This is a genomic window from Salinicola aestuarinus (assembly GCF_003206645.1).
In the GTDB taxonomy this organism is placed as follows: domain Bacteria; phylum Pseudomonadota; class Gammaproteobacteria; order Pseudomonadales; family Halomonadaceae; genus Salinicola; species Salinicola aestuarinus.
Window position 1 is genome coordinate 55,345 of record NZ_PZJP01000015.1, and the last position, 47,685, is coordinate 103,029.

At 66.3% G+C, this 47,685-nt stretch carries 43 protein-coding genes and 1 tRNA gene (1 of these 44 only partly in view); 27 read left to right on the top strand and 17 right to left on the bottom strand.

Annotated features, from left to right (window positions below; genetic code table 11):
• The 4 genes from DOM41_RS15215 to DOM41_RS15230 all read right to left on the bottom strand — a co-directional run.
• Positions 1–120, bottom strand: partial view of a metal ABC transporter permease gene (locus DOM41_RS15215; protein WP_110687717.1) — the beginning only. The gene continues 672 nt to the left of window position 1, outside the view; only the first 120 of its 792 coding nucleotides appear in the window; the start codon lies at positions 118–120; its stop codon lies beyond the left edge, outside the window.
• 196 nt (positions 121–316) lie between these two features.
• Positions 317–991 (bottom strand): hypothetical protein, encoded by a 675-nt coding sequence (locus DOM41_RS15220; protein WP_110687718.1) that lies wholly within the window; start codon positions 989–991, stop codon positions 317–319.
• A 108-nt stretch (positions 992–1,099) separates the two neighbouring features.
• Positions 1,100–1,885: a molybdopterin-binding protein gene (locus DOM41_RS15225; protein WP_223161002.1), complete on the bottom strand. Its 786-nt coding sequence runs from the start codon at positions 1,883–1,885 to the stop codon at positions 1,100–1,102.
• A complete protein-coding gene (locus tag DOM41_RS15230) occupies positions 1,872–2,786 on the bottom strand; it encodes a cytochrome b/b6 domain-containing protein (RefSeq protein ID WP_188112418.1) in 915 nt (304 codons plus the stop codon). The genes DOM41_RS15225 and DOM41_RS15230 overlap by 14 nt, the downstream gene beginning before the upstream one ends.
• A gap of 111 nt (positions 2,787–2,897) precedes the next feature.
• On the opposite strand from DOM41_RS15230, the gene DOM41_RS15235 reads away from it, so the two are divergent.
• Positions 2,898–3,425, top strand: a complete 528-nt coding sequence (locus DOM41_RS15235; RefSeq protein WP_245391871.1) for a sterol desaturase family protein — start codon at positions 2,898–2,900, stop codon at positions 3,423–3,425.
• On the opposite strand, the gene crtB is transcribed toward DOM41_RS15235, so the two are convergent.
• From crtB to ispB, 9 genes are all read right to left on the bottom strand, one after another.
• Complete coding sequence (crtB, locus tag DOM41_RS15240) at positions 3,364–4,290, bottom strand: 15-cis-phytoene synthase CrtB (protein WP_110687720.1); 927 nt, start codon at positions 4,288–4,290, stop codon at positions 3,364–3,366. The genes DOM41_RS15235 and crtB overlap by 62 nt on opposite strands.
• A complete protein-coding gene (locus DOM41_RS15245; RefSeq protein ID WP_110687721.1) occupies positions 4,287–5,783 on the bottom strand; it encodes a phytoene desaturase in 1,497 nt (498 codons plus the stop codon). Before DOM41_RS15245 ends, crtB begins: the two co-directional genes overlap by 4 nt.
• A gap of 19 nt (positions 5,784–5,802) precedes the next feature.
• Positions 5,803–6,972: a lycopene beta-cyclase CrtY gene (gene crtY, locus DOM41_RS15250; protein ID WP_110687722.1), complete on the bottom strand. Its 1,170-nt coding sequence runs from the start codon at positions 6,970–6,972 to the stop codon at positions 5,803–5,805.
• A complete protein-coding gene (locus tag DOM41_RS15255) occupies positions 6,969–8,336 on the bottom strand; it encodes a glycosyltransferase (RefSeq protein ID WP_110687723.1) in 1,368 nt (455 codons plus the stop codon). The genes crtY and DOM41_RS15255 overlap by 4 nt, the downstream gene beginning before the upstream one ends.
• Positions 8,333–9,400 carry a type 2 isopentenyl-diphosphate Delta-isomerase gene (gene fni, locus DOM41_RS15260; RefSeq protein WP_110687724.1) on the bottom strand — a complete coding sequence of 356 codons (1,068 nt, stop codon included), beginning with the start codon at positions 9,398–9,400 and terminating at the stop codon, positions 8,333–8,335. Before fni ends, DOM41_RS15255 begins: the two co-directional genes overlap by 4 nt.
• A gap of 77 nt (positions 9,401–9,477) precedes the next feature.
• On the bottom strand, positions 9,478–10,386 hold the full coding sequence (locus DOM41_RS15265) for a polyprenyl synthetase family protein (RefSeq protein ID WP_110687725.1): 909 nt from the start codon (positions 10,384–10,386) through the stop codon (positions 9,478–9,480).
• 305 nt (positions 10,387–10,691) lie between these two features.
• Entirely contained in the window at positions 10,692–11,129 is a 438-nt protein-coding gene (locus DOM41_RS15270) for a hypothetical protein (protein ID WP_110687726.1), read from the bottom strand.
• A 292-nt stretch (positions 11,130–11,421) separates the two neighbouring features.
• A tRNA-Pro gene (locus DOM41_RS15275) sits at positions 11,422–11,498 on the bottom strand.
• Positions 11,499–11,588: 90 nt separating this feature from the next.
• Positions 11,589–12,581 (bottom strand): octaprenyl diphosphate synthase, encoded by a 993-nt coding sequence (ispB, locus tag DOM41_RS15280; protein ID WP_110687727.1) that lies wholly within the window; start codon positions 12,579–12,581, stop codon positions 11,589–11,591.
• Between the two features lie 290 nt (positions 12,582–12,871).
• On the opposite strand from ispB, the gene rplU reads away from it, so the two are divergent.
• From rplU to DOM41_RS15365, 17 genes are all read left to right on the top strand, one after another.
• On the top strand, positions 12,872–13,183 hold the full coding sequence (rplU, locus tag DOM41_RS15285; RefSeq protein ID WP_110687728.1) for a 50S ribosomal protein L21: 312 nt from the start codon (positions 12,872–12,874) through the stop codon (positions 13,181–13,183).
• 33 nt (positions 13,184–13,216) lie between these two features.
• Positions 13,217–13,474 carry a 50S ribosomal protein L27 gene (gene rpmA, locus DOM41_RS15290; RefSeq protein ID WP_110669143.1) on the top strand — a complete coding sequence of 86 codons (258 nt, stop codon included), beginning with the start codon at positions 13,217–13,219 and terminating at the stop codon, positions 13,472–13,474.
• A gap of 210 nt (positions 13,475–13,684) precedes the next feature.
• Positions 13,685–14,881: an Obg family GTPase CgtA gene (gene cgtA / locus DOM41_RS15295; RefSeq protein ID WP_110687729.1), complete on the top strand. Its 1,197-nt coding sequence runs from the start codon at positions 13,685–13,687 to the stop codon at positions 14,879–14,881.
• Between the two features lie 67 nt (positions 14,882–14,948).
• Positions 14,949–16,085, top strand: coding sequence for a glutamate 5-kinase (gene proB, locus DOM41_RS15300; RefSeq protein ID WP_110687730.1), 1,137 nt, complete (start codon positions 14,949–14,951; stop codon positions 16,083–16,085).
• 277 nt (positions 16,086–16,362) lie between these two features.
• Positions 16,363–16,629: a 30S ribosomal protein S20 gene (rpsT, locus tag DOM41_RS15305; protein WP_110669138.1), complete on the top strand. Its 267-nt coding sequence runs from the start codon at positions 16,363–16,365 to the stop codon at positions 16,627–16,629.
• A 295-nt stretch (positions 16,630–16,924) separates the two neighbouring features.
• The gene (gene murJ, locus DOM41_RS15310) at positions 16,925–18,436 is read left to right on the top strand and encodes a murein biosynthesis integral membrane protein MurJ (RefSeq protein WP_245391872.1); all 1,512 of its coding nucleotides are present in this window, start codon (positions 16,925–16,927) and stop codon (positions 18,434–18,436) included.
• Positions 18,437–18,555: 119 nt separating this feature from the next.
• Positions 18,556–19,698, top strand: a complete 1,143-nt coding sequence (gene ribF / locus DOM41_RS15315; RefSeq protein ID WP_110687731.1) for a bifunctional riboflavin kinase/FAD synthetase — start codon at positions 18,556–18,558, stop codon at positions 19,696–19,698.
• 100 nt (positions 19,699–19,798) lie between these two features.
• A complete protein-coding gene (gene ileS, locus DOM41_RS15320; protein ID WP_110687732.1) occupies positions 19,799–22,648 on the top strand; it encodes an isoleucine--tRNA ligase in 2,850 nt (949 codons plus the stop codon).
• A gap of 37 nt (positions 22,649–22,685) precedes the next feature.
• Positions 22,686–23,189, top strand: a complete 504-nt coding sequence (gene lspA, locus DOM41_RS15325) for a signal peptidase II (RefSeq protein ID WP_245391873.1) — start codon at positions 22,686–22,688, stop codon at positions 23,187–23,189.
• Positions 23,186–23,647 (top strand): FKBP-type peptidyl-prolyl cis-trans isomerase, encoded by a 462-nt coding sequence (gene fkpB / locus DOM41_RS15330; protein WP_110687734.1) that lies wholly within the window; start codon positions 23,186–23,188, stop codon positions 23,645–23,647. Before lspA ends, fkpB begins: the two co-directional genes overlap by 4 nt.
• A 23-nt stretch (positions 23,648–23,670) precedes the next feature.
• Positions 23,671–24,639 (top strand): 4-hydroxy-3-methylbut-2-enyl diphosphate reductase, encoded by a 969-nt coding sequence (gene ispH / locus DOM41_RS15335; protein ID WP_110687735.1) that lies wholly within the window; start codon positions 23,671–23,673, stop codon positions 24,637–24,639.
• Positions 24,640–24,762: 123 nt separating this feature from the next.
• Positions 24,763–25,287: a type IV pilus modification protein PilV gene (gene pilV, locus DOM41_RS15340; protein ID WP_157956949.1), complete on the top strand. Its 525-nt coding sequence runs from the start codon at positions 24,763–24,765 to the stop codon at positions 25,285–25,287.
• Positions 25,284–26,231 carry a PilW family protein gene (locus tag DOM41_RS15345; protein WP_110687758.1) on the top strand — a complete coding sequence of 316 codons (948 nt, stop codon included), beginning with the start codon at positions 25,284–25,286 and terminating at the stop codon, positions 26,229–26,231. The genes pilV and DOM41_RS15345 overlap by 4 nt, the downstream gene beginning before the upstream one ends.
• Entirely contained in the window at positions 26,224–26,799 is a 576-nt protein-coding gene (locus DOM41_RS15350; RefSeq protein WP_110687737.1) for a hypothetical protein, read from the top strand. Before DOM41_RS15345 ends, DOM41_RS15350 begins: the two co-directional genes overlap by 8 nt.
• A complete protein-coding gene (locus tag DOM41_RS15355) occupies positions 26,796–29,927 on the top strand; it encodes a pilus assembly protein (protein WP_110687738.1) in 3,132 nt (1,043 codons plus the stop codon). The genes DOM41_RS15350 and DOM41_RS15355 overlap by 4 nt, the downstream gene beginning before the upstream one ends.
• Positions 29,924–30,334 (top strand): type IV pilin protein, encoded by a 411-nt coding sequence (locus DOM41_RS15360; RefSeq protein ID WP_157956950.1) that lies wholly within the window; start codon positions 29,924–29,926, stop codon positions 30,332–30,334. Before DOM41_RS15355 ends, DOM41_RS15360 begins: the two co-directional genes overlap by 4 nt.
• Positions 30,331–30,603, top strand: coding sequence for a hypothetical protein (locus DOM41_RS15365; RefSeq protein ID WP_157956951.1), 273 nt, complete (start codon positions 30,331–30,333; stop codon positions 30,601–30,603). Before DOM41_RS15360 ends, DOM41_RS15365 begins: the two co-directional genes overlap by 4 nt.
• On the opposite strand, the gene DOM41_RS15370 is transcribed toward DOM41_RS15365, so the two are convergent.
• The gene (locus tag DOM41_RS15370; protein ID WP_157956952.1) at positions 30,600–31,127 is read right to left on the bottom strand and encodes a GspH/FimT family pseudopilin; all 528 of its coding nucleotides are present in this window, start codon (positions 31,125–31,127) and stop codon (positions 30,600–30,602) included. The two genes, DOM41_RS15365 and DOM41_RS15370, sit on opposite strands and share 4 nt — an antisense overlap.
• 179 nt (positions 31,128–31,306) lie before the next feature.
• Here DOM41_RS15370 and thiO point away from each other — a divergent pair, with 179 nt between their 5' ends.
• Both thiO and DOM41_RS15380 read left to right on the top strand, forming a co-directional pair.
• Positions 31,307–32,410 (top strand): glycine oxidase ThiO, encoded by a 1,104-nt coding sequence (gene thiO, locus DOM41_RS15375; RefSeq protein WP_110687742.1) that lies wholly within the window; start codon positions 31,307–31,309, stop codon positions 32,408–32,410.
• Between the two features lie 89 nt (positions 32,411–32,499).
• Positions 32,500–34,140: an NAD+ synthase gene (locus DOM41_RS15380; RefSeq protein WP_110687743.1), complete on the top strand. Its 1,641-nt coding sequence runs from the start codon at positions 32,500–32,502 to the stop codon at positions 34,138–34,140.
• A gap of 158 nt (positions 34,141–34,298) precedes the next feature.
• Here DOM41_RS15380 and DOM41_RS15385 read toward each other — a convergent pair whose 3' ends face one another.
• A complete protein-coding gene (locus DOM41_RS15385) occupies positions 34,299–35,111 on the bottom strand; it encodes an outer membrane protein assembly factor BamD (protein WP_110687744.1) in 813 nt (270 codons plus the stop codon).
• Positions 35,112–35,279: 168 nt separating this feature from the next.
• Here DOM41_RS15385 and rluD point away from each other — a divergent pair, with 168 nt between their 5' ends.
• The 3 genes from rluD to clpB all read left to right on the top strand — a co-directional run bounded on the left by rluD (position 35,280) and on the right by clpB (position 39,919).
• Positions 35,280–36,239: a 23S rRNA pseudouridine(1911/1915/1917) synthase RluD gene (gene rluD, locus DOM41_RS15390; RefSeq protein ID WP_110687745.1), complete on the top strand. Its 960-nt coding sequence runs from the start codon at positions 35,280–35,282 to the stop codon at positions 36,237–36,239.
• A complete protein-coding gene (gene pgeF / locus DOM41_RS15395) occupies positions 36,236–37,054 on the top strand; it encodes a peptidoglycan editing factor PgeF (protein ID WP_110687746.1) in 819 nt (272 codons plus the stop codon). The genes rluD and pgeF overlap by 4 nt, the downstream gene beginning before the upstream one ends.
• A 279-nt stretch (positions 37,055–37,333) precedes the next feature.
• Positions 37,334–39,919: an ATP-dependent chaperone ClpB gene (gene clpB / locus DOM41_RS15400; RefSeq protein ID WP_110687747.1), complete on the top strand. Its 2,586-nt coding sequence runs from the start codon at positions 37,334–37,336 to the stop codon at positions 39,917–39,919.
• Positions 39,920–40,069: 150 nt separating this feature from the next.
• Here clpB and DOM41_RS15405 read toward each other — a convergent pair whose 3' ends face one another.
• The gene (locus DOM41_RS15405) at positions 40,070–41,410 is read right to left on the bottom strand and encodes a sugar porter family MFS transporter (protein ID WP_110687748.1); all 1,341 of its coding nucleotides are present in this window, start codon (positions 41,408–41,410) and stop codon (positions 40,070–40,072) included.
• Positions 41,411–41,992: 582 nt separating this feature from the next.
• On the opposite strand from DOM41_RS15405, the gene DOM41_RS15410 reads away from it, so the two are divergent.
• Both DOM41_RS15410 and ilvN read left to right on the top strand, forming a co-directional pair.
• Positions 41,993–43,717, top strand: coding sequence for an acetolactate synthase 3 large subunit (locus DOM41_RS15410; protein WP_110687749.1), 1,725 nt, complete (start codon positions 41,993–41,995; stop codon positions 43,715–43,717).
• A complete protein-coding gene (gene ilvN, locus DOM41_RS15415; protein WP_110687750.1) occupies positions 43,717–44,208 on the top strand; it encodes an acetolactate synthase small subunit in 492 nt (163 codons plus the stop codon). The genes DOM41_RS15410 and ilvN overlap by 1 nt, the downstream gene beginning before the upstream one ends.
• A gap of 109 nt (positions 44,209–44,317) precedes the next feature.
• Here the strand turns inward: ilvN and ilvY are convergent, their stop codons facing one another.
• On the bottom strand, positions 44,318–45,202 hold the full coding sequence (ilvY, locus tag DOM41_RS15420; protein ID WP_110687751.1) for an HTH-type transcriptional activator IlvY: 885 nt from the start codon (positions 45,200–45,202) through the stop codon (positions 44,318–44,320).
• 159 nt (positions 45,203–45,361) lie between these two features.
• Between ilvY and ilvC the strand changes: the two genes are divergently transcribed.
• Complete coding sequence (gene ilvC / locus DOM41_RS15425) at positions 45,362–46,378, top strand: ketol-acid reductoisomerase (RefSeq protein WP_110687752.1); 1,017 nt, start codon at positions 45,362–45,364, stop codon at positions 46,376–46,378.
• A 168-nt stretch (positions 46,379–46,546) separates the two neighbouring features.
• Positions 46,547–47,482 (top strand): CDP-diacylglycerol--serine O-phosphatidyltransferase, encoded by a 936-nt coding sequence (pssA, locus tag DOM41_RS15430; protein ID WP_110687753.1) that lies wholly within the window; start codon positions 46,547–46,549, stop codon positions 47,480–47,482.
• Positions 47,483–47,685 lie beyond the last annotated feature (203 nt).

Sequence of the window (47,685 nt, forward strand, 5' to 3'; positions counted from 1 at the left end):
GCGAAGATGCTGCGGCGTATCACCAGTCTGCGCCTGGGCGAGACTGGCGGTGAGACAGCCGATGGCCAGCACCAGTGCAGTGCGCGAGAACGGGCGGGAAAGCGGGAGGAAACGCGGCATGATGGGCTCCTGATGGCGTGAACCCGAGGCGCATCGAGCGCTCGGGGCAACACCTTGAGTCCAGTCGATTGCGGCAGGAAGTCAAGCCAACTCGCGGGAGACGAAGGTCGAAATCGGACCTGTCTGCCCGCGAACCCAATCTCGCCGCGATCCCGACAGGCACTGGCCCGTCGGCGCGGCGCGAAACGGCTTGTCGTTACATCGGCGGCGGGGTGCCATCCAGACTGACGAAGGTGCCCATGGCGGTCATCGGATCCTCACTGACGTCGCCGCCGACGAAGACCGATGCTCCAGGTTTCAGCGCGTCGCGTGTGGCCGGGCTCATCGCGACCGTCGCGACGTCATCGGGCACTCGAATCTTATTGCTGCCGTCTTGATAGTCGACGGTCACGGTCAGCGTCCCGCCGTCGCGAGCCGACTCAACGACCGTGCCACTGGTCAGGGTCCACGCCGTGTCAGCGTCGGCGCCGGCATCGCTCTCGCTCAGCGCGCTGCGCGGCGTCTCCCAGGTGTAATAGCCAAAGGGCTTTTTGGTGATCGCATCGGAAAAGACGTTCACCGCGACGGCAGTCGGGGGCCCGCCACCCTCGTCGCTACGTTCGACGGTATTCACGTAGGCACCGTCCTTGATCGCATCCAGGCTGGCCTCGGAAGCGCCGAAAAAGAGGGAGTGGTCATTGAAAATCACGCGGCGGGTACGGCCGTCGGTAAGAGATTCGACGGCCATGCTGTTATCGCTCACCTCGGTAATGGTGCCTCGCAGGCCCTTGGGGGTGTCGCTGGCCTGAGCGATTCCTGCGGCGAGGCAGCTGATGACGAAGAAAAGGGCGCTGCACCGAAGGGGGCGAGAAAGGCCGAACGCGTGTGACATGACAAACTCCTGTGAACATAGTGGCCGAAAGCCGATGAAGAGAGCGGGCTGGCTTGCGGGGAAGAAGAGTCTATCGCAACGATCGGTCAGGCGCTCGCCGGCGGACAATCAGATGCCCGCGTACCAGGTGTAGCCCCGGTCCTCCCAGTAGCCGCCCCGACCGCCGCCGATGGCATCGAAGTCGGTGACGAGCGTGATGCCCGAGAGATACTTGGCCATCTTGTAGCCCAGCTGGCGCTCGGCACGCAGCCGCAGCGGCGCGCCGTTGGCAACGGGAAGCGTCTCGCCGTTGAGCGAGTAGGCGAGAATCGTCTGCGGATGACGGGCCTCCGCGAGATCCAGGCTCTCGTAGTAGAAGTCCTCGTCACCGAGCTGATCCATGCAGTGAAAGACCACGTAGCGGGCCTCGTCGCGGACCCCGGCGCGATCGAGCAGGTCGGCGAGCACCGGCCCCTGCCACTGGCCTATGGCGCTCCAGCCCTCGACGCAGTCATGACGCGTGATCTGCGTTCTCGCCGGCAGCGCGCGAAGCTCGGCGAGCGACAGCGACAGTGGCGTCTCCACCAGCCCATCGACGCTGAGCCGCCACTCGGCGAAGTCGTTCGCCGCCAGCTCGCGATAGCGCGATGCCTGCGGGTCCGTCGAGCCGTTGGGGCGAAAGGGGGCGTCGATCATCGAGGCCGGATACTCCGGCGCCATGCCGCGTGCGCCGGCCAGAAAGCGCTGCACCCGCAGGTTGAGCGTCTCGGCCAGGCTGAGCGTGCCGATGACGCGCTCGTTCTGTGACAGCCGGTCGCAGCCGGCAAGCCCCAGCGTCGCCGCGCCGAGGGCCGCGCGTTGTAAAAAACGTCGCCGCGTCGAGCGCGCCACGCTGTCGTCACTACGCCGTGTCATCGTCGTGCCTCCGCTGGGAGGAGGCCGACGTCTCGCGCCGGCCACCCGTCATCATGTCGCGAACCTGGCGCCACGGGCCGCTCAGAAGCACCATGGCGATGTGCACCACGAAAAAGAGCACCAGCGCAGCGGCGACGAGAAAGTGGATCGAACGCGCGCTCTGGCGGCCGCCGAAGAGATCGAGCAGCCAGGGCGCGGCCGCGTTGAAGGTCGGCGACATGCAGAGCCCGGTGACGACCATCAGCGGGAGCGCCACCAGCAGCACCCCGAGATAGCTCAGCTTCTGCAACCCGTTGTAGCCCGATCCGGAAGGGAATCGAAACCGGAGATGCCCGAGCAGATCACGGCCGAGGCCACGCCACTCAGGCCCGCTGAGCCATAGATCGCGTTTCAGATGGCCGCTGAACAGGGCGTAGAGTACGAACAGCGCCCCGGCGCCGGCGAACAGCCAGGCGAAGAAGAAGTGCCACAGCCGCCCCATGCTGAGGAACTGATAGCTCGGTAGCGTCGACCAGGCGGGAAAGCCACGGACCGCGCCGCGCTCGCCCACCTGGGAGTAGCCGAGTACGCCGGTGGTATCGAACGTCCACGGGCCGAGCGCGGTCTGGCCGAGGATACCCCCCTCGCTGTCGCGAATGGCGTACATCTCGAGCCAGGGGGCGTCGAAGTCGGAGGCGCTACCCCAGTAGAGTGCGGGGTGCGCGTTGAAGATCTGCAGGCCACTCATCAGCATGACGATAAGAAACCAGAGGTTGAGCCAGTGCCAGATTCGCACCGGGCCGGGATGACGTCGCCGCGGCTTGGCGGGCGCGGCATTGGCAGAGCGGTTTATCGCCACGTTGCGGTCTCCGGAAAGCGCCAGCGGAAGCGAGCGGCAGGCCTCGGTTTCCGCGGCTGCCATGAGGTTTCACTATAGTTCGGTTGCGGTCGAACGCCACGGCGCCAGGCGCCGATGGCATCCGCCGACAGATGCTTTAAGCTGGACGCTAAACAGGCTCATCCGGAGCGCGACGTGCTGCTGAATATACTGGTACTGATTCTCACCGTGGCGGGGATGGAGATCGCCGCGGCGCTGATCCATCGTTACGTCATGCACGGCTTCGGCTGGCGTTGGCACCGCTCCCACCACGAGCCGCACCAGCAACGTTTCGAGCTCAACGATCTTTATGCCGTGGTGTTCGCCGCCATCGCCATCGTGCTGATCGCGCTCGGCACCGCCGGCGCCTGGCCGCTGCAGTGGATCGGCGCCGGCATGACGACCTACGGCCTGCTCTACTTCGTCGTCCACGACGGGCTGGTGCACAAGCGCTGGCCGTTCCGCTACATCCCGCGGCGCGGCTATCTCAAGCGGCTCTATCTTGCCCACCGGCTGCACCACGCGGTGAAGACGAAAGAGCGTGGACTCTCCTTCGGCTTTCTTTATGCGCCGCCGACCGAAACGCTGCGCGAGGAGCTACGCCGCCGTCAGGCCGAGCCGGCTAGCGCGGACGCTGCCACAGGTCATCGGGACGTCGGCCCGGTCGATGCCCGCGGGCGCTGAGCGCCATCCCCGCGCCCTGCATCAAGAGTCCGATCTTCTCCGCCTTGCTGGTCCCCTGACGCTGCTCGAGCGCGTCCTCGCCGGCGCGTGACACCTTGACGCCGATCCGGCGATAGACGCCCCGCGCCGTGGCGATGGCCCACGCCGAGCGCAGCGGCAGCGCCGGCAGCCCCTCTCGCGCCGAGTCATAGTAGGGCTCGGCCACCGCCACCAGTCGCTTGGCCATCTCGGCAAGCGCCGGTCGGTGACGCGGCTCGGCAAGCTCGTCGAGCGGGACCTCGAACGCCTCGAGCCACGCCAGCGGCAGATAGCAGCGACCGATGCGGGCGTCGTCGAGAATGTCGCGGGCGATATTGGTGAGCTGAAAGGCGAGACCCAGATCGCAGGCGCGATCCAGCACGGCCTCGTCGCGTACGCCCATCACCCGCGCCATCATCAGCCCCACCACCCCCGCCACGTGATAGCAGTAGCGCAGCGTATCCGGCAGATGCGGATAGGTCTCCTCGCGCACGTCCATGGCGTAACCCTCGAGGTGATCGAAGGCCTGCGACGGCGGAATCTCGTGGCGGCGGGCGACCTCCTGAAAGGCGGCGAAGGCCGGCTCCCGCAGGGGCTCGTCGGTGTAGGCCAGGCGAGTCGATTCGCGCAGCCGCTCGAGACGCGCCGCCGGGGTATCGCGGCCGGGCGAGTCCGTGGCAAAGCCCAGCGTCTGGCCGTCGATCACATCGTCGCAGTGACGACACCAGGCGTAGAGCATCAGCGCGCTGCGCCGCGTGGCGGGATCGAAGAGCCTCGCCGCGGTGGCGAAGCTCTTGGAGCCCACCGCCATGGTCTGGGTGGCGTGGTCGAGCAGCGCCTCGCTCATGCCGGCGTCTCTGGGTCACCGAGATCCTGGATCATCAGCCCGGCCGTGGCTTGGGCGGAGCCGATGACCCCGGGGATGCCCGCGCCGGGGTGGGTGCCGGCCCCCACCAGATAGAGGTTGTCGATCTGGCTGTCGCGATTGTGGGGGCGGAACCAGGCGCTCTGGGTGAGGATCGGCTCCACCGAGAACGCCGAGCCCTGATAGGCGTTGAGCGTGTCGCGAAAATCGAACGGCGTGATGTGCCGATGGGTCACCAGCTGGCTGCGCAGCCCCGGCATGTAGTGCGCCTCCAGGTAGTCGAAGATGCGCTCACGGAGTCGGGGGCCTTCGACCGCCCAGTCGAGATCCGCGGTACCCAGGTGCGGGACCGGCGCCAGCACGTAGTAGGCGCCGCAGCCCGGCGGTGCGAGCGACGGATCGGTGACACAGGGGGCGTGGAGATAGAGCGAAAAGTCGTCTGCCAGCGCATCCTTGTTGAAGATCTCGTCGATCAGCTCGCGATAGCGGGGGCCGAAACAGACGGTGTGGTGGGCGAGCTGGGTGTGGTTGTGATCGAGACCGAAGTAGAGCACGAACAGCGAGTTGCTCATGCGCTTGCGCTTTAGGCTCGCGCTCGCCTTCTGCCCCCGCGGGTGGTGGCCGAGAAGCCCGGCATAGGTGTGCACCACGTCGGCGTTGGACGCCACGGCGCGCGCTTCGAGGCGGCGGCCATCGTCGAGCGTCACGCCGGTGAGGCGGTCGCCCTCGGTCTCCAGCCGCGCGACCGGCGCGTTCAATTCGATCTCGCCGCCGATGTCGGTGAAAAGCCGGACCATGCCAGCCACCAGCGCACCGGTGCCGCCACGGGGGAACCAGACGCCCCACTCGCGCTCGAGCGCATGGATCAGGGTATAGATCGAGGAGGTCGAGAAGGGATTGCCGCCCACCAGTAGCGAGTGGAACGAGAACGCCTGACGCAGGTGCTCGTCCTCGACGAAACTCGACACCATGCTGTAAACGCTGCGCCATGCCTTGAGTCGTGTCAGCTGCGGCGCGGCCTTGAGCATGTCACGAAACGACAGGAAGGGCTTGGCGCCGAGCTTGAGATAGCCCTCCTCGAAGACCGCTCGGGAGTAGTCGAGAAAGCGTCGATAGCCGTCGACGTCCGCCGGGTTGAGCTTGCCGATCTGGGATTCCAGCGACGCCTGATCGTTGACGTAATCGAAGACCACGCCGTTCTCCCAGCAGAGCCGGTAGAAGGGGGTCACCGGCATCAGCTCGACGTAATCCTCGAACCGCTTGCCGGCAAGGGTGAACAGCGCCTCCAGTGCGCTCGGGTCGGTGATCACCGTGGGCCCGGCATCAAAGGTGAACCCCTCGTCCTCGTAGACGTAGGCGCGACCCCCGGGCTTGTCGCGGCTCTCCAGCAGCAGCGTGGGAATGCCCGCCGCCTGCAGCCGGATGGCCAGTGCCAGGCCGCCGAAACCGGCGCCGATAACGATCGTTCGTTTCATCAATAGGCCCTTGAGCGCGTCATTGGAAATGCTTTAGCCGTGGCGATCGCTTGAGGACCGCCTGCAGCGCTTCGCCCACCGGCACCGGCGGCTTGCCGATGAGCACGCGGGCCTTGTCGGCAAGCCGCGGGTGGCCGGCGTAGAAGCGTTCGATCAGCCCCGTGTCGAGTCCGTAGAAGCGCTGCATGACCTGGAAGCGCTCGTCGGGGCGGCCGGCAAGAAACAGCATGCGGTTGAGCATGCGAAAGAAACCCTGCTCACGCCACTGTGCCGCGGCGAATTGCCGGATCAGGGCGGCGAGGTCGGGGGCGGCCAGCGGCATGCGTTCGCTGAGGCGGTCGGCCAGCGTGAGCGCCGCCGGCAGTGAATAGCCGGTGGTGGCATGGAAGAGCCCGGCGCGCAGCCCGCTCGTCGGCTGACCGGCCAGTGGCGCCCAGAAGGCCTCGAAATCCCCCGCCAGCGTGATCGGCAGACTGCCGCGCTCCTCGCGCATGAGCGAGTCGAGCGACCACCCCTGCGCGGCGGCGTAGTGCTGAATGTTGTCACGCGCGCGGTCGCCGTCGAGGCTGGCGTCATCGACGTAGTGGGTGTCCTCGATCAGCAGCTCCGTCGGCGAGAGCGGCAGGCTATAGACGAAGCGGTAGCCACGCTGTTGATCGACGGTGGCGTCCATCAGGATGGGCCGCTCGAGCCCGTGGGGCGCGGCAAGCCGCCACTGCTGGCCCAGGAATGCCTGAAAGCCGACGGTGAGATGCGGCGACGGCCGATAGCCGCGGCCGTCGATCACCGCCGTGGCGCTGAGCGCCTCCCCGCTGTCGAGGGTGACGTGATCCGGGGCGACCTCGGCGACGGCGGTCTGCGTGCGCAGGTCGTCACCGAGCGCGGCCTCGAGGCCGGCCGCGAAGCGCTCGGCGGTGACGCTCAGATAGCCACCCGGCAGCGTGCGCCGTCGCTCGGGAAAGCGCACGTCATAGCCGGACCAGCGGTGTGCCACCAGGGCGTCGATGCTCGCGAGCTGTGTGGCGTCCAGGTCGCTCTGGTGAAACGACCAGGTGTGGTTGCCGCCGGCGCGCTCGCCGGCCTCCAGCATCAGCACGCTGAGGTCGGGACAGCGCTGCTTGAGACGCCAGGCGATCAGGCCGTTGGCGAGCCCGCCGCCGACGAGAATCAGATCCCAGCGCTGACTCATGGCGCGGACTCCGCTGCCACGTCCTGCCGGTCAGCGGCGGGGCGAGACGGTACGCGTGCTGGGGTCATGGGCGTCTCCTCGGGTCGCAGGGTGGCGTTCGTCTGTGGCCTGCCGGTCGCGATCGCGCGCTCGACGATGGCGGCAGCCTGGGTCGCGCCGTCCGCCGGGGTCAGCTCACGTCGGACAGCGGCCAGCCGCTGACGGTAGCTCGGCGAGGCGAGCAGAGCGGCAAGCGCTCCCGCGATGCGCCGGTGGCCGGCAAAGCGCGAGAGTGTCTCTCCGACGCCATGATACGCCACCCGCGCCGCCACCCCGGGCTGATCGAACGCCAGGGGTATCACCAGGATCGGTGTGTCGGCGACGATGGCGTCGACGACGGTATTGAGTCCGCCATGGGTAATGACGGCATCCGCCTGGGCGAGGGTGGCGCGCTGGTCGGCAAAGTCGGTGACGAAGGTGGTGCCCAGCCGCTCGAGGCGCGCCGCCCGTTCCGGGGACAAACCGCCGCAGTGAGCGATCACCAACGTGGCGCCCAGCCGTCGGCAGGCCCTGGCGATTCTGGCGAACAGCCGGTAGCGGTGACCCTGGAGCGTGCCGAGCGACGCGAAGACCAGCGGGCGCTTGGGCTCGGCCGGCCACTTGCCGGCGCGGGGGCGTTCGCCCGTCGGCGTTCGGAGTGGCCCCACAGTGTGGCCATGGGCGGGCCAGTCGCGGCGGGGAAAGTCCAGTGCGGCCGGCATCTGACTGAGGCGTGCCAGCGGCGAGAGGCAGTCGTGCAGTGCGCGCCTGGGCGTCAGCCCCAACGCCTCGGCGTGGGCGGCAATGACGCGAGCATGGGGGCGCATCAGGCGGTCGTAGATCGTCTCGCTGGCGGCATACATCTTCAGTGAGCGGGCGTCGGCGGCGTAGCGAAACGGCATCACCGGCAGCGGCAGCCCCGCCTCGCGCTCCACCGGCAGGGCGCAGGCGACGGAGACGAAGGGCAGATTCAGCCCCTCGGCGACCAGTCCCCCGGCGGCTTCCATCTGGTCTGCGATGACGCCATCGATGCCGAACCGCTGAAACGCCGCCGGCAGCGTGCGACACAGCATGTCGGTGGTGGCGGCCATGTCGGCGATCAGTCGCCGGATGGCCAGGCCGGAAGGGTTGGCCGCGAGTCGGTGCGTCCGCGCCAGAGCACCGGCCGGATGGGTGTCGCCGCCCACCGCGGCGAAGCCGATACGGGCATCGGTGACGAGCGCGCGCGCGTCGATCTGATGAAAAACGGTCACGCGGTGGCCGCGTGCGATCAGCGCCCCGGCCAGCGCCTGCAGAGCCTGGAAATGGCTGTAGAGCGCCGGGGCGACGATGGCGTAGTGACTCACCGGCGTGCCGCTCCGGCGACTGTCGAGGCGGGCGTCGAGGCGGGCGTCAGCGTGGCGTGTCGCAGTGCGGCGATGTCCGCGCTGCCGGTGCAGAAACAGGCGACCCGAAGCTGCTCGATCACCACCTGAAAATGCGCGACCACGGCGTCGCTCGATGTCGTCGCCCCGGCCAGGGTCGCCGCCGCCTGACCGACCAGGTCGGCGCCGAGGGCCAGCGCCTTGGCGACGTCGATCCCGTCCCGGATGCCGCCGGAGGCGATCAGCGGCACGCTCGGCAGCGCCCGGCGCACCTCGCGAACGGCCTCGGCGGTGGGAATGCCCCAGTCGGCGAAGGCCATCGCCACCGCCCGCTGGTGAGCGCTCACTGCGCGCTCACCCTCCACCGCGGCCCAGGAAGTGCCGCCGGCGCCGGCGACGTCGAGCATTCCGACCCCCGCTTCGGCAAGCTGGCGGGCGACCTCGGCGGAGAGTCCCGCGCCGACCTCCTTGACCACCACCGGCACCGGCAGCGCCGCGACGACGGCCGTAATGGCTTCCAGCGTGCCGCGCCAGTCGCGGTCCCCCCCGTGCTGCAGCGCTTCCTGGAGCGGGTTGAGGTGCACGATCAGGGCATCGGCATCGATCATCTCCACCGCCCGCCGGGCGGCGTCGATGCCGCTCGCCCCCTGGAGCTGAGCAGCGCCGAGATTGGCCAGCAGCGGCACGTTCGGGGCGATGTCGCGAAGGGTACGGTCGAGGCCGACGCGGTCGTCACTCTCCAGGGCGATACGCTGCGAGCCGACGCCCATCGCCAGCCCCAGTCGCTGGGCGGCCTCGGCGAGGTGGCGATTGATGGTCAGGGCACGCTCGGCGCCGCCGGTCATGGAGCTGATCAGCAGCGGGGCGGCGAGCGGACGGCCGAACAGAGTCGTCGAGAGGTCGATTGCGTCGAGGTCGAGTTCGGGCAGGGCGCAGTGGACGAAGCGGAAGCGTTCGAAGCCGGACTGGACGCCGCTCGTCGCCCGGGTGGCATCGAGCACGATATCCAGATGGTCGTTCTTGCGCTGCAAGAGGTCGCCGCTCATGACGTCTCCTCGACGAGGTTCGGGTGGGACGGCGCGAGTGGCATCGGTCGCAAGCAACACGACGCCGAATCGGCTATCTAGTGCAATTTCGCCAGCTGCTGATCGAACCAGGCGTGCATGAAGCGCTGGGTTGCGCCCCGCTGCCCGCAGGCGTGCTGGAAGTGGTCATCGGCGCTCTCGAGATGCTCGCGCAGACGTTGGTGAACCGCGTCGACGCCGAGGGTCGCGACCAGCGTGGATTTACCGAGGTCCTGATCGATGTCCTTGCCGGTGCCGGTGTGGCCGTCGGCAAGGTCGTCGAGCAGTTGGAACGCCTGCCCCAGATCCTTGGCCACATGCCGCAGGCGCTGGCGCACCATGGGTGAGGCCTCCGCGGCGATGGCAGCAATCTGCAGCGTGGCGCTGAAGAGCATGCTGGTCTTGAGCTCGTTGGTGTTGGCGATGTCCGCTTCGTCGCGGGGCGCCTCGCCTTCGCTGAGATCCAGGAACTGCCCGCGCACCAGCCCCTGCAGACCGACGGCCGCAGAGAGCTCGGCGACGGCTTCGTTGCGTGAGGCGCTCGCGACGCCTTCGGCGGCAGAGACCACGCCGAAGGCGTTGCTGAGAAGCGCCACTGCCGCGAGGATCGCCACGTGCTCGCCGAACTGACGATGGACCGTGGGTCGGCCGCGACGAAGCTGAGCGTCGTCCATGCAGGGGATGTCGTCGAGCATCAATGAGGCGGCGTGGACCATCTCGACGGCGCAGGCGAGATCGAGCAGACCCGGGTGATGGGTATCGCATCCCAGATCGCGCGCGGTGAGAATCAGCAGCAGGGGGCGAATGCGCTTGCCGGGAGCGAGGGCGCCGTCGCGCATGGCGGCGCTGACGAGATCGCGTTCACCACCGGCCGGAATCAGCTGGTCGAGACGGTGCTGCAGCGTCTGCTTGAGCGACGTGAGTTCGTCGTCCGGTGCAGCAATCGGGTCTTGAATTGAAGCGGTCATGATCACTTCCTGGTGGCGCGATGTAGCGGTACACCTCGGCGCCGGTGGCGTCGAGCAACCCATCCCTGGCTCATCGGTGTCTTTCGGCCCTGCCGGACGCGCTGGCGCCCACGGCTTACCGGCGGTGGCTCAGAGCGTACCAACTGGCGGATACCACGCCTAGGACAGTGGATGTCGCCCGGCGCGGCGCGGGGGCCTGTCCGCCGGTGACGCCGCGTTTGCCAGTGCGGTGACCGTCCTTGAACTACGTGGCCTGCCGGCGGCTGGATGCAGGTCTCGGTTTTCACTCGACATTAACGGCAGTGTCACTGGGATTCGAGCACCGCGGCGCACTGATTGAGCGCCTTGGCGAGCTTGGGGGGACGCGTCTCCTCGTCATCACCGGGGTCGTGCTCGCGCTGCATCTTTCGGACCTCTGCCGGGGTGAAGCGCGCCTCCAGCGACTCGCTGACACAGCTGCAGTAGCGCTCGACCTTGGGGCCTTCGATGCCGGTGGCCGTCAGGTTGGCACGGCACTGGCGCTGGGACTGCTCGATGTCTGCGGCAGGCCAGGGGGCGGGTTGATCCGGTGACGCCGGCGCGTCCTGCGCGGCGGCACCGCCGGCAATCAGCAGGCCGAGCAGCAGCGCAATCAGCGGCCAGGCACGTCGGGGCAATGCGAGCGCCGGCGGGCGCTGTGTCAGCCAAGCCAGGCAGCGTGGCTGCCGGCGCGAAAGGCAAGCGGCGCGAAACGAAGTGGCCATGGCATGTCTCCCTGCATTCGATGCGGGCCTGACGAGGGGTGGCGTGGCGTGGGATGAACAGGCCAGGGCCGCCGCAGGCTCGGTGCGGTGAGGCGTCGACTCGCGATGGCGCCATCTGGTTTGACTCTAGTGCGCCTGCGCCCATTGGCCCATTGGTCTTTGGGGATATCGGCGCTTTCGAGCGCTCTGTCAGGCGCTCGGCGCATGCCGGCCTCAGCAGCCCTGCCAAGGGAGCCCGGCCAAAAAAAACGCCCGTCTGGCTGTGGCCAAACGGGCGTTTTTATCGATTCGGTGGTCGGAATAGCAGGATTCGAACCTACGACCTCTGCCTCCCGAAGGCAGCGCTCTACCAAGCTGAGCTATATTCCGATTCGTCGGTCTCGGTGACTCGACGGGGGTGAATTATACGGATGAAATCGGCGTGTGCAAGCGTGATTTCCGCACCCCCTGGCTTGGCGATCAGACGCGGCGATCGACGGCCGCGCGAGTCAGTGTCTCCATGCTGTCACGGTAGGCGCTCGGCGCGAGGGTCTCGAGCTGGGCACGGGCGAGCTCGGCCATCTCTTCGGCGCGACGCTGCGTGTACTCGAGCGCGCCGGTCTCGCGGACCACGGCGAGCACCTCCTCGAGGTTGTCGAGCCCGCCATCGGCGATCGCCTGCCGGATCAGCGTCGCCTGCGCCGGCGTCCCGTGACGCATGGCATGGATCAGCGGCAGCGTCGGCTTGCCCTCGGCGAGATCGTCACCCACGTTCTTGCCCATCGCCTTGGCGTCGCCCTGATAGTCGAGCAGGTCGTCGATGAGCTGGAACGCCATGCCGAGATAACGCCCGTAGAGCTTGAGCGCTTCCTCCTGCTCGGCGCTGGCGCCGGCGAGGATGGCCCCGCAGTGGGAGGCCGCTTCGAACAGCATCGCCGTCTTGCCCTGGATGGTGTCGAAGTAGTCCGACTCCTCGATATCCGCGTTGCCGATATTGGTCAGCTGCTGGACCTCGCCCTCGGCGATGAGGCAAGTGGCGCCGGAAAGCACCTCCATGATCGGCATCGAGCCGACCTCGACCATCATCTGGAACGACCGCGAGTAGAGAAAGTCGCCCACCAGCACCGAGGGTGCGTTGCCCCAGGTGTCGTTGGCGGTCGCCTTGCCGCGACGGCGGCTGGACTCGTCGACGACGTCGTCGTGCAGCAGCGTCGAGGTGTGCATGAACTCGATCAGCGTGGCGAGCCGGATGTGCTTGTCGCCCGACGTATCCGACGCGTCGGGATAGCCGAGCGCGCGGGCCGCCAGCAGTACCAGTAGCGGCCGCAGGCGCTTGCCCCCGCTCTCGATGATGTACTGTCCGATGGTTTCGACCAGAGGAATGCGCGACGCCAGTTGATCGAGGATCGTGCGATTGACGGCGGCGAAATCTTCAGCCACCGATGCATGAAGGGATTCAGCGTTGGATTGCATGGTCGGCTTGTCACAGAATCGGGTGGGCGGCTCGATACCGGCCGGGGCCGCAGAAGGCGGTAGTGGCGCGAAGTGATTCGAAAACGCGCGGGGCGGTCCGAACAAGCTATGCTAGGTGGCGGCTCAAAGTGCGTCAAGCCGGCGCCAGTCGCGGCTTGCCTTGGTTTGCGTCTATCGCTATAATCCGCGACCCAGCTCGTCACGCTCCCTGTCAGATGGTTGCCAAAAGGGGCACCACTCGCCGCAGGCCGACGAAGAGCACCAACCCCGATGAGCTCCCGGAGACGGTTATGTACGCTGTAATCAAGAGTGGCGGTAAGCAGTACCGCGTTCAGGAAGGCCAGACTCTCAAGCTCGAGAAGCTCGAGATCGCGACCGGTGAGACCCTGGAATTTGACCAGGTTCTGCTGGTTGCCGACGGTGACGACGTCAAGCTTGGCGCGCCGCTGTTGGAAGGTGCAAAAGTGTCCGCTGAGATCGTATCTCACGGCCGTGGCGAAAAGGTTCACATCATCAAGTTCCGTCGCCGCAAGCACTCGATGAAGCGTCAGGGCCACCGCCAGTGGTTCACTGAAGTCAAGATCACCGGAATCTCCGCGTAAGCGGGACATTCCCCAGACAGAGAGGGTTTCAGCATGGCTCACAAGAAGGCCGCCGGTAGTACGCGTAATGGTCGCGATTCCGAGTCAAAACGCCTAGGTGTCAAGCTGTTCGGTGGACAGAAAGCCATCGCCGGCAACATCATCGTTCGTCAGCGTGGCACCAAGTTCCACGCCGGCGCTGGCGTTGGCATCGGCAAGGACCACACCCTGTTCGCCCTGAATGACGGCGTCATCAAGTTCGAACAGAAAGGTCCGAAGAACCGCAAGTTCGTGAGCGTAGTCTCCGCCTGAGACCTTACGAACAGTGCTTGAAAAAGCCCCGCTCAGGCGGGGCTTTTTCGTATCCAGAAGGTCGATCGTGAGTCGGCGTGGATCGCGACGCGATTCGGCAGGGCTCACCGCAAGCCGAGCCCTGCGTGAGCGTTCGGCTCTTCGATGCTCGCGTCAGCGCGACCATCGCCAGGTCTGACACGAGCGGCCAGCCGCCGCCGGGAGAGAGACATGCAGTTCGTCGACGAAACATCGATTACCGTCGAAGCCGGCCGGGGTGGCAATGGTTGCCTCAGTTTTCGGCGTGAGAAGTTCGTGCCGCGTGGCGGCCCCGATGGCGGCGACGGCGGCCACGGGGGCAGCGTCTACCTGATCGGCGACGAGTCGCTGAACACGCTGATCGACTTCAAGTTCCAGCGCTTCTACAAGGCGCCGAACGGCCAGCCCGGCCAGGGCCGCCAGATGAGCGGCCGCATGGGCGAGGATCTCCACGTCAAAGTGCCGGTGGGTACCACCGTCATCGACGAGGACACGCTGGAGGTGATCGCCGATGTCACCGCCGAGGGTCAGGTCGTGCTGGTCGCTCAGGGCGGTCGCCGCGGGCTCGGCAATATTCACTTCAAGTCCTCGACCAACCGTTCGCCGCGTCGCACCACGACGGGGACCGACGGTGAGCGCCGCCGGCTGCGCCTGGAGATGAAGGTGATGGCTGACGTCGGTCTGCTGGGCATGCCCAATGCGGGCAAGTCGACGCTGATTCGCGCGGTCTCCGCGGCCAAGCCCAAGGTCGCCAACTACCCCTTCACCACGCTGGTGCCGAACCTTGGGGTGGTGAAGCTGGGAACTCACGAGCACTTCGTGATGGCCGATGTGCCCGGGCTGATCGAGGGCGCCTCGGATGGCGCCGGCCTGGGGCTTCGCTTTCTCAAGCACCTGACGCGCACGCGGCTGCTGCTTCACGTGGTCGACGCCGCGCCCTTCGATGAATCCGACCCGGTTGCCGCCGTCGAGGCCATTGCCGGCGAGCTCGAAGGGTTCTCGGAGACGCTCGCCGAGCTGCCGCGCTGGCTGGTGATCAACAAGCTCGATCTGATCCCCGAGGCCGAGCGGGAAGCGCGCGTCGCCGACATACTCGAGCGACTCGACTGGCAGGGCCCGGTCTTTCGCATTTCGGCAATTTCCGGTGACGGGACCGATGTGCTGAGTCAGGCGGCCCACCGCTGGCTTACTGAGCGTCGTCAGCTCGAACACGACGACGAGGCGGTCGCCGAGTACGAGCGCGAGATGCGCGAGCGGATGGAGTCGGAATCCGTCGCCCGCGTCGAGGCGCACCAGGCGCGGCTGCGGGTCAAGCGCGGCGAAGTGGTCGAGGACGAGCTCGACGACGATGACGACGATCACGATGTCGAGGTCGAGTACACCCGCTAGCGGCGGATGGCAGCATCGGTGGCGCGGGGCGATGGCGCGAAGCGGGCGGTTGAGCGAAGAGGACGACATGACGGTGGAAGCGGCGTGGGAAAGGCAGGTGCTGGCGCGCGCGAAGCGCGTTGTGGTCAAGATCGGCAGTGCGCTGCTGACCAACGACGGTCGCGGGCTCGACGACGCGGCGATCGGGGCCTGGGTGGACCAGATGGCGGCGCTGCACCGGCACGGCATCGAAGTGGTGCTGGTCTCCTCCGGGTCGATCGCCGAGGGCATGGTACGACTCGGCTGGCACACGCGGCCGAGCTCGGTCCACGAGCTCCAGGCCGCCGCTGCCGTGGGCCAGAGCGGCCTCTCCCAGTGCTACGAGACGCACTTTGCCCGTCACGGGCTGCGTAGCGCTCAGATACTGCTGACCCACGACGACCTCTCCAACCGCAAGCGCTATCTCAACGCCCGCTCGGCACTGCGCACGCTGATGTCGCTGGGCGTGGTCCCGGTGATCAACGAAAACGACACCGTGGTGACCGACGAGATCCGTTTCGGCGACAACGACACCCTCGGCGCGCTGGTCGCCAATCTGCTCGAAGCGGACGCGCTGCTGATCCTCACCGATCAGGAAGGCCTCTTCGATGCCGATCCCCGCGGCAATCCCGATGCGCGCCTGATACCTCAGGCCCGCGCCGACGACACCACGCTCGATGCAGTGGCGGGCGGTGGCGGTGCGCTCGGTCGTGGTGGCATGGCCACCAAGCTGCGCGCTGCCCGTCTCGCCGCTCGCTCCGGGGCGTTGACGACCATCGCCAGCGGGCGGCAGAAGGACGTGATGACACGTCTGCTCGACGGTGAAACCCTCGGCACGCTACTGCATCCCGACCATGCGCCGATGGCGGCGCGCAAGCGCTGGCTCGCCGGGCAGCTGCAGGTGCGCGGTACGCTCACCCTCGATGCCGGCGCCGTCGAGGTGCTGCGATCCCAGGGGTCGAGTCTGCTGCCGGTGGGCGTGAGGGGCGTTCAGGGTGAGTTCAAGCGGGGTGACATGGTGCTCTGTGTCGATGAGCAGGGCGCGCGCGTCGCCAAGGGACTGGTCAATTACGACAGCCGAGATACGGCTCGCCTGCTGGGCCAGCCGAGTCAGCGTATCGGCGAGATCCTCGGCTATGTCGAGGCCGCCGAGCTGATCCATCGCGACAACCTGGTCGTGCTCTGAGTCGCGGCCCGCGGTGGCGGCGCAAGGCGCGCCACCACTGGTTTTGGCGCGATCGGCTGTGATAGAATCCGGCATCCTCTCAGACACGGCCCGTAAAAGACTGTTCTGCCCGGGGTGATCTGTCCCGCAGGCGACGGTCGTCGCGACTTGAATTCGTTGCGTTTTCAGGCGCGATAGGAAGATTCGGCCTCATCATTCAGAGCGCCCGGTAGCGGTTTCGAGCGGCTCGGGTGATTTAACTTACAGAATTACTGTCAACATCTCCAAGGAGTCGACGGTGGCGAATACCAAGCAGGCGCGTAAGCGCGCACGTCAGGCAGAAGAGCGTCGCGTTCACAACGCAAGTCAGCGTTCCATGGTCCGCACTTACATCAAGCGCGTGATCAAGGCGATCCAATCCGGCGACCAGGCTCAGGCCAACAGCGAGTTCAAGGCCGCGCAGCCGGTCATCGACCGCATCGCCGACAAGGACGCGCTCTCCAAGCGCAAGGCGGCCCGCATCAAGAGCCGTCTGAACAAGCGCATCAAGGCGCTGGCTGCCTAAGCCGGACGCGTTTGATGAAAAAACCGGCTTCGGCCGGTTTTTTTGTATCCGTCATTCTCGCGCCGTAGTCGCGTGCGGCGAGGCGTCTTGACGTTCGACGATACAGACCGAGACGGTGATGACCGTCACTGGCGGCGCGAGACGGGGGAAGGCGCAGGATATGAAAGAGTCGGGCGATGACCGCGAGTCGAGCGGCGCCATGAGCGAGAATACCGCCAAGCGCGACGCCGTCGCCGAGGCGGGCACCGGCGGTTCCGCGACGCCGGTGAGCCGCAGCGGCCTGCTGCGCTCCGGCATGGTGGTCAGCACGATGACCCTGCTGTCGCGAGTGCTGGGGCTGGCGCGGGACGTGGTGATCGCCGCGCTGCTCGGCGCGGGCAGCGGCGCGGATGCGTTCTTCGTGGCCTTCAAGATCCCCAACTTCATGCGTCGGCTCTTCGCCGAGGGCGCGTTCAACCAGGCCTTTGTGCCGGTCCTCTCGGAATACGCCACGAACCGCACCCGCGCCGAGGTGCGTGAGCTGCTCGACGCCGTCTCCGGCAGCCTCGCGGTGGTGCTGGCACTCATCACCGCCGCCGCCATCGCCGCCGCGCCGTGGCTGGTGTGGCTCTTCGCGCCGGGGTTTCAGTCCGATCCCGGGAAGCTGGCACTGACGGCGGACATGCTCAGGCTCACCTTCCCCTATCTGCTGCTGATCTCGCTGACCGCTTTCGCCGGGAGCGTGCTCAATACCTGGGAGCGCTTCGCGATCCCGGCCTTTACGCCGGTCCTGCTGAACATCAGCCTGATCGGCGCGGCGCTCTGGCTAACACCGCAGATGAGCGATCCGGCGCTGGGGCTCGCCTGGGGCGTGCTGATCGCCGGCGCGGCGCAGCTGGTGTTTCAGCTCCCGTTTCTGGTGCGTCTCGGCCTGGCGCCGCGGCCATGGCCGAACTTCCAGCACCCCGGCGTGCGGCGAATTCTGAGGCTGATGACGCCAGCGCTCTTCGGTGTCTCGGTGTCGCAGATCAATCTGCTGCTGGACACCGTACTCGCCTCCTTTCTGGTCTCGGGCAGCGTCTCCTGGCTCTATTACTCCGATCGTCTGGTGGAGCTGCCGCTCGGGGTCTTTGGTATCGCCATCGCCACGGTGATCCTGCCGGCGCTTTCCAAGCGCCACGCCGAGCAGTCCCGCGAGCACTTCGGGCGAATGCTCGACTGGGCGCTGCGGATGGTGCTGCTGATCGGCCTGCCGGCGGCGCTGGCGCTGATGCTGCTCGCTGAGCCCCTACTGGTGAGTCTGTTCCACTACGGCGCGATGACCGATCACGATGTGGTGATGGCAGCGCGTAGCCTGCGGGCCTACGCCCTGGGACTGCTGGCGTTCATGCTGATCAAGGTGCTGGCGCCGGGGTTCTTCGCGCGTCAGGACACCAAGACGCCGGTGAAGATCGGCATCGTGGCGATGTTCGCCAACATGGTGATGAACCTGGCGCTGATCGTCCCGCTGGCCCACGCTGGGCTGGCGCTGGCGACGGCGCTGTCGGCGTTTCTCAACGCGGGGCTGCTGGCGGCCGGACTGCGTCGCGAGGGCGTGCTGCAGTTCCAGCCGGGCTGGGGGCGCTACGCGATCCAGGTGCTGGGCGGCTGTGCGTTGATGGGGGCCGGCCTCTGGTGGTTCTGTCCCGAATGGCACCAGTGGCTCGCGTGGGGCGCGCTCGAGCGCGTCGGCGTGCTGCTCGCGCTGGTCGTCGGTGGGGCGAGTCTCTACTTCGCCTGGCTCGCGGCGAGTGGCGTCCGTCTGCGACACTTCAGCCTGCGCGGCTGATACCGCCGTCAACAACGTAGCGAACGATACTGTGCGTGCCGTGCGAACGACGCGTCGCGGCGGCTGATAGGGGAGAGCGCCTTGGTTATACTGTTGGACTTTACCTACGGCGAGTCGGTATGGAACTGATCCGAGGCCTGCACAATCTGAGCAGTGCATCCCCCGAGACGGCACTGCCGCGCGGCGGCTGCGTGGCGACCATCGGCAATTTCGATGGCGTGCATCTCGGTCATCAGGCGATTCTCGAGCAGCTCAAGGCGCTCTCCCGCGCGGCCGATCTCCCATTGACGGTGGTCATCTTCGAGCCGCAGCCGCGGGAGTATTTCGCCGGCGAGCAGGCGCCGCCTCGGCTGACGCGGCTGCGCGACAAGGTCGAGCTTCTCGACGCCTTCGGTGCCGATCGTGTGCTCTGCCTGCCGTTCAACGATGCCCTGCGTAGTCTGACCGCGCGAGAGTTCATCCAGCGGGTACTGATCGACGGCCTGCGAGTCCGCCATCTGGTGGTCGGCGATGACTTTCGCTTCGGCTGCGATCGTGCCGGTGACTTCGCGTTGCTGCAGACGGTCGGTCGCGAGAGCGGCTTTGCCGTGGAGCACACGCGGACGTTTGCCATCGACGACGAGCGGGTCTCGAGTACTCGGGTGCGGACCCTGCTGGCGAGCGGCAATTTCCGCCAGGCCGCGCGGATGCTGGGCCGACCCTACGCCTATCGCGGCCGGGTGGTGCGCGATCAGCAGCTCGGTCGCACCATCGGCGTGCCGACGGCGAACGTGCCGCTGCCGCGCTGGCCGCTGGCGATGCGCGGGGTCTTCGCCTGTGCCACGCGCCTGCCCGATGGCGAGTGGGCGGCGGGCGTGGCCAATATCGGCTGGCGTCCCACGGTGGGCGCCGAGCGGGCGCTGCTGGAAGTGCACCTGCTCGACCGCCGGGTCGAACTCTACGGCGAGTCATTGACGGTCGTTCCCTGCGCGCGACTGCGTGGCGAGGTGAAGTTCGACGCCTTCGATGCCCTCGTCGATCAGATTCACCGCGACCTCGACGACGCCCGGCGTTACTTCGCCGAGGCCAGCGGCTCGCCGCATGATCCGGCAGCGCTGTCCGACGCTTGCGTGTCGCCGTCGGGCGATCCGATCGCGGCAGCGGACGACGCCGCCGCACGTCACGAGCCGCGACTGCCGAGCTACCCGCTGGCGCGCTTCCCGCTCGCCTCGGCGCCGCTCGCCTTTGACACGTCTCATTCGGATTTGGCGCCGAGCGAATGACCGCGGCGTCGCGCGAGTCGACGACAACAGCCTTGAGCGGGCCGCTGGCGAGAGCCCCGAGCGGACCGACGACAACAGCCTTGAGCGAATCGAAAACATCATGAGCGACTACAAGCACACGCTGAATCTGCCTTCCACCGACTTTCCCATGCGCGGCAATCTGCCGGCGCGGGAGCCGGGCCGGATCGCCCAGTGGAACGACATGAACCTCTACGCCCGGCTGCGTGAATCTCGCGCCGGGCGTGAGCGGTTCGTGCTCCACGACGGCCCTCCGTACGCCAACGGCAGCATTCACATCGGCCACGCGGTCAACAAGTTGCTCAAGGACTTCATCGTCAAGTCCAAGAACCTCGCCGGCTTCGACGCGCCCTACGTGCCGGGCTGGGACTGCCATGGCCTGCCGATCGAGCACAAGGTCGAGACGACCCACGGCAAGCATCTGCCGGCGGGCGAGGCGCGGGCGCTCTGCCGCGACTACGCCAGCGCCCAGGTCGAGGTGCAGAAGGAAGGGTTCGTGCGGCTCGGCGTCCAGGGCGACTGGGATCACCCCTACCTGACCATGAACTTCGCCAACGAGGCCGGCGAAATCCGGGCGCTGGCGGAGATGGTCAAGGGCGGCTTCGTCTTCAAGGGGTTAAAGCCGGTCAACTGGTGCTTCGATTGCGGTTCCGCGCTGGCGGAAGCCGAAGTCGAGTATCAGGACAAGCAGTCCGATGCCATCGACGTGGCGTTCCCCAGTGCGGATGACGCCGGGCTCGCTGCGGCCTTCGGTCTCGAGGCGCTGACCCAGCCCGCCGCCGCGGTGATCTGGACCACCACGCCCTGGACGATCCCCGCCAACCAGGCGCTCAACGTCCACCCGGAATTCACCTACGCGCTGGTCGATACCGGCGAGCGCCTGCTGCTGCTCGCCGAAGAGCTGGTCGAAAGCTGCCTCGAGCGCTTCGAGCTGAGCGGCACCGTCGTCGCCACCGCCCCGGGCACCGCGCTCGAACGACTGGCCTTTCGCCACCCGCTCGCCGTGAGCGACGCTGGTTTCGATCGGCGCTCGCCGGTCTATCTCGCCGACTACGTCGAGCTCGGCGCGGGTACCGGTATCGTCCACTCGGCGCCGGCCTACGGTGAGGATGACTTCGTCACCTGCCGCGCCTACGGCATGAGCTTCGATGAGATCCTCAACCCGGTGCAGAGCAACGGCGTCTACGCCGATGACCTGGCACTTTTCGGCGGGCAGATGATCTGGAAGGCCAATCCGCAGATCGTGACCGCGCTGAATGACGCGAACGCGCTGCTCGGCCACGAGCGGATCAACCACAGCTACATGCACTGCTGGCGACACAAGTCACCGGTCATCTATCGCGCCACCGCCCAGTGGTTCGTCGGCATGGATCGTAAGGGTGAAGACGGGCGTACGCTGCGTGAAACGGCACTGGCCGGCGTCGAGGCGACCGACTTCATTCCGGCCTGGGGCAAGGCGCGACTGCACTCGATGATCGCCAATCGTCCGGACTGGTGCATCTCGCGCCAGCGCAACTGGGGCGTGCCGATTCCGTTCTTCCTGCATCGGGCGAGCGGCGAGCTGCATCCTCGCACCGTCGAGCTGATGGAAGCCGTCGCCGAGCGTGTCGAACAGCGCGGCATCGACGCCTGGTTCGATCTCGATCCCAGCGAGCTGCTGGGCGACGAGGCGGCCGACTACGAGAAGGTCAGCGATACCCTGGATGTCTGGTTCGACTCCGGCACCACCCACTGGCACGTGCTGCGCGGCTCGCATTCGCTCGGCCACGACACCGGTCCCCGCGCGGATCTCTACCTCGAGGGCTCGGATCAGCATCGCGGCTGGTTCCATTCGTCGCTGCTGACCGGCAGCGCCATCGACGGCCACCCGCCCTACAAGGCGCTGCTCACCCACGGCTTCACCGTCGATGAGAAGGGCCGCAAGATGTCCAAGTCGCTCGGCAACGTGGTCGCGCCGCAGCAGGTGATGGACAAGCTCGGTGCCGACATCCTTCGCCTGTGGGTCGCTTCCACTGACTACTCCGGCGAGATGGCGGTGTCGGACGAGATCCTGAAGCGCACCGCGGATGTCTACCGGCGGATTCGCAACACGTCGCGCTTTCTGCTCGGCAACCTCACCGGCTTCGACCCGGCGAGCCACAGCGTCGCCTTCGACGACATGCTGGCGCTGGACCGCTGGGCGGTGGATCGTGCCGCGGTACTCCAGGCGCGTATCGAACGCGCCTACGCCGACTACCGCTTCCGCGACGTCTACCAGCAGGTGCACGACTTCTGCGCCCGCGACATGGGCGGGTTCTATCTCGACATCATCAAGGACCGTCAGTACACGACCCAGTCGGACTCGCTGGCGCGGCGCAGCTGCCAGACGGCGCTTTACCATATCGTCGAGGCGCTCTCCCGCTGGATCGCCCCGATCCTCTCGTTCACGGCCGAAGAGATCTTCGAGAACATCCCCGGCGAGCGCGGCGAGAGCGTGCTGCTCGAAACCTATTACGACGGTCTCTCGACCCTGCCGGAAGACGCCGCCATGGGCCGCGAATTCTGGGATCGCGTGATCGAGGTCAAGCACGCGGTCAACGGCCGGCTGGAGGCCGCACGTAACGAGGGGGTCATCAAGGGTGCGCTGGACAGCGAAGTGACCCTCTACGTCAGCGACGCGCTGCACGCGCTGCTGTCGCGCTTCGAGGACGAGTTGCGCTTTGTGCTGATTACCTCGGAGGCGCGCCTGGCGCCGCTCGCCGAGGCGCAAGACGCCAAGGAGACCGAGTTCGAGGGGCTGAAGGTGGCCGTGCGACTGAGTCCGTATGATAAAGACGAGCGTAGCTGGGAGCGGCGTCCGGACGTGGGGGCCGATGCCGAGCATCCGACGCTCTCCGCGCGCTCCATTGCCAACCTGCCGGATGGCCCGGGAGAGGTGCGCCGCTTTGCCTGATATCGATGCGCAGCGTGGCGCCGAGGGCGAGCCGCCGATGCGCCAGCCGCTGCGGTGGCTGCTGCTCTCGCTGGCGGTGATCGTGCTCGATCTCGGGTTCAAGGGGCTGGCGAGCGCCAACCTGACCTACGCCAGGCCGCTCGAGGTGCTGCCGGTCTTCAACCTGACGCTTTTGCACAATACCGGTGCGGCGTTCAGCTTTCTCGCCGAGCACGCCGGCTGGCAGCGCTGGTTCTTCGCGCTTATCGCCATCGGCGCGAGCGTTGGCCTGACGGTATGGCTGACCCGACTCAGACGCGGCGAGACCCTGGCCGCGGTATCGCTGGCGCTGGTCATCGGTGGGGCTATCGGCAATCTGTACGATCGCCTCGCCCACGGCTACGTGGTCGACTATCTGTCGTTTCACTGGGGCGGCTACTACTTTCCCGCCTTCAATCTGGCCGACACCGCCATTACGCTGGGCGCCGTCGGCCTGATCCTGCAGTCACTATTCGAGTCGCGCCGCGACAGGCAGCGCGCGGCGCATGAGGAGCAGCCATGAACACTGACGAGACGAACGAGACGTATCGCGTCGACGACGGCATGGAGGTGACGCTCCACTTCACCGTCAAGCTCGAGGATGGCGAAGTCGTCGACTCGACCCGTGACAAACAGCCGGCGACGTTTCAGGTCGGCGACGGCAACCTGCCGCCGGGTTTCGAGGCGCCGATGAAGGGCCTGGCTGCCGGCGAGCAGGGCAGCTACGACATTACGCCGGAGCACGCCTTCGGCCAGCACAACCCGCAGAACGTGCAGCGCCTGCCGCGGGACAGTTTCGAAGAGACGGTCGAGCCCGGCACGATGATGTCGTTCGCCGACCCCGCCGGCGGCGAACTGCCCGGCGTGATCGCAAGCGTCGACGAGCGTCACGTCGATGTGGACTTCAATCATCCGCTGGCGGGGCGTACCCTGACCTTCGAAGTCGAGATCATCGACGTGCGCCCGGCAACCACACACTGAGCAGCGCCAAGCGCGAGGTTCCTATGTCCGCCCCTCTGCAAATCAAGCTGGCCAACCCGCGCGGTTTCTGCGCCGGCGTCGATCGCGCCATCGACATCGTCAACCGCGCGCTCGATGTTTTCGGGCCGCCGGTCTACGTGCGCCATGAAGTTGTCCACAACCGTTTCGTCGTCGACAGCCTGCGCGAGCGTGGCGCCATCTTCGTCGAGGAGCTCGACGAGGTGCCGGACGATGTGCTCGTGATCTTCTCCGCTCATGGTGTCTCCCAGGCAGTCGAAGAGGAGGCCGAGCGGCGAGGGCTGAAGATCTTCGACGCCACCTGCCCGCTGGTGACCAAGGTCCACATGGAAGTTCTGCGCTACGCCAAGCGCGGGCAGGAGTGCATCCTGATCGGCCACGCCGGACACCCTGAGGTCGAGGGCACCATGGGGCGCTACGACACCCGCCATGGCGGTGCCATCTATCTCGTCGAGGACGAGGAAGACGCCGCGAATCTCCAGGTGCGCGATCCGTCCCGGCTGGCTTTCGTCACCCAGACCACGCTCTCCATGGATGACACCGCCAAGGTGATCGACACGCTGCGCGAGCACTTCCCCGAGATTCAGGGGCCGCGCAAGGACGACATCTGCTACGCCACGCAGAACCGTCAGGATGCGGTGCGTGAGCTCGCCGACAGCGCCGATGTGGTGCTGGTCGTCGGTAGCGTCAACAGCTCCAACTCCAATCGGCTGCGCGAGCTCTCCGAGCGGATGGGCACGCCGGCCTATCTGATCGATGACGCCGAGCAGATCGAGGCCGACTGGCTGGCGGGGATTCAGCGCATCGGCATCACCGCCGGCGCCAGCGCGCCCGAGGTGCTGGTGAAGGGGGTCATCGCCAAGCTCGAATCCCTCGGCGCTGCCCCGCCCGAAGAGCTCGACGGCCGCCCGGAAACCATCACGTTCTCCATGCCGCGGGAGCTGCGCGAGCAGGTCATCGTCAGCGAAGTGTGATCCCGTCCTAAACTCCTCTCCTCTATGGCCGATACAGGGTAATTAAATGTAACCGCCGGGCGCTGCCCGGCGGTTCGACCCGGTCGGCCGTCTTCTTCTGGGCGGCCCTTGGCGGAGCCAGGTGTGTCCCAGTGTCGTTCTGGCCCAATCCATCAGCGCGGCCTCTCCCTGATCGAAGTGCTCGTCGCCCTCGTGGTGTTCAGCGTTGGCCTGCTCGGCACGGCAACCCTGCTGGCACAGCAGGCGCGCCTCGGCGCCGAAGCGGGCTACCGCTCACTGGCCGTGATCATGGCGGAGGATCTGCTCGAGCGAATCAAGCTGCGGGACAGTGCCGAGCGCCACGCCCTGGCGGGTCACTATGCCCCTGGCGGTGTCGCAGGTGACGTGGGCGCTGGCGGTGCGAGCGGCGACACCCGGCTGTCACTCGAAGGGTGGGGCGACGACTGGTACTCGCGCTACGCGATTCCCGGGCTGAGCGTCTGCACCGATATCAGCCCCCCGACGGCGTCGGTGACGGTGGTCTGGCGCGTGCGGATGGCACTGCCCACGCCCGACAGCGTGCCCGCCTGCGTGACCGACGGCGCGGGCGACAGTGACGGTCCGGCGTATCGTCGCTGGGTCCGCTTGACCTCGCCGGTGGCCGAATGAGGCTTGGCGGGGCCCGTGGGCGACGGGCACAGCGGGGCATGACGCTCATCGAGCTGCTGATCGCACTCGCCATCGGCTCGATCATGATTCTCGCGATCTCGCGGGTCTATCTCGCCGCTGCCAGCGGCGTGCGTGACTACCGTGACCGCACGGCGCTCGTCGACTGCGTGCGGTTGCTGCACGACCATCTCGATTACGAGCTTCGCCGCGCCGACTTCTGGGGCCGGGTCCCTGCCGACGCCCCGCGAAGCGGTAAGGTCGCCATCGACGGCGACTGCGACGGGGCTTTCGCGTTCGGGCGTACTGCAGACGCCCCACCGGATCAGCCGCGCGGGATCTGGGCCTCGATGCAACCTCCCCAGGGCTGCAGCCTCGACGAGGCGCTGGCGGATCAGACCTACCTGGCCGTTCGCTATGCTGCCGAGAACTGCGCCGCCGCTGACTGCAGTGGCAAGCCAGTGATCGAGAGCTTCTATCCGACCATCGTGTTCGGTGAGGCGCTGGGCGCCGAGGGGCCGGTCAATGCCGACCCTGCGCGAGATCGCTGGCGCTACGGCGGCAGCCTCTACTATTTGCGCCACGACGACGATGGCGAACCCGCCCTGTGGCGGCGGGTGCTGCTGGGCGGCGGTTTGACCAAAAGCCATGAAGTGCTCAAGGGCGTCGAGGCGCTCGCCTTCCGCTGGGCCGTCGATACCGACCGGGACGGCAGCGCCGAAGGCACGGCGGCAATCGACGAACTCCTCCCGGGCGATATGCCGAGCGTGGCCGGCATCGAGGTCGACGCGCTGGTATCGACGAGTGCACCGGCCGGCTACCGCGACGCGCGACGCTACCCCCTTATCGACGGACGCCAGATCGAGACGCGCCCCGGACGGCGCTATCGCACGATCCGCTTTCTGGTGCCGTTGGAGATGCACCTCAGCGGAGTGATCGATGACTGAAGCGACCCCGCGATACCCAACCGACGTCGGGCCGACGAACCAGCGCGGCGCCGTGCTGCTGATGAGTCTCGTCTTTCTGCTGCTGCTGGGCGTCATGGCAGCCGGTGTCGGTGCCCTGATCGGCGCTCAGAGTCGTGAAAGCGCCGGCTATCAGCACGCCCGGCAACAGTTCCAGGCGGTCAACGGCGTCCTGCTCGAGGCCTCGCGCGATCGCGACTCGCTGTTCGCGACCCTGCTCGACTCGGCCCCGCCAGGCGACGCCGAGGCGGGTATGGCCAACCCCAACGGTGGCGATATCGACAGTGACAAGAGCTGCCGCCGTGCCGGCGGCGGTGTGTCCTCGAGTCTCTGCCTGGAGACGGCGCTGCTGCGGGCCGGATACGCCTGTCAGGTTACCGGGTTCTCCAGCGGTAGCTGCTTTGCGATTGAGCTTCGTGGTTGGGCGGCCGAGGGCGATGCCACCGAGGCGACGGCTGAGACCAGCGCCAGCCAACAGGTCTATGGTCTGCTGATCGAGACGCCCAACATCGTCTCCGGCGGTGACGGCCGGGCGGGCGTGTTTCCATGAACGCGACTTTCCAGTGGCTGCGTAGGCGTCTGTGCCCGGTTGCGTCTCTCGTGCTTCTGCTGCTGGCGACCGCGGCACTCGGCGACGATACCGATATCTACCGCAGTCTCTACGATATCGAGAGTCGCAGCGGCCAGCCCCAGGTGATGATCATCTTCGATACTTCCGTCAGCATGCAGGATGTCATCTCCGAGGATGGCGTCGAGACGACGAAGATCGATATTGCCCGCTCGGTCATTGCCAACCTGGTGAGCGGCAACCCGCAGGTCGATTTTGGCCTGTCGATCTTCAACGACAACTATGAAACCGCGCCGGACGGCGGCCGCATCGTCTATCCCTTGCCCGGCAAGCGGGGGGCCGGCACCGAGACGCAGCGCCAGGCGCTGCTCGATACGCTGGCAGCCCTGCGCCCGGTGACCACGACGCCGTTATGCGAGACCTACTATGAGGTCTTTCGCTATTTCAAGGGTTTGCCACCGCTATACGGCACGAAACCTCAGAGCCGCAACGACCGCAATCTCGGTTACAGCCCGGAGGCGATCGCCGACGGGGAGTATGTCTCCCCGCTACGGCCCTGCGAGCCGCTCTATCTCATCTACATGACCGATGGCACGCCCAACTTCGACACCGCCGCCAACGACGCGATCCGTGACCTTGTGCGCGGGGAGCGGGATGGCAACGCGGCGTGTCAACGGTATTCGGCGGCCGACACCCTGTCGGGGGAAGCGCAGAACTGCATGCCCGAGCTGGCGTACTACCTGAGCCAGCTCGGGACGTTCAGCGGTCGTGACAGTGCAGGGCGCGAGGTGGAGCAGGGCCCGGTCACGACCTACACCATCGGCTTCGATACCGATCAGCAGCTGCTCGTCGATACCGCCTCGCCGTTGAATATCGGCTCACAGCAATGCCCGGTGACGCGCCACCGCACTCGCTTTCATGGTGACGACGCCTGTGTCGGCTACTTCACCGCCGACGACGCTGAACAGCTACAGAGCGCCTTCCAGGTGGCGATCGACGACATTCTGTCGCGGAGCACCACCTTCTCGGCGCCAGCGGTGTCGGCGGCCTTCACCACCAACGCCCAGAGTCTCGACCGGCTCTATCTGCCGCGTTTTCTGCCCCGCAACGAGCCGCGCTGGAGTGGCAACGTCAAGCGGCTGCAGTTCGTCGCCCAGCAGCAGTGGCGCGACGTGCGCGGCAATCCCGCCTTCAATGCCACGACCGGCGATATTCGCGACAGCGCCTTTACCTGGTGGAGTGACGCGCAGGCGTTGGACGCCCCGGATGGTAACGACGTCGAGGCCGGCGGCATCGGTGGCCTGCTGCGCCAGCGTGTCGACGAGGCGCTGAAAGCGGGCGGCAGTGACGGTCGGCGAATCTTCACCGATCGTCAGGGCCGGCTGACGCCGTTCGACGCCGACCTGGCCGTAGAGCCACCGGAGAAATGGGGGCTGCCCGCCGACAGCGATGACGCCTCGATCACGGATCTCATCCGCTGGGCGCGAGGCGCCGATCGCGACGACGAGAACGGCAACGAGGTGCGTCAGGAGGCCCGCCCCTGGCTGATGGGCGACATCCTCCATGCCGACCCGATCGCACTCAATTACGGGGCAACCACCGACGCCGAGGCGACCGGCGATGGCAAGCTCTACCTGGCATTCGGCACCAACGCGGGGTTTCTGCATTTCGTCGATGGCGATAGCGGCGAGGAGCAGTGGAGCTTTACGCCGGAGTCGCTGACCGCGCTGCACCGGACCCTGCGCGAGAACGTGCCGGTCACCGCCTCCGAGGAGACGCTGCAGCACCCCTACGGCCTCGACTCGCCACCCGCCTATGTGCGAATCGATGCCAACCGCGACGGACGCATTCGCGGCGCCGATGGGGATCGCATGCTGCTGGTCTTTGGCCAGCGCCGCGGCGGCCGGCACTACTACGCGCTCGACGTGACCGATCCCGAGACGCCGACACTGGCGTGGACGCTCTCGCCGGAGGGGGCCTTCACCGAGCTGGGCCAGACCTGGGGGACGCCGATGCCGACGCGGGTGCCCGGCCACGAGGGCCCCGTCTTCGTCATCGCCGGCGGCTACGACCCCGGTCGCGACGACCCCGCGCGGGGCAGTCACGTCGGCGACGATCAGGGCCGTGCGCTCTACATCGTCGATGCGTTGACCGGGGCGCTTGTGTTTCGCGCCGACCCGACGACCCCCGCGCACTTTCGCCAGACACCGTTCCCGCACGCCATTGCCGCCTCGCCGACGGTGGTCGACGACGACAGTGATGGCATCGCCGACCGCATCTATCTCGCGGACGTTGGCGGCGATCTGTGGCGGCTCGATCTCGACCCGAGCGTTGCCGCCGATGGCTGGAAGATCCAAAAGGTGGCCGAACTCGGTGGTCAGGGCGTCAACAATCGACGCTTCTTCAACAGCGTCGATTTCGTCACCCTGGCTGACGGCGGCGAGGTCGTCGATCTGCTGCTGGTGGGCAGCGGCGACCGGGCCAACCCGAAGGCCGGCGGTGAGGGGGCCCAGAGCGCCCCGGTCGCGGACGCCTTCTTCGCGGTCCGCGACCGGGGCATCGAGGCATCGGTCATCCAGGCCAAGTGGCTCAGCGATGTCACGTCCGACGCCTTCTGCGAGCGCGATGCCGAGCCGAATGCCGCCACGGCATGCCGCAACGTCTGGGCTGACGCCGCGGGCTGGAAGCTCTTCCTTAACGGCGGCTACACGCTGGATCTCCCGGGGGCGAAGGTGCTGTCGGCGAGCGTCACCCTCGACGGCGTCGCCTACTTCTCGGCCTATGTGCCCGACGAGCCCGAGTCGATCTGTATCCCGGTGGTGGGGCGAAGCTATCTCTTCGGGGTCGATCTGCGCACCGCGGCGGCCGGGCGCTATGTCAGCCGCGACGTCGACGATGTCCGTGAGGGGCGCGCCGTGGAGGCAGGCGCCTATCTGCTGGGGCGGCCCGCGTTGTTGATTCGCGGCAGCGAGCTCTATCTGCAGGGGATCGGCGCGGCGGATCTCGAAGCGCTGGTCGACCCCTCGCAGCGGGGTGAGGGCAACGGGCTGTCGTTTCCCTTCCGGGCGACGCGAAGTTACTGGTACGAGACGACGGAGGCAGGGACGTGAGACGACAGACAGGCATGACGCTGATCGAGCTGATTATCGTGGTCGCCATCGTGGGGATCCTGGCGTCGATCGCCATCCCGTTGTATCAGCAGTATCTGCAGCGCACGCGGCGCGCCGACGGCATGGCGCTGCTGCACGGTGCGATGGCCCGTCAGCAGGCCTACTACGGGCAGTACCTGCAGTACCACAGCGGCAGCCTCGAGGCGCTCGGCGTCGAGACCGGCAACGACTTCTACCAGTTGGCGCGCTGTGGCACGCAGGCGGGCTGCGGTGATGCGGGGGCACAAACGCTACGACTGACGGCCACGCCGCGCGAAGGGACGGTTCAGGTTCGCGATGGCGTGCTATGGCTCGACGATGCCGGCGAGAGCGGGCGGATTCTCAATGGCACGGAGATGCAGCCATGACGACGAGAGTGATGGCGGTCTGGGCTTTGGGTCTCTGGAGTGTGGCGTTGACCGCCCAGGCCGCGGCGCAGAAATGTCTGATCACCCGGGCTGACGGCACGCTCGAGGTCCGCCATATCCAGCTCGAGCGGGCGGCTGAGGCGCCCGAGGCGATGCAACGTTATCTGGATCGCGAACGCCCGGGCAGTCGGGTGGAGACGTGTCGAGACATCGATCGCCCCTTCCCGACGCCCGCGGCGCGACAGGCCGATCGGGAGACCCGGCGCTAGATCGCGCAGTCGGTATCGGGCTCGACGTCGCGGGTGAGCTTGACGCGGCCGCTGTCGCTGATCGTCAACGTATTGCGGCCGGCGTCGTTGCAAAGGGTGAACGTGCCCAGCAGCGTATGCATCTTCCAGGGTTCGGGGCTGAAGGTGATCGAGCTGCCCCGGTTCCAGTCTATCGACACGCCAAAGACGCGGTGGCTCCCCTTGAGTCGCCGTGAGTCGCCCTGTGCGACATTCCAGTAGTAACCCTGGCTCCACTCGCTGGCACACGCCTGCTGTTGCGCGTCGAGGGCGCAGAGCCGCCAGCCGCGGCGCGTACTCGTGGTGAGCTGCTTGACGGCTTCCAGACGCTGCTGGAGTGCCACCGTCTCGCTTTCCAGGCGCTCCCTGTCGATCCAGCCATAGGTCGAGAAACCGATCATCGAGACGATCGCCAGAATGGCCACGACGACCAGCATCTCCATCAGCGTAAAGCCTTGCTGGCCGCGGACGGGAACGCGACACCGGGCACCGGGGGCGACGCGCATCGAGCGCCCGCGGGCGCAACCGGAGGGCGCAAAGAGTTGGTGCTCAGGGCGCCAAGAGAGGCGGCGCGTGGGGCGCAAAGAGAGTCGAGGCGTGGGGCGCGCGGCGCTGTCGCAGGGCATGTCGAGGTCCGGGGCAGGGACGAGTGATAAACTCATACATTTGCAGGGATATCGACGGTATGCAGGATTTCTTGATCGTGGGTGGCGGCGTGATCGGCATGATGACGGCGCTTCAGCTGGGTGATGCCGGCCATACGGTCACGCTGATCGAGCGCGGCGTGTGCGGTCGGGAGGCCTCCTGGGCGGGCGGCGGTATCGTTTCGCCCCTCTACCCCTGGCGCTACAGCCGCCCGATCTCGGCGCTCTCCAGCTGGTCGGAAGGCCGCTACCCCGAGCTGGCCGGTCGCCTGCTCGAAGAGACCGGCATCGACCCGGAGTTTCGCCAGAAGGGGCTGCTCTATCTGCGGGTGGACGACGTCGGCGACGCGCTCGCCTGGGCCAGAGAGGTCGCCAAGCCGCTGTCGCGGGTCGACGCCAGAACGCTTTATGCCAAGGCGCCTAACGCCGCACCGGGGTTCGACAGTGCGCTCTGGATGCCGACGCTCGGCAGTATCCGCAATCCGCGGCTGGGCAAAGCCCTGCGGGCGCGCCTCGCGACGATGCCCGGCGTCGAGTGTCTCGAGGGGCGAGAGGTCCGCGGGCTCTTGCGCGAGGGTGAACGCGTCATCGGCGTCGACACCGCCGGTGGGCCCGTCCTGGGCGGGCAGACGGTGGTCTGCGCCGGGGCGTGGTCACGGTCGCTGCTGGAGAGCGTTGGCGTGGCGCTGCCGATACGCCCGGTCCGGGGCCAGATGATCCTCTTCAGGACGCCGCCGGGACTGGTCGAGCGGGTGATCCTCAAGGATGGCCGCTACGTGATTCCGCGGGGTGATGGCCGGGTGCTGGCGGGGTCGACGCTCGAGGAGGTCGGGTTCGACAAGCGCACCACCCGCGAGGCGCGGGATTCGCTGTACGCCAGCGCCCTGTCGATCGTTCCCGGGCTCGCCGAGTGCGAGGTGGAGCACCACTGGGCCGGGCTGCGCCCGGGTTCACCCGACGGCGTGCCGATGATCGGTGCCGTGCCGGGTCTCGAGGGGCTGCACGTCAATGCCGGGCACTACCGCAATGGCCTCGTGCTGGCACCGGCCTCGACCCGGCTGCTCGTCGACCAGCTCATCGGGTGCGAGCCCATCGTCGATCCCCTGCCTTATCAGCGGGCGCTGGCGGGGTCCTCGCCGATCTAGCCGTCCCGTTTTGCCACGCTGGGGCCCTTGCGCGAAAATGGGTGCCTTCAAGGCCTACAACGATCCTTAGCCGGGAGACGAATCGTCCCATGCAAGATCTCACTCTGGTAATGGCACAGCTCGATCCGCTGGTCGGCGATATCGACGGTAACGCCGCGGCCGCCATCGAAGCCGTACGCGAGGCGCGCATCGAGCACGGCGCCGATGTGGTCGTCTTCAGCGAGCTGTTCCTGACCGGCTACCCGCCGGAGGATCTGCTGCTGCGCAGCGCAATGGAGTCGCGACTCCAGCAGGCGCTGACACGGATGGCCGATAAGATCGCCAGGTTCGCCCCCGAGACGCTGGTGCTGATCGGCTATCCCGGCATGCGCGACGGCCAGCGCTACAATCTCGCCGGCGCGCTGCTGGGCGGGCACTGGCTCGGAGAGTACGCCAAGCAGGCCCTGCCCAACTATCAAGTGTTCGACGAGGATCGCTACTTCGAGCCGGGTGGGACGCCGCTGGTGATCGAGCATCAGGGGGCCCGCCTCGGTGTCCTGATCTGTGAGGATCTCTGGGACGGTGCGCCGGTGCGCCAGGCCGCAGCGGCAGACGCGGATATTCTGGTCACGCTCAACGCCTCGCCGTTTCATCTCGACAAGCCAGCCGAGCGTGAGCGCCTCTTCGCCGAGCGCGCCCGCGAGGTCGCCAAACCGTTGGTCTACGTCAACGCCATCGGCGGTCAGGATGAGCTGGTCTTCGACGGCGGTTCGCTGGTGCTGGAAGCCAGCGGTGAGGTCGCGGTGAGGGCGCCGTTCTGGCAGGCGGGGCTGATGCCGGTGCGTTTCACGCCGGCGAATGGCCAATGGCGGCCGCAGGCCGGGGAGCGCGAACCGCTGCCCGAGAGCGAGGAGAACCTCTACTGCGCGCTGGTGACCGGGCTGCGCGACTACGTCAACAAGAGCGGCTTTCAAGGCGTGGTGATGGGGCTTTCCGGCGGTATCGACTCGGCGCTGTCACTGGCGATTGCCGTCGATGCACTGGGCCCGGATCGGGTCCACGCGGTGATGATGCCCTACCACTACACCGCCGAGATCTCGCAGGCGGACGCCGCCGAGCAGGCGCGGATGCTCGGGGTGGGTTATGAAGTGATGCCGATCGCGCCGATGGTCGAGGCTTTCAGCGCGACGCTCGCCGAAAGCTTCGACGGCCTCGACGCCGATACCACCGAGGAGAACCTGCAGTCCCGCGTGCGCGGCGTACTGCTGATGGCAATCTCCAACAAGAAGGGCCTGATGGTCCAGACCACTGGCAACAAGAGCGAGATGGCGGTGGGCTACGCCACGCTCTACGGCGACATGGTGGGTGGCTACAACGCGCTCAAGGATGTCTACAAAAGCTGGGTCTATCGCCTGGCACGCTGGCGCAATCTCCAGGAGCCCGCCATCCCCGAACGCGTCATCACGCGCCCGCCGTCGGCGGAGCTGGCCCCGGATCAGCAGGATAGCGACTCGCTGCCGGGTTACGACGTGCTCGACGGTATCCTCGAGCGCTATATCGAGGGCGACATGAGCGCCGAAGCGATCGTGGCGGCCGGGTTCGAGGCCGAGGATGTCTATCGGGTGGTCAAACTGGTCGATCGCAACGAGTACAAGCGTCGCCAGGCGCCGGTGGGCGTCCGCGTGACGCTCAGAGGCTTCGGCCGCGATCGACGCTATCCGATCGTCAACGGCTGGAAACCCGGCGAATAGCGCCGGGTTTGGGGGCTATCAGCGCCATCCTCATGGCGCTGTAGAGGCCGGCGCCGTCCCCCGGGCGTCTCGTGACAGCGCCGAAACGAGAAACGCCAGCGACGAGTGTCGCTGGCGTTTTGTCTTGCGGCCTGGCTGGGGGCGTTCCGGCGGCGCGTTCAGCCCTGCGCGGTGAGCGGCGTGTCCACCTGCACGTGCTTGGGCACGAAGGTGTTGCCATCCAGCTGGTCGCTGTCCGGGTCGTTGTCGATCAGCGTCTGCAGCACGTCCTGGGCACGGTCACGCATGTCGAGGCCCAGATAGCCCTCGACCATGGTCGCCAGCGCGTCGCGTGTCGCCGTGGACTTGGGGTAGTGCTCGATCACCCAGCGCCCACGCTGCACGGCGGCGACATAGGCGCCCTTGCGCAGGTAGAAGTCGGCGACCTGGAGTTCGTGACGTGCGATGACGTTACGCAGGTAGATGATGCGCTGACGGGCGTCGGGCGCGTAGGCACTGTCCGGGAAGCGGCGCACCAGCTCGCCGAAGTCGACGTAGGCGTCACGCGAGGCGCCCAGATCTCGCTTGGAAATGTCGATCAGCTCGAGGCTTTCGAGGCTGAAACGACCGGCCTGATAGGCCCCCAGACCGCGCATGTAGTAGGCGTAGTCGACCTGCGGATGATCCGGGTGCAGGCGGATGAAACGGCTCGCCGCGGCGCGGGTCTGCTCCCAGTTTTCCGTCCGGTAGTAGGCGTAGATCAGCTCGAGCTGGGCCTGCTCGGCGTAGCGGCCAAACGGGAAGCGGGTGTCGAGCGTCTCCAGCTGCGAGACCGCTGCCGTATAACGCCCGGAGTCCAGTGAACTCTGCGCCTGCTGGTAGAGCTCCTGCTCCTGCAGGTCGGGCGCAGGTTCGTTGCTGGCGCAACCGGCAAGCAGGGCACCCGAGAGCAGCAGGGCGCCCATTGCGGGGAATCGCGCTAAAAATCGCATCGTCATCCTCGTATCAACCAATCTTGGGCGGTCGTGCTAAAATCCGCCGAATCCGATCCACTATAAAGGAAAGACCGCGCGTATGCCTACGCGGGCCCCGGTGGCACGCGAGCGCGTTCGGTCTTTTCGTCTCTTTCTGCACCGGCGACACGGAATCCAACTCCACGTATGGCCGACATCCTACAGCGTGACGAGCGCATACCCGATCATCTGGCTGGACGACGTCTCGACCAGGCCGCCGCCGAAATGTTCCCTGAATTCTCGCGAGAGCGGCTGAAAAGCTGGATTCAGCAGGGCGAGCTCACCCTCGACGGTCAAACGGCGCGGCCCAAGGATAAGATCAACGGCGGCGAGCGGCTAGCGCTCGACACGCAACTGGCCGAAGAGACGCGCTGGGAGCCCCAGGCGATACCGCTGTCGGTCGTCTTCGAGGACGACGACGTGCTGGTGATCGACAAGCCCGCCGGCCTGGTCGTGCATCCCGCAGCGGGCAATCCCGACGGTACGCTGCTCAATGCGCTGCTGTATCACTACCCGAAGCTGGCCGGGATTCCCCGAGCGGGCATCGTCCATCGTCTCGACAAGGAGACCACCGGACTGATGATGATCGCGCGCACCCTCGAGGCGCAGACGGCGCTGGTCGAGCAGCTTCAGGCGCGCACCGTTTCCCGGCAGTATGACGCCGTGGTCGTCGGGGCGATGACGGCCGGCGGTACCGTGGATGCGCCGATCGGCCGCCACCCCAAGGATCGTCAGCGCCAGGCGGTGAACGCCGCCGGCAAACCGGCGGTGACCCACTACCGGGTGAAGGAGCGCTTTCGCGCTCATACCCACGTCCGCTGTCGGCTGGAGACAGGCCGCACGCACCAGATCCGGGTGCACATGGCGCATGCGCGCTATCCGCTGATCGGTGATCCCGTCTACGGCGGCCGGCTGAAGCTGCCCGCCGGCGCCGGCGACACGCTGAAGACCGTGCTGCGTGACTTCCCGCGACAGGCACTGCATGCGCACAAGCTGCGCTTCGATCATCCGGTGACCGGCAAGCCGGTGGAGTGCGAGGCGCCGCTGCCCGACGATCTCTACCTGCTGCTGGATGCGCTGCGCGACGACGACAAGGCGGCCTCATGACGTCGAAAGCCCCGCGCGAGCCTGCCTTCGAGGCAACCCCGGATCCCACGCCGCTGGCCGCCGACGCGCCGACGCTGATCGTGCCCGATTGGGTGGCGCCGAGCACGGTCGGGGCTTTCGTTACCACCCGGGAGACGGGACCGAGCCAAGGTGACTTCGCGGCTTTCAATCCCAAGGGATTCAAGGGCGACGATCCCGAGAGCGTGGCACGCTGTCGGGCGCTGATCGGCGAGGCGGTGGGCGACGGTCGCCCCTTGGCCTGGCTCAAGCAGGTTCACGGGGCGCGGGTGATCCGTCACTACGGCGACAGGGAAATCGAGACGCCGCCGGAAGCGGACGCGGCGGTGGCGTTCGATCGCGGCCACGCCTGCGTGGTGCTGACCGCCGACTGTCTGCCGGTGTTCTTCTGTGACCGCGCGGGCACCCGTGTCGGCGTCGCCCATGCCGGCTGGCGGGGCCTTGCCGGTGGCGTGCTGGAGGCGACGGTGGCAGCGCTGGGGGTCGAGCCTGACGAGCTTCTCGCCTGGTTTGGCCCGGCGATCTCCAACGCTCAGTTCGAGGTCGGTCCGGAGGTGCTCGCCGCTTTCGCCGCCTTTCAGCCCGAGGCCAAGAGTGCCTTCGAGCCCAGCCCCTATCGACTGGGGCACTACATGGGCGACATCTACAAGCTGGCGCGCCTGCGTCTGGAGCGGCTCGGCGTCGGCTCGATCGGCGGTGGGCACTTCTGCACCGCCTGCGACGACAAGCGCTTCTACTCCTACCGCCGCGACAACGGGCGCACCGGCCACATGGCCAGTGTGATCTGGCTGCGCTGATTCCGCTTCCCGCGACTGACGGCACGGCGGGCTGCACGATGGACTGAAAAGCGATGGACTGAAAAGAGGCGTCCCACCTTGGCCGCCGCCGCCGTTGGCTAACCCGATGCGTTCTGCCCTTCGGGCCTGTCATTGCCCATGAATAAAATTCGCCACTGATGCCGCGAATCCGCCTTTTTTTCATGCGCCTGACTTGAAAAGCCTCAACATACCTCCATTTTAGTGTCAACTAATGAAATCGCTGGCCGCCGTCCCCCGGCGGCACTGGGAGGTACAAGCATGCGTATGGATCGCATCACCACGAAACTTCAAAACGCACTGGCCGACGCGCAGTCGCTGGCGGTGGGGCGCGGGCACAACCAGCTCGCCCCCGCGCACCTGCTGATGGCGCTGCTCGAGATGCGTGACAGCGGCCTCAAGGGGCTGGTGCAGAAAGCCGGCGGCGACGTTCAGCGGCTGCGTGAAGGACTCAGCGGTCAACTCGACAAGCTGCCCGAGGTTGGCGAGTTCGACGGCAACGTCGGCATGAGCCAGGAGCTGTCGCGGCTGTTCAATCTCGCCGACCGCGAAGCGCAGAGTCGCGGCGACCAGTACATCGCCATCGAGCTGATTCTGCTCGCCGCGCTCGACATGAAAGGCGGTGTGGCCAAGGCGCTCACCCAGGCAGGCCTCGAGCGCAAGCAACTGGCGGGCGCGATCAGCGAGCTGCGCGGCGGCGCCAACGTCGATGACGCCAACGCCGAGGAGAAGCGCGAGGCGCTGGAGAAATACACGCTCGACCTCACTGCACGGGCGACCGACGGCAAGCTCGACCCGGTGATCGGCCGCGATGACGAGATTCGTCGCACCATCCAGGTGCTGCAGCGGCGCACCAAGAACAACCCGGTCCTGATCGGCGAGCCTGGCGTGGGCAAGACTGCCATCGTCGAGGGGCTGGCGCAGCGCATCGTCAACGGCGAGGTGCCGGAGGGGCTCAAGGACAAGCGCGTGCTGTCGCTGGACATGGGCGCACTGCTCGCCGGGGCGAAGTTCCGCGGTGACTTCGAGGAGCGCCTCAAGGCCGTACTCAATGAGCTGTCGAAGGAAGAGGGGCGAGTCATCCTCTTCATCGATGAGCTCCATACCATGGTCGGCGCCGGCAAGGCGGATGGCGCCATGGACGCTGGCAACATGCTCAAGCCGGCGCTGGCCCGTGGCGAACTGCACTGCGTCGGCGCGACCACGCTCGACGAGTACCGTCAGTACATCGAGAAGGATGCGGCGCTCGAGCGCCGCTTCCAGAAGGTGCTGGTCGACGAGCCAAGCGAATCCGACACCATCGCCATCCTGCGCGGTCTCAAGGAGCGCTACGAGGTTCACCACGGCGTCGATATCACCGACTCGGCGATCATCGCCGCGGCCAAGCTCTCGACCCGCTACATCACCGATCGGCAGTTGCCCGACAAGGCGATCGACCTGATCGACGAGGCCGCGTCACGGATTCGTATGGAGCTCGACTCCAAGCCCGAAGCGATGGACCGTCTCGACCGCCGCCTGATCCAGCTCAAGATGGAGCGGGAAGCGCTGAAGAAGGAGACCGATGAAGCCTCGCGCAAGCGTCTCGACAAGCTGGAAGCGTTGATCGACGAGCTCGGCCGCGAGTACGCCGATCTCGAAGAGGTGTGGAAAGCGGAGAAGGCGAGCATCCAGGGGGCGGCGCAGTACAAGGCCGAGCTCGAGCAGGCGCGGATCGATCTCGATGCCGCCCGGCGTCAGGGCGATCTGGGGCGGATGTCGGAGCTGCAGTACGGCGTGATCCCCAAGCTCGAGCGTCAGATCGCGGAAAGTAGCGACAGCGAGGGTGACGAGGCGGTCGTGCATCAACTCCTGCGCTCCAACGTCACCGAGGAGGAGATTGCCGAGGTGGTGTCGCGCTGGACCGGCATTCCGGTGGCCAAGATGCTCGAGGGCGAGCGCGACAAGCTGCTGCGAATGGAGGACGCGCTGCACGAGCGAGTGATCGGCCAGCACGAGGCGGTCAATGCCGTGGCCAACGCGGTACGCCGTTCGCGGGCCGGGCTCTCTGACCCCCATCGGCCCAACGGCTCGTTTCTGTTCCTCGGTCCGACCGGCGTCGGCAAGACCGAACTCTGCAAATCGCTGGCGAACTTCCTGTTCGATACCGAGGAGGCAATGGTGCGCGTCGACATGTCCGAGTTCATGGAGAAGCACTCCGTGGCTCGGCTGATCGGGGCGCCCCCGGGCTATGTCGGCTATGAAGAGGGCGGCTATCTGACCGAGGCGGTGCGCCGCAAGCCCTATTCGGTACTCCTGCTCGACGAAGTGGAGAAGGCCCACCCGGATGTCTTCAACATCCTGCTTCAGGTGCTGGAAGATGGCCGCCTGACCGATGGCCAGGGGCGTACGGTGGACTTTCGCAATACCGTGATCGTGATGACCTCCAACCTCGGGTCGGATGTCATCCAGCGCATGGGCGGCGAAGAGACCGACTATGTCGCCATGCGCGATGCGGTGATGACGGTGGTCGGCGACCATTTCCGTCCCGAACTGATCAACCGGATCGATGAGGTGGTGGTCTTCCACGCCCTGGGTCAGTCCCAGATTCAGGCGATTGCCGGCATCCAGCTCGAGCGGCTGCGGGCTCGGCTGGCGGAGCGCGATCTCAAGCTCGAGGTCAGTGACGACGCCATGGCCCAGCTCGCCGTGGCCGGCTTCGACCCGGTGTACGGTGCGCGGCCGCTCAAGCGTGCGATCCAGAATCGGATCGAGAACCCGCTGGCGCAGGATCTGCTCGCCGGCGAATTCGTCCCGGGCGACACCATCCACGTGCGTGCCGAAGCGGATCGTCTGGTCTTCAGCAAGTAGCGGTGTCGTCGCGCTCACGGCGCGGCGACGTCAATGATCTCTCACGCGGTCGCGTCCTGACCGTTTTTCTCCCCGCGGCGCCTGGCGCCGCGGGTTTTTTGTGTCAGCGATTCGAGGCGGGTCGCCGCGTCGGGGGCGCGCTGCCCGCGATCACTCCCGTCGGGCGGCGGGCGCCAGCTTGCGCTGAAGCGCTTCCAGCGAGACACCCTTGGTTTCCGGCATGAAAAAGAGCACGAACACCACCTGCAGGACCATCATCACGCTGAAGAAGGCGAACACCGGTCCGCCGTTGAACACGCCCAGCACCCAGGGCGTGACCAGGGTAATGACGGCGGCGAAGAACCAGTGGGTAAAGCTGCCGAGGGACTGTCCGCGGGCGCGTTCGCGATTGGGAAAGATCTCCGAGATATAGACCCAGATCACCGTGCCCTGGCTGATGCCGTGAGCGGCCACGAACAGACAAAGCTGTAGCGGAATCAGGACTCCACCCAGATTCTCGGTGAAGAAGGCATGGGAGATAATCGCCAGCGAGACGATGTAGCCCACCGAACCGATCAGCAGTAGCGTGCGGCGGCCGAGTCGGTCGATCAGGGCCATGCCGAGCAGCGTGAACAGCACCATGATCAGACCGATGCCGGCAGTGGAGAGGAGTGCGGCGCTGGCACCGAGCTCGGCAGACTCGAGAATCCGCGGGGCGTAATAGAGCACGAAGTTGATGCCGGTGAACTGATTGAAGAAGGCGATCAGAAACGCCAGCGTGATCGGCAGACGCAGACGGCGTGAAAAGAAGCGCGACTGCGTTTTGTCATCCTCGCGATCGGCTGCCTGAATCTCTTCGATCTGGGTGTCGATGTCACCGTGGGCATCGATCTTGCGTAGCGTGTCGGCGGCGGTGCGGGTATCGCCCCGGGCGAGGATGAGCCAGCGCGGACTTTCCGGCACCTTGAGCAGCGCCAGGGTATAGATCAGTGCCGGCACCACCTCGATCCCCAGCATCCAGCGCCAGGCATCCGCGCCAAGCAGGGTGCCGAAGATCGCATTCGAGACATAGGCCATGAAGATGCCGAACACGACGTTGAACTGATACAGGGCGACCAGATTGCCACGGCGCTCGGCGGGAGCGATCTCCGAAATGTAGGCCGGTGCGGCCACCGACGACATGCCGACACCGAAGCCGCCGATCAGACGGAAGAACGAGAACCAGAACGGGGCGGTGGCGAGCGCCGAGCCTAATGCCGACACGAGATAGAGCACCCCGATCACCATCAGGGTGGCGCGCCGGCCGAGACGGTCGGCGGGGTAGCTGCCGAAGATCGCACCGAGCACCGTCCCCCACAGTGCCATCGACATGATGAACAGCCCGTGCTGGAGGTCGCTCAGCCCCCAGAGCGCCTGCACCGGTCGGTCCGCGCCGGAGATCACCGCGGTATCGAAGCCGAAGAGAAACCCGGCCATGGCGACGAAAATGGACCATTGGAAAAGCGGGGACATCGAGCGCTCCTAATTGGGGTTGTCGTTATCGCTGTCGTTATCGTTATCGATCGCGCGGCCGTGGGCTGTGAACGGCGTGGAGACACTCGCGTCGGGCGTGCGCCGAACCTGGTGCTCAGTACAGCAGCCATCGTGTCTTCCTGCCGGGATGCGACGTCGAACTTTGGTGGCAAGAAAGTCACGGCGAGCGTGGCGCGCCGGCGCGGTTGACAGCCCCGCGACGCTGGGAGAATCTAGGCGGCTCCTGATTGCGGGCGCGGCATTTGCGGGCGATCCCCGACCGCCGCGTGAAGGGTAGGTTCTCAGTGACCTCTACCCGCCTGTCGAAGGAAATCTTTCTCAGGAAAGAGGGGTACGGGCCGACCGCCTGTTCCCGCCAACCCCGATACGGCGATCTGCCGTATCAGGCATCGCGCGAGCCCCGGTTCGTTGATGCCTATGAGTGCGGGTCCCCACCCCGGGCCCAGGCCAGGATCATGGCATCAGGTGTCGACGTGACGTCGGCAGCGGCATACCGCCGCGTTTAAGCTTCGCGCTATCGACAGCCGGAGCGGCACTCGAACCTCCAGGGGAGACTCACCAGTGGAATTACTTTCCGGCGCCGACATGATCGCCCGCTTTCTGAAAGACGAAGGCGTCGAGCGGATCTACGGCTATCCCGGCGGGGCGGCACTGCACATCTACGACGCCCTCTTCCGCCAGGACAGCGTCCAGCACATTCTCGTTCGTCACGAACAGGCCGCGACCCACGCCGCCGACGGCTACGCCCGCGCTTCCGGCAAGCCCGGCGTGGTGTTGGTCACCTCGGGCCCCGGTGCCACCAATGCGGTCACCGGGATTGCCACCGCCTACATGGATTCGATCCCGATGGTGGTGCTCTGCGGCCAGGTGGCGAGCCATCTGATCGGCGAGGATGCCTTCCAGGAGACCGACATCGTCGGTGTCACTCGGCCGGTGGTGAAGCACAGCTTCTCGATCCGCCACCCCAGCGAGATCCCCGAGGTACTGAAGAAGGCGTTTTATCTCGCCGCGACCGGTCGCCCCGGGCCGGTGGTGGTCGATATCCCCAAGGATATGACGGCACCCACCGAGCGCTACGAGTACGTCTACCCGAAAAAGGTCAAGATTCGCTCCTACAACCCGGTCACCCGCGGGCACACCGGCCAGATCAAGAAAGCGGTCGACATGATGCTCAAGGCGCGTCGGCCGGTCTTCTATACCGGCGGCGGTATCGTCACCGGCGGGGCGTCGGAAGCCCTCACCGATCTGGTCCAGCGGCTCGGTTTTCCGATCACCACCACGCTGATGGGGATCGGCGCCTACCCGCAGACCGATAATCAGTCGCTCGGCTGGCTCGGCATGCATGGCAGTTACGAAGCCAACATGGCGATGCACCACGCGGATCTGATCATCGCCATCGGGGCTCGCTTTGACGATCGTGTCACCAACAACACCTCTAAGTTCTGCCCCACGGCGAAGATCGTCCACGTCGACATCGACCCCAGCTCGATCTCCAAGACCGTGCGGGCGGACGTGCCGATCGTCGGTGCGGCCGGTAGCGTCATCAACGAGATGATCAGCCTGGTGCAGGGGCGCGAGGCGGCCAGTCCCGAAGCACTCGCCGAGTGGTGGCAGAGCATCGACGGTTGGCGCGCCGAGCGCGAGGGCAAGCTCTACGAACCCTCCAAGTCCGGCGAGGCGCTCAAGCCGCAGGAGGTGATCGAGGCCGTGCATCGCGTCACCCGCGGCGAGGCGTTCGTGACCACGGACGTGGGCCAGCATCAGATGTTCGCGGCGCAGTACTACAAGTTCGCCAAACCCAATCGCTTCATCACCTCCGGCGGGCTCGGCACCATGGGCTTTGGCTTCCCGGCGGCGATGGGCGTGAAGCTCGGCTACCCGCAGGATGACGTGGTCTGCTTCACCGGTGAGGGCAGCTTCCAGATGATGATGCAGGAGCTCTCGACGTGTAAGCAGTTCGAGGTCGGCGTGAAGATCGTCAACCTCAACAACCAGTCGCTCGGCATGGTGCGCCAGTGGCAGGATCTGAACTACAAGTCCCGCCACGCGCACTCCTACATGGAGTCGCTGCCGGACTTCGCCAAGCTGATCGAGGCCTACGGCTTCACGGCGATCACGGTGCGCACCCATGAGGAGCTGGCGCCGGCGCTCGAGCGCGCCTTCGCCGACACCAACGAGCTCGTGTTCCTCGACATCTACGTCGACCCCTTCGAACACGTCTATCCGATGCAGGTGCCGCTCGGCTCCATGCGTGACATGCTGCTTTCGAAGACGGAGCGGACCTGATGCGTCATATCATCTCGATCCTGCTGGAGAACGAACCCGGTGCGCTCTCTCGCGTGGTGGGGCTCTTCTCTCAACGCAACTTCAACATCGAAACTCTCAACGTCGCGCCGACGGAAGATCCGTCGCTCTCTCGACTGACCGTGACCACGGTAGGGGATGACCGAGTGATTGAGCAGATCACCAAGCATCTCAACAAGCTGGTCGATGTGGTGAAGCTGGTCGATCTGACCGAGGGGAATCACATCGAGCGCGAGCTGATGCTGGTCAAGGTCAAGGCGCTTGGCGCCGCGCGAGACGAGGTCAAGCGGACCGCGGATATCTTCCGGGCGCAGGTCGTCGACGTGACGCCGAGCGTCTATACGGTGCAGATCACCGGTGATGGCGGCAAGCTCGACGCCTTCATTCAGGCGATGGCGCCGATCGGCATTCTCGAAGTGGCGCGAACCGGGGTGTCGGGCATCGCCCGCGGTGACAAGCTGCTCTCTCTCTAGACGGTAGGCGACTCGACGGGCTTCGGCCCCGTCTCGACGACGCCCGNNCGCCGGGCGTCGTCGTTTTGGGTGACGAAGGGGGTGGCCATCGTCGAGTTCGCGCAGCGGGTCAGCTCGGCAGCTGGGACCAGAGCGCCTCGATCAGCGCACTCTTGACGCGGCGCTTGAGCACGCAGAGGCCGACGTCGTAGTGGGGCAGTTCCGGCTTGACCGGCAGGACGCTGACACGGTCGTTGAGCGGGCTGTTGTCGAGCACGATCCGCGGCACGATACCGACGCCGAATCCGAGCCCCACCATGCTGACGATCGCTTCGTTCCCGGCAACCTGCGCGTAGATGGTCGGGCTGATACCGAGTGCGCGGAACCAGGTGTCGGCGTGATCCCGCGACAGGCCGGCTTCGGAGAGGATCATCGGCACGTCGCGCCACTGCGAGGGTGTCGGCGTCTGCGGTGTGCGAGGCAGCCATTCACCGCCGTCCCGCGGGGCGATGAAGACCAGCGGCGAGGTGGTCAGCGGCTTGAAGGCGAGCGAATCGGGCAGGCTGCGGGGCCGCGCGGTGATCGCGATATCCTCGCTCTCGCTCTGCACGCGGGCGATGGCATCGGCCGGATCACCGGTATGCAGCTTGATCTCGATCCGCGGATGGCGCTGGCGGAATTCGCTGAGGAGCTGGTAGAGGAAGCTGTAGCTGGCGGTCACCGAGCAGTAGATGCTGATCTCGCCGACGAGCTCTCGGGTCTCCTCCATCAGGGTGCGCTGGACCGATTGCCACTGCTCGAGTGTCTCGCGGGCGTAGGTATGAAAGCGCTGGCCCTGACGCGTCAGTGCGACGTGCCGGTTGTCCCGTTCGAACAGCGTAACGCCGAGGCTCTCCTCGAGCTGGCGGATCGAGCGGGAGAGTGTCGAGGGGCTGATATGGCAGGCGTCGCTGGCGCGGCCGAAGTGCAGCTGCTCGGCCAGCGCCAGGAAGTGGGTGAGCGGGCGGTAGTCCATGGCGGTCGTCGTTTTGATTTATGAAATGTCGCGTTGCAAATATAGCGTTTTACGCAACGATTCGCCTGACATACCGTAGCGCCATGGCCTGTCGTCGAGCGCTGACGCGATTCGACGGCTCGCGACACGACATCCTCAGTATCGAATTCGGAGCCCGTCATGCACGTCTATTACGACAAAGATTGCGACCTCTCTCTCATCCAGGCCAAGAAAGTCACCATCGTGGGTTACGGCTCTCAGGGGCACGCCCACGCAAACAACCTGAAAGAGTCCGGCGTCGATGTCACCGTGGCGCTGCGCCAGGGCTCTTCGTCCGCCGCCAAGGCCGAAGCGGCAGGGCTCGCCGTCGCCAGCGTGCCGGAAGCCTGCCAAACCGCTGACGTGGTGATGGTGCTGGCGCCGGACGAGAATCAGAAGGCGATCTACGAGCGCGACATCGAGCCGAATCTCAAAGAGGGCGCCACGCTGGCCTTCGCCCACGGTTTCAATATCCACTACAACCAGATCGAGCCGCGCCAGGATCTCGACGTCATCATGATCGCGCCGAAAGCGCCGGGCCATACCGTTCGCTCCGAGTTCGTCAAAGGCGGCGGCATCCCGGATCTGATCGCGATGCATCAGGACGCCTCGGGGCAGGCCAAGGAGATCGCACTCTCCTATGCCGCGGCCATCGGCGGTGGACGCAGCGGGATCATCGAGACCACCTTCCAGGACGAGACCGAAACCGATCTCTTCGGCGAGCAGGCAGTCCTGTGTGGCGGCGCGGTCGAGCTCGTCAAAGCGGGCTTCGAGACGCTGACCGAAGCGGGCTACGCTCCGGAAATGGCCTACTTCGAGTGCCTGCACGAGCTCAAGCTGATCGTCGACCTGATGTACGAAGGCGGCATCGCCAACATGAACTACTCGATCTCCAACAATGCGGAGTACGGCGAGTACGTGACCGGCACCGAGGTGATCAACGAGCAGTCTCGCGAAGCGATGCGCAACGCGCTCAAGCGCATCCAGACCGGCGAATACGCCAAGATGTTCATCAGCGAGGGTAACTCGAACTACCCGTCGATGACCGCGCGCCGTCGTCTGAACGCCGAGCATGACATCGAGCAGGTCGGTGCCAAGCTGCGCGGCATGATGCCGTGGATCGCGGCCAACCAGCTGGTCGACAAGAGCAAGAACTGATCATTCGCTTGCAGTAGTCTCCCCACGGGGCGCGACGCGAGTCGCGCCCCGTGGTCGTTGTGGGGAAGGATATCGCCATGCGTGCGGTCATCTGTCGTCATTACCGCTAGGCTGTAGAATGACTCGGCCGACACGCTCGAGCGAAAACGCTTCTAAAGGATTGATGCCATGACGCAGGAAGATCGCCACCACGAGCAGGAGCCCGAGACCATTACCATCGGTGCGACCTCTCCTCTCTTTGACGATGAAGACGAGGTCATCGAAGAGACGGTCGAGAACGGCAAGCGAATCCGTCGCCGCGGAATCTATCTGTTGCCCAACCTGTTCACGCTGTCGGCGCTCTTCGCCGGCTTCTACTCCATCGTCGCGGCAATCAACGGCGACTACGCCAAGGCGGCCATCGCGATCTTCATCGCCATGGTGCTCGACGGACTCGACGGCCGGGTGGCACGACTCACCAACACGCAGAGTGCCTTCGGGGCGGAGTTCGACAGTCTCGCCGACATGATCTCCTTCGGTCTGGCGCCGGCGTTGGTCGCCTTTACCTGGATTCTCCAGGACATCGGCAAGATCGGCTGGATCGCCGCGTTCATCTTCGTGGCTGGGGGGGCGTTGCGACTGGCACGATTCAACGTTCAGATCGGCAGTACCGACAAGAAGTGGTTCGTGGGCCTGCCTAGCCCCTCGGCGGCAGCCCTGGTGGCAGGCGCGGTATGGGTCTTCCATACCTTCGATGCCGAGTCGCTCGGCTTCAAGATCCTGATGACCGTCGTCGTGGCCGCAGCCGGGGTGCTGATGGTGAGTAACGTGCGCTATCACAGCTTCAAGGAGATCGATTTCAAAGGGCCGGTGCCCTTCGTCTTTCTGCTGGCGATCGTGCTGCTGTTCGTGCTGATCTCGATCGAGCCCTCCGTCATGCTGCTGACGCTGTTCGGCGCCTATGTCATCTCCGGGCCGCTCTTCGCGCTGGGGCGTCTGCGTCAGACGCAAAAGCAAAAGCGCCAGCAGGCAACGACCTCGGAGGCGACAAGCCAGGAAACAGAGGCGCATAACGCCGCGAGTCAGGAGACCGGAACCGGAGAGAGCGGCCCGCGGCAGCACTAACGACTCGCTGCCACCGAGCCACGACGCCCGCCATGTGCGGGCGTCGTCGTATCGGGCCGTCGCGTCTGCTGGTTGGGTGACATGCCGCTGTCACTTTTTTGTGAATCAACGCTTGCCAAGCCGGCGTTGGGTCCGTAAAGTACGCATCCGCTGACGACGAGACAGGTTTTCGGGGTCAGCGGGAAGTGAGCCAAGCGTTTGAT

Excerpts from the sequence above, each read along its gene's own strand:
- DOM41_RS15220 (WP_110687718.1), bottom strand. The coding sequence starts at position 991 with ATGTCACACGCGTTCGGCCTTTCTCGCCCCCTTCGGTGCAGCGCCCTT.
- DOM41_RS15225 (WP_223161002.1), bottom strand. The coding sequence starts at position 1,885 with ATGACACGGCGTAGTGACGACAGCGTGGCGCGCTCGACGCGGCGACGT.
- DOM41_RS15230 (WP_188112418.1), bottom strand. The coding sequence starts at position 2,786 with ATGGCAGCCGCGGAAACCGAGGCCTGCCGCTCGCTTCCGCTGGCGCTT.
- crtB (WP_110687720.1), bottom strand. The coding sequence starts at position 4,290 with ATGAGCGAGGCGCTGCTCGACCACGCCACCCAGACCATGGCGGTGGGC.
- DOM41_RS15245 (WP_110687721.1), bottom strand. The coding sequence starts at position 5,783 with ATGAAACGAACGATCGTTATCGGCGCCGGTTTCGGCGGCCTGGCACTG.
- crtY (WP_110687722.1), bottom strand. The coding sequence starts at position 6,972 with ATGAGTCAGCGCTGGGATCTGATTCTCGTCGGCGGCGGGCTCGCCAAC.
- fni (WP_110687724.1), bottom strand. The coding sequence starts at position 9,400 with ATGAGCGGCGACCTCTTGCAGCGCAAGAACGACCATCTGGATATCGTG.
- DOM41_RS15265 (WP_110687725.1), bottom strand. The coding sequence starts at position 10,386 with ATGACCGCTTCAATTCAAGACCCGATTGCTGCACCGGACGACGAACTC.
- DOM41_RS15270 (WP_110687726.1), bottom strand. The coding sequence starts at position 11,129 with ATGGCCACTTCGTTTCGCGCCGCTTGCCTTTCGCGCCGGCAGCCACGC.
- ispB (WP_110687727.1), bottom strand. The coding sequence starts at position 12,581 with ATGCAATCCAACGCTGAATCCCTTCATGCATCGGTGGCTGAAGATTTC.
- rplU (WP_110687728.1), top strand. The coding sequence starts at position 12,872 with ATGTACGCTGTAATCAAGAGTGGCGGTAAGCAGTACCGCGTTCAGGAA.
- rpmA (WP_110669143.1), top strand. The coding sequence starts at position 13,217 with ATGGCTCACAAGAAGGCCGCCGGTAGTACGCGTAATGGTCGCGATTCC.
- cgtA (WP_110687729.1), top strand. The coding sequence starts at position 13,685 with ATGCAGTTCGTCGACGAAACATCGATTACCGTCGAAGCCGGCCGGGGT.
- proB (WP_110687730.1), top strand. The coding sequence starts at position 14,949 with ATGACGGTGGAAGCGGCGTGGGAAAGGCAGGTGCTGGCGCGCGCGAAG.
- murJ (WP_245391872.1), top strand. The coding sequence starts at position 16,925 with ATGGTGGTCAGCACGATGACCCTGCTGTCGCGAGTGCTGGGGCTGGCG.
- ribF (WP_110687731.1), top strand. The coding sequence starts at position 18,556 with ATGGAACTGATCCGAGGCCTGCACAATCTGAGCAGTGCATCCCCCGAG.
- ileS (WP_110687732.1), top strand. The coding sequence starts at position 19,799 with ATGAGCGACTACAAGCACACGCTGAATCTGCCTTCCACCGACTTTCCC.
- lspA (WP_245391873.1), top strand. The coding sequence starts at position 22,686 with ATGCGCCAGCCGCTGCGGTGGCTGCTGCTCTCGCTGGCGGTGATCGTG.
- fkpB (WP_110687734.1), top strand. The coding sequence starts at position 23,186 with ATGAACACTGACGAGACGAACGAGACGTATCGCGTCGACGACGGCATG.
- ispH (WP_110687735.1), top strand. The coding sequence starts at position 23,671 with ATGTCCGCCCCTCTGCAAATCAAGCTGGCCAACCCGCGCGGTTTCTGC.
- DOM41_RS15345 (WP_110687758.1), top strand. The coding sequence starts at position 25,284 with ATGAGGCTTGGCGGGGCCCGTGGGCGACGGGCACAGCGGGGCATGACG.
- DOM41_RS15350 (WP_110687737.1), top strand. The coding sequence starts at position 26,224 with ATGACTGAAGCGACCCCGCGATACCCAACCGACGTCGGGCCGACGAAC.
- DOM41_RS15355 (WP_110687738.1), top strand. The coding sequence starts at position 26,796 with ATGAACGCGACTTTCCAGTGGCTGCGTAGGCGTCTGTGCCCGGTTGCG.
- DOM41_RS15365 (WP_157956951.1), top strand. The coding sequence starts at position 30,331 with ATGACGACGAGAGTGATGGCGGTCTGGGCTTTGGGTCTCTGGAGTGTG.
- DOM41_RS15370 (WP_157956952.1), bottom strand. The coding sequence starts at position 31,127 with ATGCGCGTCGCCCCCGGTGCCCGGTGTCGCGTTCCCGTCCGCGGCCAG.
- thiO (WP_110687742.1), top strand. The coding sequence starts at position 31,307 with ATGCAGGATTTCTTGATCGTGGGTGGCGGCGTGATCGGCATGATGACG.
- DOM41_RS15380 (WP_110687743.1), top strand. The coding sequence starts at position 32,500 with ATGCAAGATCTCACTCTGGTAATGGCACAGCTCGATCCGCTGGTCGGC.
- DOM41_RS15385 (WP_110687744.1), bottom strand. The coding sequence starts at position 35,111 with ATGCGATTTTTAGCGCGATTCCCCGCAATGGGCGCCCTGCTGCTCTCG.
- rluD (WP_110687745.1), top strand. The coding sequence starts at position 35,280 with ATGGCCGACATCCTACAGCGTGACGAGCGCATACCCGATCATCTGGCT.
- pgeF (WP_110687746.1), top strand. The coding sequence starts at position 36,236 with ATGACGTCGAAAGCCCCGCGCGAGCCTGCCTTCGAGGCAACCCCGGAT.
- clpB (WP_110687747.1), top strand. The coding sequence starts at position 37,334 with ATGCGTATGGATCGCATCACCACGAAACTTCAAAACGCACTGGCCGAC.
- DOM41_RS15405 (WP_110687748.1), bottom strand. The coding sequence starts at position 41,410 with ATGTCCCCGCTTTTCCAATGGTCCATTTTCGTCGCCATGGCCGGGTTT.
- ilvN (WP_110687750.1), top strand. The coding sequence starts at position 43,717 with ATGCGTCATATCATCTCGATCCTGCTGGAGAACGAACCCGGTGCGCTC.
- ilvY (WP_110687751.1), bottom strand. The coding sequence starts at position 45,202 with ATGGACTACCGCCCGCTCACCCACTTCCTGGCGCTGGCCGAGCAGCTG.
- ilvC (WP_110687752.1), top strand. The coding sequence starts at position 45,362 with ATGCACGTCTATTACGACAAAGATTGCGACCTCTCTCTCATCCAGGCC.
- pssA (WP_110687753.1), top strand. The coding sequence starts at position 46,547 with ATGACGCAGGAAGATCGCCACCACGAGCAGGAGCCCGAGACCATTACC.